We start from the raw sequence: 56,669 nt of genomic DNA, 5'->3' as shown, positions 1-56,669 counted from the left end.
CAGCGCCCCGGCCAGGTGCGGGCGGCGCTCGGTCCAGTCCAGGCAGTCGCGGACCAGGGGACGGCGGGCGGCCCGCAGCGGTGCGACCAGAACCCCGAGCCCGGCCAGCCAGTCCCGCCCGGCCGGGGTCAGGGCCAGCCCGTCGCTGTCGTCGAGCAGCCGGCGGGCGAGCAACGCGTCACGCAGCAGCACCCCGAGGCGGCCGGCCAGGTGGTCGTAACAGGTGCGGGCGTACGCCAGGGCGGCACCGGCCCGGACGGCGCGCAACGAGTCGGCGGTCGGGGGTGGGGCCGGGGCGTGGCCGGCCAGATCCTCGATCAACTGGGCCACCGAGGGGCCGGCGAGCCGGACGTAGCGGTGCCGCCCCTGTCGCTGCTCGACCAGCAGCCCGCCCCGGACCAGCCGGGTGAGGTGGTCGCTGGCGGTGGACGGCGCCACGCCGGCGAGCCGGGCCAACTCTCCGGCCGTCCACGCCCGGCCGTCCAGCAGGGCCAGACAGAAGCGGGCCCGGGTGTCGTCGGCGAGCAGGGCGGCGAGCCGGGCCAGCCCCGGGCCGGACGCGGCGGTGGTGGTCACCGGCCCATGCTGGCACGGGCACGTCGTGGTGCCCACCGACAGGGCATCCCGTCGTCCCGCCTCGGTCGGTCCCCGCCGCTGCGGGCGGCCCGCGGCGAGGGGCCGTTCACGGGCCGGCGCCGCCGAGCGGGTCGACCGTCCTGCTCTCCCCGTCGTAGCTGCGCCCGGCGACGAAGGCGCCGTCGGGGCGGTCGACCCCCGCCACCGCGCGGGCCAGCCGGCGGTCGGCGGTACGGAAGCGCAGCGCCAGGCTCAGGTGCGGCCGCCAGCGCCCCGGCGCGTGCCAGGGGCGCTGCCCCGGGGCCGTGGCGAGGACGTCCCAGACCGCCGCGTGCAGTGCGGTCAGTTCCGGTGACGGGTGCACCAGCCACACCAGCGGGGCGCTGCCGTCGAGCACGGCGATCCGGTCCAGGCGCACCGGCAGCGGCAGCGCGGCGTCGAACAGGTCGGCCAACCGCCGCCGGGCACCGGGCGGGAACCCGTCGACGGCGGCGAGGGTCAGGTGCGGCCGGTTCGTCGGGTGGGCGTTGCGGGCCAGGCTGGGCAGCCCCGCTGCGGCGAGCCGCTCCCAGGCGCCGCGCACCGCGGCCTCCAGGTCGGGCGAGCAGACCAGTTCGACCGTACGCACGCCGCCAGGCTAGCCGCCGGAGCAGGGCACCGGACCCGCGCAGGTGGCTGTTGTGCCGGTCGGCGAAACGGCGTCTCGGCGGTGATGAAAAACTTGACGGCATGAGTTCCGCACCCGTACGGCACGACCCGCCCACCGAGCCCGGCCCCGACGCCCTCGACGACACGAGCGCCTTCGCGGATCTCGGACTACGCGCCGAGTTGCTGGGCGCGCTGACCGCCCTCGGCTACGAGGAGCCCACCCCGATCCAGCGGGAGGCCATCCCGCCGCTGCTGGCCGGTCGGGACCTGCTGGGCCAGGCCGCGACGGGTACGGGCAAGACGGCCGCCTTCGCGCTGCCGCTGCTGCACCGGATGCCCGACGACCGGCCCGGCGGCGCCCCGGTGGCGCTCGTGCTGGTGCCCACCCGGGAGCTGGCGGTGCAGGTCTCCGAGGCGTTCCACCGCTACGGCAAGGACCTGGGTGCGCGGGTGCTGCCCATCTACGGCGGGCAGCCGATCGGCCGTCAGCTGCGCGCCCTCGATCTCGGGGTCGACGTCGTGGTCGCCACCCCGGGCCGGGCGCTGGACCACATCGCCCGGGGCACGCTCGACCTCGGCTCGCTGGCCACGGTGGTGCTCGACGAGGCCGACGAGATGCTCGACATGGGCTTCGCCGAGGACATCGAGGCGATCCTGGAGCACGCGCCGGAGCAGCGGCAGACGGTTCTCTTCTCGGCGACGATGCCGGCGCGCATCGACGGGCTGGCCCGCAAGCACCTGACCGACCCCGTACGCATCCTCATCGCCCGGGAGCAGCCGGTGGCCGGCGAGGCGCCCCGGGTGCGGCAGAGCGCGTACATCGTCGCCCGGGCGCACAAGCCGGCGGCGCTGGGCCGGGTGCTGGACGTCGAGTCCCCCACCGCGGCGATCGTCTTCTGCCGCAGCCGCGAGGAGGTCGACCGGCTCACCGAGACCATGAACGGCCGGGGTTACCGGGCCGAGGCGCTGCACGGCGGGATGAGCCAGGAGCAGCGCGACCGGGTGATGGGCCGCCTGCGTACGGGCACCGCGGACCTGCTGGTGGCCACGGACGTGGCCGCCCGGGGTCTGGACGTCGAGCAGCTCACCCACGTGGTCAACTACGACGTCCCGTCGGCGCCCGAGTCGTACGTGCACCGCATCGGCCGGGTGGGCCGGGCCGGGCGGGAGGGCGTGGCGATCACCCTCGCCGAGCCGCGCGAGCACCGAATGCTCAAGACGATCGAGCGGGTCACCGGGCAGCGCATCACCATCGACCGGATCCCGACGGTGGCGGACATGCGCACCCGGCGGCTGGAGCTGACCCAGGGCGCCCTGCGGGAGAGCCTGCTGGAGGACGACCTCGACCCGTACCGGGCGATCGTCGAGTCGTTGACCGACGAGTTCGACCTGGTCGAGGTGGCCCTCGCGGCGGTGAAGCTGGCCCACGAGGCGACGTCGCCGGGCTCGGACGACGAGGAGGAGATCCCCCAGGTCCCCGTCCGGGGCCCGCGCGAGGGGCGGCCGGAGGCCGGCGGCCGGGGCGAGCGCCGGGCTGGTCCCGGCCGGCCCCGCACGGGCGGGATGACCCAGGTCTTCATCGGGCTGGGCCGGCGCGCCGGGGTCCGCCCGCAGGACCTGGTGGGCGCCATCACCGGCGAGACCCGGGTCAGCGGCCGGGACATCGGCTCGATCGAGATCGCCGACCGGTTCTCGCTGGTGGAGGTGCCCCACACCCTCGCCGACGAGGTGATCGCGGGGCTGCGCGGCAGCACCATCAAGGGTCGCAAGGCGACCGTACGCCGGGACCGGGACGGCGACGGCGGCGGCGAGCGCCGCTTCGACGGGGCCGACCGGCGCGAGCGCCGCGACCGCGACTTCGACCGGCGCGACCGCCGCTGACCTGCGGGCAGGGCCCTCCCTGACGTTTCCGGCAGCGCAGGGGCCCCTGCCCGCCACCCGACGCCGGGCGTGACCGGGGCCGGGCGACGCGGTCGGGCCTCCTGCGGGAAGGGTCCCCTGCTGCCGGGCAGCAGGGGACCCTTCCGCACCGCTCAGGCGGCGGTCAGCGCCGGGTCGGGGCGGGTGTCGGCGTCGGCCGGGCGCAGCGCCAGGGCGAGCACGTCGGCGACGTCGGCCAGGGTGTGCACGGTCAGTGCCTCCCGGACCTCGGCGGGCAGGTCGTCCAGGTCCGGCTCGTTGCGGGCCGGGATGATCACCTCGGTCAGGCCGGCCCGGTGGGCGGCGAGCAGCTTCTGCTTCACCCCGCCGATGGGCAGCACCCGGCCCGAGAGGGTCACCTCGCCGGTCATCCCGAACTCGGGCCGCACGGGCCGGCCGCTGGCCAGCGACGCCAGCGCGGTCACCATGGTGATGCCCGCGCTGGGGCCGTCCTTGGGCACCGCGCCCGCCGGCACGTGCAGGTGGATCCGCCGCCCGGCGAGGGCGTTCGGGTCGAGTCCGAGCCGCCGCCCGTTGGAGCGCAGGTACGACAGCGCGATGTGCGCCGACTCCTTCATCACGTCGCCGAGCTGACCGGTCAGGGTCAGCCCCGGCTCGCCCTCCATGCTGGTGGCCTCGATGAAGAGCACGTCGCCGCCGGCGCCGGTGACCGCCAGCCCGGTGGCCACGCCGGGCACGGCCGTCCGCTCCGCCGACTCGGGGGTGAACTTCGGCCGCCCGAGGTAGGTGGCGAGGTTGCCGGTGTCGACGCGGACCGGCGCCGGGTCGGTGGCCAGGGCCACCGCGACCTTGCGCAGGATCTTCGCGAGCGCCCGTTCGAGCTGCCGTACGCCGGCCTCCCGGGTGTGCTCCCCGGCGATCCGGGCGAGGGCGTCGTCGGCCACGGTCACCTCGTCGGCGGTGAGCCCGGCCCGCTCCCGCTGCCGGGGCAGCAGGTGGTCGCGGGCGATGGCGACCTTCTCGTCCTCGGTGTAGCCGTCGAGGGTGACCAGCTCCATCCGGTCCAGCAGCGGGCCGGGGATGGCCTCCACCACGTTGGCGGTGGCCAGGAAGAGCACGTCGGACAGGTCGAGGTCGACCTCGAGGTAGTGGTCGCGGAAGGTGTGGTTCTGCGCCGGGTCGAGCACCTCCAGCAGGGCCGCGGCCGGATCGCCGGAGTAGCCGGCGGCCAGCTTGTCGACCTCGTCGAGGAGCACGACCGGGTTCATCGAGCCGGCCTCGCGCAGGGCACGCACGATCCGGCCGGGCAGCGCGCCGACGTAGGTGCGCCGGTGGCCGCGGATCTCGGCCTCGTCGCGTACGCCGCCGAGGGAGACCCGGACGAAGTTGCGGCCGAGCGCACGGGCGATCGACTCGCCGAGGCTGGTCTTGCCGACGCCGGGCGGGCCCGCGAGGGCGAGCACCGCGCCGGAGCCGCGCCCGCCGACGACGCCGAGGTTGCGCTCGGCACGCCGGTTGCGCACGGCGAGGTACTCCAGGATGCGGTCCTTGACGTCGGCCAGGCCGGCGTGGTCGGCGTCGAGCACGGCGCGGGCCGCGGCCAGGTCGGTGTCGTCCTGCGTACGGGTGCCCCACGGCATCTCCAGCACGGTGTCGAGCCAGGTGCGGATCCACCCCGCCTCCGGGGAGGCGTCGCTGGCCCGCTCCAGCTTGCCGACCTCGCGCAGCGCCGCCTCGCGTACCTTCTCGGGCAGGTCGGCGGCCTCCACCCGGGCCCGGTAGTCGGCGGAGCCGTCCGGCTCGTCCTCGCCGAGTTCCTTGCGGATGGCGGAGAGCTGCTGGCGCAGCAGGAACTCCCGCTGGGACTTCTCCAGCCCCTCGCGGACGTCGGTGCTGATCTGCTCGGCGACCTCCTGCTCGGCCAGGTGGTCCTTCACCCAGCCGACGAGCAGCTCCAGCCGGGCGGTGACGTCCTCGGCGGCGAGCAGTTCGGTCTTCTGGGCGAGGCTGAGCCAGGAGACGTAGCCGGCCGAGTCGGCCAGCTCGGAGAGGTCGGTCATCCGCTCGATCGCGTCGATGACCTGCCAGGCGCCGCGCTGCTGGAGCACGGACGTCATGAGGGCCCGGTACTCGCGGGCCAGCTCGCGGGCGCGCCCGGCGGGGGCGGGTTCGTCGAGTTCGGTCGCCTCGACCCAGAGGGCGGCGCCGGGTCCGGGCACGCCGGAGCCGATCCGGGCGCGGGACAGGCCGCGGACGACGGCGGCCGGTTCGCCGCTGGGCAGCCGGCCGACCTTCTCGATGGTGGCGATCGCGCCGACCGGGCCGTACTCGCCGTCGAGGCGGGGCACGGCGAGCAGCGTGCCCTCGCCGGTGGCGCGGGCCGCGTCGACGGCGGCCTGGGTCGTCGGGTCGAGGGTCACCGGGATCACCATGCCGGGCAGCAGCACGGCGTCGGTCAGGGGAAGTACCGGAAGAGTTGCCATCGAACACCTGCTATCGCGTTGAGTTGAGCGTGTCCAACTCAAGTAACAAATCGTTCCCCTTGTTCCGGACTGTGACCCAGACCACTGGCTCCCCGCGACACGCGCCCGGGGCGCAGCAGCTCCCGCAGCGGGCCGGCGCCCCCGCCGAGCGCCACCGCGAGCGGGATCGCCAGGCAGGTCAGCGCCAGCGCGGCGACGGTCCAGCCCGGCAGGCCGGCCACCGCGGCGACCCCGGTCAGCACGGCGAAGGCGAGGAGGTTGCGACGGGTGCGGACGATCGGAACAGCGACGGACATCGGGATCTGCCTTCCGTGGTCAGAGCAGGACGAGCAGGGCGGCGCCGACGGCCGCCGCCGGAACGGTGGTGACGACGGTGGCCAGCGCCGCCGAGTGCCGGCGCAGCGCGGCGAGCGGGATCAGGGCGTCACCGTCCTGGCTGATCGCGTTGGCGACCAGGGTGGGCAGCGGCAGGCCGCCGGTGACGTACAGGCCGGTGAAGACGATCTGCACCGCGCACCCAGGGATGAGGCCGATGCCGGCGCCGACCAGCACGCCGACGATCCCGGTCAGAGCGAGCTGAGAGCCGTCGAATCCGGTCATGGTCGTCACCACCTGCCAGCCCAGGTACGCCACAGCCACCCAGACGGTGACGAAGGACGCCTCGTGCGCGCTGTGCCGCAACGTCTCCCGCAGCGAGCGGGGCTGCGCGGTCTCCAGGCTGTCGTCGGCCAGCTTCCCCCGCCCGCCGGCGAAGATCAGCGCCGCGGTGAGCGAGCCGAGCACCCCCAGCGCCAGGTACGGGTCGACGCCCCCGAAGGACCGGGTCAGCGCGCCCGGATCGACCAGCTGGAACACCACCGGCACCGAGACCGCGAACGCCGGCGTGGTCAGCCCCCAGAACGCCGTGGACGCCGGCACGCGCGGCAGCAGGCCGCCGAGCAGCCGCCGCGCCCCGGCGAGGTCGGGCCCACCCGCGGCGGCCAGGCCCACCGGGGCGGGCGGGGCGGCGACCCGGCGGTCGACGGCGCGGGCCGGGTCGATGCCGAGCGCGTCGACGACGTACCCGGTCACCAGGCCGACCGCGAAGAGCAGCGCGTGGATCTTCAGGGCGAACACCGGGTTCCAGGCGAGCACCACCCACGACGAGTCCCCCATGGTGGCCGCCAGGGCGGCGACCACGGTGCCGAAGGAGACCTTTCCCCGCGCGTAGAGCGGCATCAGGATGATCGCCCCGCCGCAGCCGGGGCTGACGCCCAGCAGGGCGCCGACCAGCGGACCGAGCCGCGGCCGGTTGGTGAGCCCGTCGGTGACCCGGTCGCCGTAGCGCCAGCGCAGCCAGCCGAAGAGCGCCACCATGACGGCGACGTAGACACCCACCTGCATGAACGCGTCCGCGAGCGGGCGGAGCACGAGTTCGGTCACGGCACACCTCCGGTCGGGTACGGCGTCGCCGGGGCCGCCCGCCGCTCGCGGACGCCCCCGGCACGGCGGCGTCAGGTGAGCTTGTTCTTGACCTTGTTGACGGCGCCCTTGGCGAGGCCCGGATTCGTCCCGTAGAGCCTCGGGTCGCCGGGCGGCAGGACCGGCTCGGGCGCGTGCGCACGCGGGCTGTGGTCGTAGCGGAACTCGCCCTTGCCGTCGGGCGCCGGCCCGGACGCCCAGCGCCCCTCCGACGCGTCGGTGCCCGGCGAGAAGTCGAGGTACGTGTAGCTGAACTTCTCGGTGAACTCCCTGGAGTCGGGGAACGCGTCCGGCACCGGCATCTCCTCGAGGCCGTCCTCCTTGAGCTGCTCGATGGCCGCCATCCACATGTTCTGGTGCATGGTGTCGCGGGCCAGCAGGAAGCGCAGCATGTTCTTGACCCCGGGATCGTCGGTCATGTTGAACAACCGGGCCACCTGGAGCCGGCCCTGCGCCTCGGCGGTGACGTTGAGCTGGAAGTCGGCCATCAGGTTGCCGCTGGCGGTGATGAAGTTGCCGTTCCAGGGCACGCCGGCGCTGTCCACCGGGAGCGCTCCGCCGCCGCCGTGGATGAAGTGCGCCGGGTTCGACCCGCCGTAGATCGCCCCGACCATCGGGTTGTCGTCGGCGGCCTCCTGCAACGACAGCGGGGCGTTCTCCAGCAGGCGCGTGATCATCGTGGCGATCATCTCGACGTGGCCCATCTCCTCGGTGCCGACGTCGAGGAAGAGGTCCTTGTACTTGCCCGGCAGGCGGCAGTTCCAGCCCTGGTAGAGGTACTGGTTGGCGACCGTCATCTCGCCCCACTTGCCGCCCAGGATCTCCTGGAGCCGGCGGGCGAACGCCGCGTCGGGGCCGTCCGGCTTGGCCTCGAACTGCAGGTCCTTGATGTGACTGAACACGTGTCCTCCTCGGTGCCCGGCGGGCTGTCACCGAGGCGGTTCCCGCGAACGGCGGCCCTGTCGGGTCAACCGGTGGCCCGGCGGGGTCAACCTGCGCCCGCCGGCACGGGCAGCACGACCTCGATGGCCACCCCGCGCGGTCGTAGCCGGTGCAGGCGCAGCCGTCCGCCGTCGGCGGCGAGCAGCCGCCGGACGATCCACAGCCCGAGCCCGGACGCACCGGTACCGGGGGCGGGCCGGCGCAGCGCCTCGACGAGGGGCGGGTCCACCCGCCCCTCGTCGGTGACGACGATGCTGAGCCCGCGGCGGCCGAGCGCGGCGTGGATGCCGATCCGCCCCTCGGCCGGGCCGTGCCGCAGCGCGTTCTCCACCAGGTTCGTCACCACCTGCCGGGTGCGCCGCCGCGGCACCGGGCAGTCGCCGGCCGGCCGGGTCACGCCGGTCAGCCGCCGGTGCCGGGGCACCAGGGCCAACGCGCCGCGCAGGATCTCCGCCAGCGGCGCCGCCGGGTCCGCCGCCGGCGCGAGGGCCCCGGTGCCGGCGGCCGCGTCCCGCAGCAGCCCCTGCAGGTGTACGGCCTGCTCGTGGGCCAGCGCCGTGATGGCGCGCCGGTCGTCGCCGGTGAGCGCGACCCGGTCGTCCGCCAGCGCCCGGGTGAGCGAGGTGAGCGCGCTGACCGGGGTGCGGAACTCGTGGCAGAGCACGCGGAGCAGCAGGTGCGGGTCGGTGTCCAGGGCCGCCGGATCGGCGGGACCGGGTTCGGGCCCCGCCCACCGGAGCACCCGCAGCGGTCCTGGCCACCCGTGCCGTCCGCGCATCCGCCCGACCTCCCTCGTTAGGCCGCATGATCGGTACCCGCTCGGGAACGGACCAGGCATGCCCGCTGCCCCCGTCGTCCGGCTGGCCGTCGTGGACGACCACCCGCTCTTCGTCCGCGGGCTGGAGTTGCTGCTGCCGGCGACGACCGACGGGCGGGCGGCGGTGGTGGGCTCCACCGGCGACGCCTCGGCCGCCGCCTCGCTGGTCGGCCGTTGCCTGCCCGACCTGGCGCTGGTCGATCTGCACATGCCCCCGCCGGGCGGGATCCGCGCGGTGGCGGCGATCCGGCGCACCACCCCTCGGGTGCGGGTGGTGGCCATGTCGGGCGGGGAGGACGTGGCTCCCGCCCTGGAGGCGCTGCGCGCCGGCGCCGAGGGGTTCCTGCCGAAGACCGCCGAACCGGAGGAGTTGCTGCCCCCACTGCTGGCCGTCCTCGACGGCTGGGCGGTGCTGCCGGGACACCTGCTGCGCGCGCTGCTGCGTCCCGGACGGGCGGCCCCGGTCGACCTCGACGACGAGGAACGCGCCTTGCTCCGGGCTGTCGCGGCAGGTTGCAGCACTGTCGAGATCGCCGAACGGATGCATGTCTCGGAACGCACCGTGAAGCGTATGACGGCCGCACTACTGCGGAAGTTGCGCGTCTCCAGCCGGGCCGAGGCCGCGGCGCTCGCGGGCCATGCCGGCCTGCTCAGCGACTGAACCCCGGCTTTGCGTCACGCCGTTTTCCCGCGATAACGCGACGCGCCGAAATGAAGACGACGCGCTTTGTTGCGGATTCACCGTCGGATACGTCAAACTTTGACCACACCCCGCCCCACACAGGGAGTAATTGACGATGGCAAGAAAAGTAATCACGGTCCTGACCGACGACCTCGACGGTGGAAAGGCCGACCGGACCGTCGAGTTCAGTCTGGACGGCGTGGCCTACACCATCGACGTCTCCGACGAGAACGCGGGCGTGCTGCGCAAGACTCTCGACCCGTACATCAACGCTGGCCGGCGAATCGGTCGCGGCTCCGCCGAGACCGGGCGGCCGGCCCGGCGGGCGGGCGCGTCGGGCGGCTCGGGAATGGACCGGGAGCAGAACCGGGCCATCCGGGAATGGGCCACCAAGAACGGCTACAAGATTTCCGAGCGTGGCCGCATCCCGGTCGAGGTCGTCGAGGCGTACAAGAACCGCTGACCGCACCGGGCTCACGCTCGGGCTGCTGCGGGGTCACGCTGAGGAATCAGCGCGGCCCCGCCGGTCTTTTCCCACGGCGGTCCATTCGCACGACCCGACGCCCGGTCGCTGGTCCATTCCCAGCCCGCCCCATTGCCCGCGTCAGCCTCGGCGAGTCGCCGTGCCCGCCTTGGTGACCGAGAACGACACGCCGGTCGACCACACGGCCGTGATCATCGCCACTGTCGCATCGACGCGGGCCGCACTCGCCGTGCTTCCCGAACGCAATGACGGCTTTGCCGAGCATTATCTCCACGGATCTCGGGACGGCCCGACAGCGAGGCCCTTCCCCGGCGGATCGCCGCCCTGCCTGCCGCCGCCAGTGCTGCCCGTCGCGCGGGCGCTGCCGTGGGCGCACCGACGGGGCCGTACGGGGCACCCGCCCCCGTACGGCCCCGGTCAGGCGTCGGGCTGAGGTAAGCCCGCCCCACGTCGGCGAGGCGTCCTCAGCCGACCTGGATACGCACCACGTCGAAGGCCGGCGTCTGGTTGGCCCGCTCCATCATCGGTACCCGGTGCGAGCCGTCGCCGGCCCAGACCGCGCACTGGGCGGTGCCGGATCCGGGCAGCCCGGGAATCTGGATGGTCACGTCGTCGGGCTCGGCGCCACCACGGCTGTCCTCGGTGGCGACGAAGAACGCCGGCACCTCCTGCGGCTCCGGGGGCTGCCGGAGGCTGTCCAGCATCCGGCAGGCGGTGTGGAAATGGCCCCGCACCAGCCCTTGCCCGTTGAGCAGGGAACTCTCCACGTAGTACCCGCCCTGCCCGGCGGCGAGGAAACGGTCCCGGACCAGGTTGCGGGTGGAGACCCGCAGGGTGAACGGCTGGTTCGCACCCACGCGGTCGGGAAATTCGGTGATCAGCAGCGACGGATTGTTCGCGGCGGCGCCAACCTCACCGAACGCGGTGCTGACGCACCGGTTGCCGTTCTGGAAACCGTCGTGCGGCTGCAACCGGCTGTCGTCGCAGTCGTTCGCGATCACCCCCAGCCCGGCGCCGGGCCCACCGTTCCCGCCGCCGTTGTTCCCACCGCCGTTGTTCCCACCGCCGTTGTTCCCACCGCCGTTGTTCCCGCCACCGTTGTCGCCGGTGGGCTGGACCTGGCATTCGGCGAGCCGGGCCAGGCCCTGCGGCCGGGGCCCCACCCGGTCGATCGCGACGGTGATCCGCTCGAGCGTCGCCCGGCGCTTGGCGGCCAGCGGCTGCAGGATCGCGGTGCGGACGAACTCCTCCCCCCGGCGGCCCTCGGCGGCGAGCCGCCGGTCCGCCTCGGCGATCTGGGTCACCAGCAGGTTCAGGTTCCGGTCGACCTCCGCGCGGGCGCGATCGGGCACCTGCGGGAGCTGGTCGGCCACGTCCGGGCAGGCCACGGCCGAGCCGCCGTTGTCGCCGCCGCGCGTCTGCTCGCACTCGGCCACCGTCTGCTGCCCGTCCCCCCAGTGGTTGCGCACCCACCGGCCGTCCTGCCAGGTCCGGCTGATGCCCCGGCCACCGGGCGCGGTCGCGCCGGGGCTGGGCTGCACGCAGGCGGCGGAGGCCGGCCGGGTGGGACCCGAACGGCGGTCCTCCGCCGACGAGATCTGGGTCACGGCGACGATCCCGCCGAAGACGGCGAGCGTGCCGACGACCGCCAGCAGCCGCTTGCTCCGCGCGTTACCGGATGACCGGCGCGCCCGTGTGGACCTGCGCATCGAATTGCTCTCCTTCGCGATCCGGTAGTTGATCCGGGACCTCGGCGGACCGACGGAATTGCGGGGCGCACCCCGACGGGGACCCGTCGCGGCGGACCGGTGGCACGTCGATGACCGACGATGCCATTTCCGCACCGTCTGCCCCGCCCGCAGGGCGCGGTCGGGGAGGTCCTGTCCGTTCCCGCAGGAGTACGGGACGCCCGGCGCGAAGGTTCAACGCCGTCCAGGAAACAAGGAGGGCGTGGGGTCAGTCCGCGCAGAGGTGGGCGAAGGCGAAACCGTCCGTCATCTCCTCGCGCCGCGACTCCAATAGCCGGATCTCGGCGAGCAACTCGTCGTGGGGCGTCAGCACGGGCCCGGCCGCGTCCAGCGTGCGCATCCGCTCGCCGACGGCCACCGCCGCCAGGTCCTCGGCCAGCCGCCCCGGATGCACCCCGGCGGAGACCCGCCGCTCGTGCACCGTCACCCGCTCCACGAGGCAGGCGCCGGGGCGTACCTGCACCCAGCTCCAGCCCTCGGCGGGCCCGTCCGCCCAGCGCACGTGCAGGCCCCGCACGATCGGGTCGACCAGCCGCCGCGCCACGTACGCGTCGACGGCCGCGGCCCGGGCCAGGGCGCCGAGGTCGTTGACGGGACCGGTCCGCCCGTCGGGCAGCCGCCCGAGGATGTCCCGGAACCCGACCGGGGGCGCCTCGGCGTCGTCCGGCTCCCCCGCGCCCAGGGCCGCGTACGCGCGCGCGTCGATCACGTACGCCAGGATCCGGCGCCCGTGGGCCTCGGCCCGCAGCGTCGGCGACCCGATCCGCAGCACCGCCAGGCCGACGGCCTCGGCGACCGCGTTCTTCAACCGCTCCACCCGCTGCGCCGGGGAGCCGGGGGACGCGACAGGGCCGATCTCGACGGCGAAGACCGGCAGGGCCGTGTCGGCGGCACAGACGACGAAGTCGTAGCCCTCCCGGCTGGCCGTGCTCCACTGGCTGCCGGTGACGCCCGGCGGACGTCCCTGCGCCAACTCGCCGAGCCGGCGGGGGCCGTGCACGAGCTGGTCGCCCCGGGTGAGCAGCGGGCCGCGCCCGCCCTCCCCGACGACCGCGCGCAGCCAGGAGCCGTCCCCACCACCGGTGCTCGTCATCCGCCTGATCCGTCCGTCCCGCCGCCGGTCCCGGCCGACGCGTCGGCCGGGGCGAGTCTAGGCGGTCGATCATGACCGGCGCGGCGGTGGTGTCCCTCGGCCCGCACGCCGCAATTCGGTTGAGGCTCGGCGCCCGCGCCGCTGGGATGGGCGGGTGAGCGTCTTCCTGAGCACCCCCCGACTGGTGCTGCGCGAGTTCACCCCCGACGACGCCGACCTGCTCGTCGGGCTCGACAGCGACCCCGAGGTGATGCGGTACCTCACCGGCGGTCGGCCCACCCCGCCCGAGGCGGTCCGCGAGCGCGTCCTGCCCCGCATCCTCGCCCACTACCGGCGACCACCGGGGCTGGGGTGGTGGGCGGCGCAGGACCGGGGGTCGGGCGAGTTCCTGGGCTGGTTCGAGTTCCGCCCGACCCGCGACGGCGACGCCCGGGAGGTGGAGCTGGGCTACCGGCTGCGCCGGGCCGCCTGGGGCGCCGGGCTCGCCACGGAGGGCTGCCGGGCGCTGATCGACAAGGGCTTCGCCGAACTCGGCGTGCGACGGGTCACCGCGAACACCATGGCCGTCAACGCCGCGTCGCGCCGGGTCGTGGAGAAGTCCGGGCTGCGACTCGTGCGCGCGTACGTCGGGGACTGGCCGGAGCTGATCGACGGCGCGGAGCACGGCGAGGTGGAGTACGCGCTGACCCGCGAGCGCTGGCTGCGCCACGCCGCCGAGCAGCCCCGCCGCGCGCCGGCCGCGGACTGAACCGCGCCGACCCGCGCGGGTCAGGGCATGATCGACCGGTACGCCGGTGTTCGGCGTACCCGACCGGGGAGGTGCGCGGGTGCGCGTCGTGTCGTTGGTGCCGTCGCTGACCGAGGCCGTCGCCCTGACCCTGCCGGGTCTGCTCGTCGGCGCCACCGACTGGTGCACCCACCCCGCCGGGCTGGAGGTGGCGCGGGTCGGCGGGAGCAAGTACCCGGACCTCGACCGGGTGCTCGCGCTGCGCCCCGACCTGGTCCTGCTCAACGTCGAGGAGAACCGCCGCGAGGACGCCGACGCGCTGGCCGCCGCCGGCGTCGCGGTGCGGGTGACCTATCCGCGTACCGTCGACGAGGCGCTGGCCGAGCTGGCGGCGCTGCTGGGCGACCTGGGTGCCCCGGCCGAACCGGAGTGGCTCGTCCGGGCCCACCGGGCGTGGGCCGACCTGCCTGTCGCCCGGCCGCCCCGCCGGGCGGTGGTGCCGGTCTGGCGGCGGCCGTGGGTGGTGCTGGGCGCCGACACCTTCGCCGGCGACGTGCTGCGCCGGCTCGGCGTGAGCAACGCGTACGGCGACGACGTCGAGCGTTATCCCCGGCCGAGCCTCGACGAGCTGCGCGCCCGCACGCCGGAGCTGGTGGTGCTGCCCGACGAGCCCTACCGGTTCACCGCCGGCGACGGGCCGGAGGCGTTCCCCGGCATCCCCTGTGCCCTGGTCTCCGGTCGGCACCTGACCTGGTACGGCCCGTCCCTCGCCGAGGCGCCCGCCGTGCTCCGCGCCCAACTCGCCGACCCCGTCGTACGACCGGGCTGACCGCCCGGGTCCCGCCCGCCCGCGCGCGGTCAACCGCCCACGCGCCGACGCCGTTCCCGGGAGGCGTCGACCATGCTCCAGCCGATGGCGACCGACAGCGTCAGCACCACCACGACGAGGGTCAACCAGACCGGCAGCTTCCCGACCGGCGTCTCGGCCAGGATCAGCTTCACCCCGGCGAAGGCCAGCAGCACGGCCAGCCCGTACCGCAGGTGGCCGAAGTGCCGCAGCAGGCCGGCCAGGCAGAAGTAGAGGCTGCGCAGGCCGAGCACGGCGAACGCGGTCGCCGTCCAGACGATGAACGTGTCGGTGGTGATGGCGAGGATCGCCGCCACCGAGTCGATCGCGAAGATCACATCGGTGGCCTCGATCGAGACCAGCGCCACCAGCAGCAGGGTGGCCCGGCGCCGGCCGTCGACCCGGACGGTGAACCGGCCGCCGTGGAAGCGGGGCTCCGTGGGCACCAGCCGCCGGAACGCCCGGACCGCGACGTTGCGGTCGGGGTCGACGTCCGGCTCGCCGCGTACCGCCAGTCGCCACCCCGTCCAGATCAGGAAGGCGCCGAGCACGACCCCGGCCCAGGTCAGCCGCTCCAGCAGCTCGGCGCCGGCGAAGATGAAGGCCAGCCGGAACGCGAGCGCACCGACGACCCCCCAGAAGAGCACCTTGTGCTGGTACGCGGCGGGCACCCGGAAGTACCCGAACAGCAGCGCGAAGACGAAGACGTTGTCGACGGAGAGCGCCTTCTCCAGCAGGTAGCCGGAGAAGTACGCCACGGCCGGCTCGCCGCCCCGCCACAGCCAGATCACCAGGCCGAACGTGAGCCCCGCGGTGATCCAGATGCCGCTCCACAGCAGCGCCTCGCGTAGCTCGATCACGTGGTTGTCGCGGTGCGAGAGCAGGTCCACGGCGAGCATGACGGCGATGACCGCGCCCACCACCGCCCACGCCCAGAGAGGTACGGCGAACGTCGCCTCGTCCATCCGGCGTCCTCCGCATCCCCGACGGCGACCCCCGCGGCCGACGACGGCCGGCCGCGCGGGGTGCGCACCTCTCGGCCTGCGGCCCGGCCTCGCCAGCTGGGTCCGCGGACGCGGGTGACCGGGCCGCTCGACGCCGCCAGGGCCGCCCCCACACCCGACGCCCCCACATCCTCGTCGCCGCCGCTGCGGCCCGGCGGCGGCCCGCGTGCGCGTCCGGTCCCGAGCCTAGGCGAGCCGCCCACCGGCCGGCGACGGTCCGGACAAGTCCGCTGCCGCCGGCGGGCCGGCCCGCACCCGTCTCAGGCCACCGGCGTGAACCGGGCCGTTTCCAGGTCGACGAGGGTGGTGTCGTCGACGTCGTAGGCGAGCGTGCTCGTCACCCGGACCACGCCGCTGACCTGCCCGGCCAGCCGGGACGCCAACTCGGCCGCGCTGCGCCGGTCCAACCGGCCGTCGAGTGTCACCTCGCCGTCGCGCACCCGTACGGTGACCAGGCCGTCCCGCACGGCGAGGACCCGGCGCAGCACCTCCTGCACCACGTCCTCCCGGATCTCCGCGTCGCTGCGCAGGTGCACCCGCAGCAGGTCGCCGCGGGTGACGATGCCGACGAGCCGCCCCAGGTCGTCGAGCACCGGCAGCCGCTTGACCGACTCCCGGTCCATCTGGCGGGCGGCGGCGGTGATCGTGGTCCCGGAGAAGACCGTCACCGGCGGCGCGGTCATCAGGTCACGCGCCACCAGCGCGTCGGCCTTCTCCCGGGCGGTACGGCGCCGGCGCCCCTCGAAGACCCGCCGTTCGTCCGGGCGGCCCGCCCGCTCGACCTTGTGCAACAGGTCCGACTCGGACACCACGCCCAGCACCCGGCGGAAGGCGTCCACCACGGGTACCCCGCTGATGCCGCGCCGGACCAACGAGTCGACGATCTCCCGGTAGGGGGTCTCCTCCCCCACCGTCGCGACCTCGCGGGTCATCACGTCGTCCACCTGCCACGTCCTCATCACGGCCTCCCTGTCGTCGCACCTGCGACGCTACGGCCGGGACGGGCCGCCGGGTCAGGGTCGCCGGACCGGGCCAGGAGGGGTCCAAGGTCCCGGTCCGGTGGGGCCCGGTCGGCCCTGCCCGGCAATCGCCGGTGGGCGTCCAATGGAGTTGCCACCGGGACAGCGCGGTGAGAGGGACACGAAGGGACGTGGAGACAATGACCGCGACGATCGAGCGCACCACCGCCAGGACCGCCGCTCCCGTGGCGGAGACCGGGCACGTCGGGGAGACCACCAGGGAGCGCGCAGCCCGGTACGTCTTCGCCGGCATCCGGATCGCCCTCGGCTGGACCTTCCTCTGGGCGTTCCTCGACAAGGTCTTCGGTCTGGGCTTCGCCACCGAGGCGAAGAACGCCTGGATCAACGGCGGCAGCCCCACCAAGGGCTTCCTGACCTTCGGCGCGGCGGGTCCGTTCGCGGACTTCTACCACGGCATCGCCGGGGCGGCCTGGGCCGACGTGCTCTTCATGGCCGGTCTGGCCGGGATCGGCATCGCGCTGCTGCTCGGCATCGGGATGCGGGTCGCCGCGGTCGCCGGCGCGGTGCTCTACGTGATGATGTGGACGGTCGTCCTGCCCCCCGAGAACAACCCCTTCATGGACGAGCACCTGCTCAACGCGGCGCTGCTGGTCGGTCTCGCACTGGTCAACGCCGGCGCGACCCTCGGCCTCGGCAAGGTGTGGGCGAAGCTCCCGATCGTGCGGCGGTTCCCCTGGCTGCGGTGACCGGGCGCGGTACCTCCCCTCGGCGGGCGTCACCACCGGTGGCGCCCGCTTCCGCGTGTCCGCCCGGCCGTACTTCTGCCTTCGGGGACCGCCACACACCGGCCGGACGCCATCGGGCAGGATCTCGGGTGACGGACATCAGGACCGAAACGGTAGGAGATTCCCGAATGGACAAGGCAGCAGGCGCCCGCCCAGGCAAGCCCGAGGTGGGTCCGATCGAGGGCGCGCCCCCCGCCGACCTCGTCATCGACGACATCACCGTGGGTGAGGGGCCGGAGGCCCAGCCGGGTCAGCTGGTCAGCGTCCACTACGTGGGCGTCGCGCACTCCACGGGCCGCGAGTTCGACTCCTCGTGGAACCGGGGCGAGACGTTCGAGTTCGGGCTCGGCGCTGGACAGGTCATCGCCGGTTGGGACCAGGGTGTCGTGGGCATGCGGGTCGGCGGCCGGCGGCGCCTCACCATCCCGCCGCACCTGGGCTACGGCAACCGGGGTGCCGGTGGCGTCATCAAGCCGGGCGAGACCCTGGTCTTCGTCGTCGACCTGCTCGGCGTGCGCTGAGCGGACGGCACACCACCGCACCGGCGGTGAACGGCCGAAGGGGGCGGTGAACAGCCGGGCCACGGGCCGGTGCGGACGACGGGCGACGTCGTCGGCACCGGCCCACGCCGCGATACAGGCCACGGCACCGGCCCGCCCGGCCCGCAGGCCGGTGGCTGCGGGCGGACCGTGCAGGGCGCCGGCTGCGGCTGGCCAGGGCACCGGCCCGTGGGCCCCGTCACGGTGACGCGGGGCTGAGGCCGGCGCGGGTCAGCAGGGCACCAGCTCCCGGTCGGCAGACGCGTCGACGATCGATATGACCCGGTGCAGGCCGGTGGCGCGCAACACCCGCTCGACCACCGGGTCGGGTCGCAGCAGCACCAGCTCGCCGCCCCGCGCGCGGACGCGCAGGTGCGCGGCGACCAGCGCCCGCACCCCGGCGGCGGAGAGCAGGCGGACGCCGGAGAGGTCGAGCCGGAGCACGGGCCGGGCCGGGGCGGCCCAGAGCGCGGAGCGGAAGGCGGCGACCGTGGCGATGTCGACCTCGCCGACGGCCCGCACCTCCACCTGGTGGTCGGCCACGGTGATCTCCACGTGGAGCCGGTCGTCGCGCTGTCGCATACCGACGAACCTATCCCCCGCCCCCGACATTTCCGCCCTGCTGAGGGACCAGATCCGGGTACGCCCAGGGTCATCCCCCGGGCCCTCCCGGATCCTCCTCGGGGATGACCCGACCGCGCACCACGGGCTGCGGCGTCGGCGGGCGCAGACGACCGGGTTCCGCGTGGGGACCGGCCCGCGTGGCGGCGGACCGGTCCCCAGGTGTGCGTACCGTCGGATCAGCCGCCGCGCACGGACGGTGCGGGCGCCGGGGAACCCCCGGCCACCGCGCCCGGGTGCGGCGCGGGCGACGGTGACGGCTTCAGCCCGGCCGGAACGGGCAGCGCGCTGCCCTTGACGAACTCGTCCCAGCTGACGTTCCAGGCCGTCCAGCCGTTGCCCTCGTTCAACGGCACCTCGGTGCCCTTGACGGTGACCAGGTCGCCGACCTGGGTCACCCCCATGAGCCAGTCCGCGGCGGCGGCGGAGACGTTGGTGCAGCCGTGCGAGACGTTCGTGCTGCCCTGGTCCCCCTCCGACCACGGCGCCCCGTGGATGAACTCCCCGCCCCAGGTCAACCGCTGGGCGTCCTCGACGTCCACCACGTAGGGGTCGGCCGAACCCCGGGTGTCGAACGTCGTCTGCTCGTGCTTCTCCATGATCACCATCTTGCCGCTGGAGGTCGGCGTGCTCGGCTTGCCGAGGCTGACCGGGATCCGCCGTACGACCTTGCCGTCGCGCAGCACCGACATCTGCTTGGTCGCGTTGTCGATCTCCAGGGCCACCTGCCGGCCGATCTTCGAGGTGGCGGTGCGGTCGGAGTCGCCGACCAGGTCCTTGCCGATCGGCAGGCCCTCCAGCCCGGCGCGGACGCTGATGCTCGTCCCCGGGCGCCAGAAATCGGGGGCCCGGTAATAGGCCTGACTGCCGTCGGACACCCACGACCACGCGCCCGGCTGCGGCGGATCGGTCTTCACGAACAATCGGCGCTGCACCTCACTCCTGGCCTCTTTCGGAATGGGCGGGTCGAACGCCACGGTCACTGGCATCGCGGTGCCGTACGTCCGATTACCGGCGAAATACAACGTGCTGGTGATTGCCGGCTTGGTCGATTTCGGCATCGTCGTGAAGGTGGTCTTGCGGGTGGTCGTCTTCCCCGAGTCACCCGTCGCGGTCACCTCCGCCGTGTAGGTACGCCGCGGCTTCAGGGGCGCCTTCGGCACCCAGCCCGAACCGTCCTCCCTGGGCTCCGCCTCGACCTGCTTACCCTTGTCGTCGATGATCCGGACGGCGGTGACCTTCCCGTTCCTGACCGCGGTCCCCACCTCGGCGGTGATCGGCACCTCGCCGGCGCGGTCGGTGGGCGTCACGGTCAGCTCCGGCGCCACTGCCCGCCCCTCGGCCGGCTGGGCACCCGGCTTGCGGTCGGCGGTGCACCCGCCCAGGGCCACCGGCGCGGCCGCGATGGTCACGGCCAGCACCGTCAGTCGCCGCCTAAACTCCATGATGCGTCCCCCCGTTAATTGGTGTCCCTCAGCCACATTCTCTCGGTGCCGCGCGGGGCGGGCCCGCAATTTCGACGGAATCGGTAAAGCAATTATGGGAAGCGTTTCCCGCGCTGCACTCAATGGGGCCACTCGCGCCGGCTTCCGGTTCCGTCCGGAATCGTCCGCCCCGCCACCCGCCCGTCCCGGTCCCGGCCCGCGCGGCACGGCGACACCCGATACGGCACCAGCGCGACGAGCCTGCCCTCACGTCCAGTCGTCGTCGCCGTGGTTGCGTTCCCACCGGCCACCGACGGGCGGGGTGTCCATCCGGATGGCGGAGTCCGCGTTACCGGCGAGGTCGTTGTCCTCGACCCGGCAGTCCACGCAGCTGCCCTGCTCGGTGATCCACAGCCCGTGGTCCTGCATGCTCGGCTCCCGGTTGTCCCAGATCCGGTTTCCTCTGATGGTGGCCGAGTCGACGGCAGCGTTGATCGCGATGCCGGCCCGCACCGGCGGCCCGGCCGGCAGCTCGTACCGGGTGCCCGGCGCCGGGGTGGCCCCGCTCCACCCGCTCGACGCGTCCGGCCGGATCGGCGCGAGGGTGAGTTCGCTGTCGTCGTTGGCCGCCACCACGGCGATCCGCTCGCCGACGCGCACCACCTTGCCCCGGTGGCCGTCGTTCGGCCAGGCCGCCCGCCGGTCCACCACCGACCTCTCGGTGTACCGCACCGAGTCGCCGTGCCCGCTCATCGCCGGCGCCCACTGCCGCCCGTTGTTGCGGATCCGGTTGCCGACCACGATGGCGTCGCGGACCGGGCGGTCGATGCGGATGGCGTCGGCGCTGTTGCCGTAGAAGTCGTTGCTCTCGATGACGATCTCCTCGGCGACGGCCTGCTCGGATCCGCCGAGGTCGCGCTGGTGGTAGCCGTACCGGCCGTTGCCGCTGATCCGGTTGCCACGGATCGTGTACGGGCCCGGGGTGTTGCCGATGCTGACCCCGTCGCGCAGGTTGCCGTCGATCACGCAGTCGGTGAGGATGCCGCCCCGCCCGGCGGTGTGCGTGGTGCCCTTCGCCGAGACGTGGAAGCCCGCCTCCAGGTTGCCGGTCATGGTGCAGGCGGAGACGATCAGGCCGTTGGCGCCCCAGTCGGAGATGCCGAAGCGGTTGCCCTGGGCGTGGCAGCCGATGATCCGCACTCCCCGTGGGCGCAGGTGCTCCGCCGCCTGCAACTCCAGGAAGATGCCGTTGGTCGCGTTGGCCACCGCACTGCAGTTGACGATGTTGAGCCGCTCGACGCTGCCCCAGCCGCCGATGCCGACGCCGATGCCGGCGCCGCCCATCTCGGTGCCGTTGTCCAGCCGTCCGCAGCCGGCCACCAGCACCCCGTCGATCAGGCAGTCCTGGAGGAAGTCGCAGCCCAGGCCGGTGGCGGCGGTGTGGTGGATGTACAGGTTGCGGAAGGTCCCCCGGACGACGTACTGCAGGCCGAGCCCCTTGGCCAGCGGGTTGTAGTCCGCCGACGCCACCCCCGAGCCGTCGATCTCGAAGTCGGCGAAGGTGCAGTCGGCCAGGTGCCGGTCCCGGTCGGCGCCGTGCTGGAGCGTGGTGTAGAACGCCAGCGGCGCCGGGTCGGCCCGGTTGCCGGCGTTGCTGAGCACGAAGCGGGTCGCCCCCGGGCCGGCGCCGACGAGCGACACCCCCGTACGCCAGACGGTGCCCGCGTCCCGCATCGAGTAGACCCCGGGCGGGCAGTAGATGATCCGGGCCCGGCCGTCAGCGGCGCACGCGTCGCCGAGCCGGTCCACCAGCGCGGCGAGCGCCGGCTGGTCGTTGGTCGCCCCGTCGCCGACCAGGCCGTGTTCCCGGGCGTCGCAGAGCAGTGGCGCGCCGGCCACCGCGTAGCGGCGCACGCCGCCGGCGGAGGGCATGTCCGGGTACGCCACTCGTCCTCCCCTCGGCGAGACTGCCCGGCCCGCATTCCCGGCCCCGGCGGGGGAAAACGCGCCCGCGACGGCGTCGGCCCCGGCCCCGGCCGGAGGCGGGAACCGGGGCCGACGCGGCCTGGTTCAGACGTTCGCGATCAGCACCGCCGGCCGCTCGACGCAGTCGGCGACGTGCCGCAGGAACCCGCCGGCCACCCCGCCGTCGCAGACCCGGTGGTCGAAGGTCAGGCTGAGCTGCGTCACCTTGCGCACCGCCAGCTGCCCGTCCACCACCCAGGGCTTGTCCACGATCCGTCCCACCCCGAGCAGCGCCGCCTCCGGGTGGTTGATGATCGGGGTGGAGCCGTCGACGCCGAAGACGCCGTAGTTGTTGAGCGTGAACGTGCCGCCGGTCAGCCGGGCGGGGGGCAGCGTGCCGGCCCGGGCGGCCGTGGTGGTCGCCGCCAGTTCGGCGGCCAGTTCGGCGGTGGTGAGCCGCTGCGCGTCGCGCAGCACCGGCACGACCAGCCCCCGGTCGGTCTGGGCGGCGATGCCCAGGTGCACCCCGGCGGACTGGACGATCCGCTGGCCCTCGGTGTCGACGCGGGCGTTGAGCTGCGGGTACCGGCGCAGCCCGGACAGGCAGATCCGGGCCAGCAGGGCCAGGATGCTCACCGGCGCGTCCGGGGTCGCCGCGTTGATCGCCGCGCGGGTCTCCAGCAGGCCGGTGGCGTCCACGTCCACCCAGATGGTCACCTCGGGGATCTCCCGCCGGCTGCGGGAGAGCTTGTCGGCGATCGCCTTGCGGATGCCGGTCAGCGGAACGACCACGTCCGCCGCCTCGGGCTCGGCGGGCTGGTCCGGCACCGCCGCGAGCCGCGCGGCCGGCGACGTCGCCCCGGCCACCGCGGCCTCCACGTCGGCGCGGCGCACCACCCCGCCCGGGCCCGTGCCGCGCAGCGCGGTCAGGTCGAGGCCGTGCTCGCGGGCCAGCCGGCGCACGATCGGCGAGATGACCAGCGGCGCCGCAGCGGCGTCCGGACGGTCGGCAGGGCCGGCCGGGCGCTCGACAGGGCCGGCCGGGCGGGCGGCCGGGGCGGGCGCCGCCGACGCGGCGGGGGTGGGATCGGGCGCGGTCACGAGGCGCGGGCGGCGACGCCGCCGCCCCGGGCCGCCGTGGCCGGTGCCGTACCCGATGAGGACGTTGCCGGAGCCGGCCCGCTCCTCCTCACGGTAGGTGGCGTGCCCGGCGGGCTCGGCGGCGGTCCCGCCGTCGCCCGTCAGCGGGGCGATGGTGATCAGCGGCTGGCCGACCGGGCGGGTCTCACCCGCCGCGCCGTGCAGCGCCACGACCCGTCCGGCGTACGGGCAGGGCACGTCGACGACGGCCTTGGCGGTCTCCACCTCGACGACGCTCTGGTCCACCGTGACCACGTCACCGACGGCGACCCGCCACTCGACGATCTCGGCCTCGCTCAGCCCCTCGCCCAGGTCGGGAAGGAGGAAGACCTGCGCCCCGTCCACGGTGGTCACGCCGCACTCCCCCGGCTCAGCCAGCGCCCGTCGGGCTGGTCGTCCCACTGGAGCCGGGCCACCGTGTCGAGGACCCGGTCCACCGACGGCAGGTGGGTGTGCTCCAGCATCGGCGCCGGGTACGGGATGTCCAGCCCGGACACCCGCAGCACCGGGGCGTGCAGGGCGTGGAAGCAGCGCTCCTGCACGCGGGCGGCGATCTCGGCGCCGACCCCGGCGAAGCCCTGCGCCTCCTGGATGACCACGCAGCGGCCGGTGCGCCGGACCGAGGCGGTGACGGTCTCGTCGTCGAACGGCACGATGCTGCGCACGTCCACGACCTCCAGGTCCCAGCCCTCCTCGCGGGCGGCTTCGGCGGTCTCCAGCGCGACCGGCACCGCCGGCCCGTACGCGACGAGGGTGGCGTCGCGGCCGGCCCGGCGGACGACGGCCCGGCCGATCGGCGCGGTCGTGGCCGGCAGTTCCGCCTCGGCACTGGAGAAGTAGAGCTTCTTCGGCTCCATGAACACGACCGGGTCGGGGTCGTCGATCGCCTGGCGCAGCAGTGAGTACGCGTCCTCGACCGTCGCCGGGGTGACCACCTTCAGCCCGGGCGTGTGCGCGTAGTACGCCTCGCTGGAGTCGCAGTGGTGCTCGACCCCGCCGATGCCACCGGCGTACGGCACCCGGATGACGATCGGCGCGCTGAGCGCGCCCCGGGTGCGGTTGCGCAGCTTCGCCACGTGCGAGGCGATCTGCTCGAACGCCGGGTACGCGAACGCGTCGAACTGCATCTCGACCACCGGGCGCAGGCCGGACATGGCCAGGCCGACGGCGAAGCCGACGATGCCGGCCTCGGCGAGCGGGGTGTCGAAGCAGCGCTTGTCGCCGAAGCGGGCCTGGAGGCCGTCGGTGATCCGGAAGACGCCGCCGAGCGCCCCGACGTCCTCGCCGAAGACGACCACCCGGTCGTCGTCGAGCATCGCGTCGGCGAGCGCGGCGTTGAGCGCCTTCGCCATGGTCAGGGCGGCCATCAGCGCTCACCCTCCTCGTCTGCGGCGGCGGCCAGCTCGGCGCGGACCTGCTCGCGCTGCTCGACCAACTGCGGGGTGGGCTCGGCGTAGACGTGCTCGAAGAGGCTCATCGGGTCGACCGTCGGCTGCGCGTTCATCCGGGTGCGCAGGTCGGCGGCGTACGCCTCGGCCTCCTCCGTCACGGCGGCGACGCCGGCGTCGTCGAGCGCGCCGCGGGCCCGCAGGTACGTCTCCAGCCGGGCCACCGGGTCCCGGTCCCGCCACGCCTCGACCTCGGCGCCGTCGCGGTAGCGGCTCGCGTCGTCGGCGTTGGTGTGCGCCTCCATCCGGTAGGTGTGCGCCTCGACCAGGAAGGGGCCCTTGCCCGAGCGGGCGTGCTCGACCGCGCGGGTGAGCACCGCGAGCACGGCCACCGGGTCGTTGCCGTCGACCTGCTCGCTGGGCACGCCGTAGCCGACGCCCTTGTAGGCCAGCGACGGCGCGGCGGTCTGCCGGGACAGCGGGACGCTGATCGCGTACCGGTTGTTCTGCACGAAGTAGACGACGGGGGCCTTGAACACGGCGGCGAAGTTGACGCCCTCGTGGAAGTCGCCCTCGCTGGTCGCCCCGTCACCGATGAACGCCAGCGCGACGGTGTCGCGTCCCTGGTACGCCTCGCCGTAGGCCAGCCCGGCGGCGTGCACGCACTGGGTCGCCAGCGGGGTGCACTGCGGCGCGGTGTGCCGCTGCGCGGGGTCGTACCCGCAGTGCCAGTCGCCGCGCAGCAGGGTCAGCACCTCGACCGGGTCGATGCCCCGACTGACGAGGGCCATGGACTCCCGGTAGGTCGGGAAGACCCAGTCCGTGTCGCGCAGGGCGAGGACGGCGCCGACCTGGCAGGCCTCCTGGCCGCGCGAGGACGGGTAGACGGCCAGCCGGCCCTGCTTGGTCAGGGCGGTGGCCTGGATGTCGAAGCGGCGGCCGACGACCATCCGCCGGTGCATCTCGACGAGTGCCTCGACGGGCGGCTCGGGGTAGTCGGCGGGGGCGGGCAGCGGCGTGCCGGTGGGGTCGAGCAGGCGGACCGGCTCGGTGGCCGGCAGCAGCGGCTTGGCCGGGTCGGGCGGGGTGGCCTTCCGGCGGCTGCGCGGGGATGCCCTGCGGACCGCCTCGGGTGTGGTCGTCACGGCGGGACCTCCTGGACGTGTGGTGGGCCTATGCTCCTGCTGTTGGATGATTGACTCAAGATCCAGGAAGAACGCGGGACGGATGGCATGGCAGGAGCGTTGAGATGAGCCAGGAGTCCGGAGGCGCAGCGGAGCGGGCGGCGGGAACGGGACGTTCGGCGCGACCGATGGACGAGGTGGACCGGCGGATCGTCGACGAGCTGGTCCGCGACGGCCGCACGTCGGTGCGGACCCTCGCCGAGCGCATCCACATCTCCCGCACCAACGCGTACGCGCGGGTCGAGCGGCTGCTGCGCGACGGGGTGATCACCGGTTTCCGGGCGCAGGTCGCGCCCGAGGCGGCCGGGCTGGGCACCTCGGCGTACATCGCGTTGAAGATCGAGCAGAACACCTGGCGGGAGGTGTCGGCGGAGCTGGCCCGGGTCCGCTACATCGAGCACGCCGCCCTGCTCGGCGGTGACCACGACGTGCTCGCCCTGGTCCGGGCGCCGGACAACGCCACCCTGCGCGACGTGGTGCTGGGCCGGGTGCAGAGCATCGCGGGCGTACTCTCCACGCGCACCTGGCTGGTCTTCGAGGAGTTCGACGGCGAACGCAGCCCCTGGGAGTAGACCGGCCTGACGTCCTCCCGACGCCGGCCGGGCCGCTCAGCGCTCCGGCGGGGCCGCCAGCCCCTCCCGGTCGGCCAGCTCCAGCAGCGGCTCGAGGGAGAACCGCCGCGCGTCGAGGCCCGCGTGCGGGTCGCCGCGCTCGGCGAACCGGGCGGGCATCGTGCCCACGGTGAAGTCCTCCGGCCGGGCGTCGGCCAGCTCCGACCAGTCGAGCGGCGCGGAGACCAGCGCGCGCGGGGTCGGGCGGATGGAGTACGCCGAGGCCATCGTGTGGTCCCGCGACATCTGGTTGTAGTCGACGAAGACCGGCCGGTCCCGCTGCTCCCGCCACCAGGTGGTGGTGACCAGGTCCGGCAGCCGGCGCTGCATCTCCCGGCCCAGCGCCAGCACCGCCCGCCGGCAGTCGCCGAAGCTCCACCGGGGCTCGATGGACAGGTAGACGTGCAGGCCCCGCCCGCCGGTGGTCTTCGGGTAGCCGGTGAGGCCCAGCTCGGCGAGGAAGTCGCGCACCTCGTGGGCCACCGGCACCACCTGGTCGAACACCACGCCCGGCATCGGGTCCAGGTCGATCCGCAGCTGGTCGGGCCGCTCGACGTCGGCGGCGGAGACCGGCCACGGATGGAACCGCAGCGTGCCCAGGTTGGCCGCCCAGATCACCACCGCCAGCTCGCTGGGCGCGACCTCGTCGGCCGTACGCCCGCTGGGGAAGGTGATGTGGGCGGTACGCACCCAGTCGGGCGCCCCCGCCGGCAGCCGCTTCTGGTAGAAGGCGTCGCCCCGGTTGTCCTGCCGGGTGCCGATCTTCGCCCCCTCGAAGACGCCGCGCGGCCACCGTTCCAGCATGGTCGGCCGGTCCCGCAGGGCGCGCAGGATGCCGTCGCCGACGGCGAGGAAGTAACGCACCACGTCCCGCTTGGTCAGCCCGAGTTCCGGGAAGTACGGCTTGTCGGGGCTGGAGACGCGCACCAGCCGCTGCCCCACCTGGATCTCCTCGGCCGCCGCAGCCACGCCCCACCGTAACCCGCCCGGCCGGCCGGCACGCCCCGTCACGGCCGGTGGCCGGGTGCCCGACTCGGGACGCCCGGCCACCGGTGGCGGCGTACCTCAGCCCATCTCCTCCTGGAGGCGCGCCAGGAGCATCGTCTTGCCCTGCTCGCCCGCCTTGCGGTTGTTCTCCTGGATCTTGCGGAACCAGGTGGCCAGCTCCGTGTCGCCCCGCGCGTCGGCGTCGGCGATGTAGTTCTCCAACTGCCAGATGTGCTGCAACGACATCTGCAGCGCGTGGATCAGGTCGTAGTTCTGGTCCCTCACCGGGCTCGCCGGCTCCCTGACCATCGTGGCCACGGCGCACCTCCCCATCTCGGTGATCGGTGGAGCCGACGCATACCCGCCGCGGGCCCGGACACGCCCGGATGGACGCGGTTACCCGGCGCGGGCCCCGGGTAGGGGTTGCCGCATGGCGGAACTGGCGACGCTCTGGATCGTGCGGCACGGCGAGAGCACGGCGAACGTGGCGGCCACGGCGGCCGAGGCGGACGGCGCCGAGCTGATCGACCTGACCCATCGCGACGCCGACGTGCCGCTGAGCCCCACCGGGGAGGAGCAGGCCCGGGCCACCGCGCGCTGGCTGGCCGGGCTGCCCGAGGGCCGTCGGCCCGAGGTGGCGGTGGTGTCGCCGTACCTGCGGGCGGTGCGTACCGCCGAGCTGGCCCTGGCCGGCACCGGGATCCCGCTCACCCGCGACGAGCGGCTGCGCGACCGGGAGCTGGGCATCCTGGACGGACTGACCGGGCAGGGGGTACGCCGGCGGCACCCCGAGGAGGCCGCGCGCCGGGACCGGCTCGGCAAGTTCTACTACCGTCCGCCGGGCGGGGAGTCCTGGACCGACGTGGCGCTGCGCCTGCGCGCCCTCCTCGGCGACCTGCGCCGCGACCACGAGGGCCGGCGCGTGCTGCTGTTCGGCCACGACGCCCTGGTCTTCCTCACCCGTTACCTCGTGGAGGGGCTCACCGAGGCGGAGTTGATGGCGCTGACCCGCGAGCACGTCATCGCCAACTGCTCGATCAACGGATGGTCGGCCGGTACCGACGGCCGGCTGACCCGGACGTGTTCAACGACGTCGGCCACCTACGCGAGCAGGGCGCCCGGCCGACCAGGGAGGACGAGGTCCATGCCGAACCGGTCTGACACCCAGGTCATCACGCCGGGGCTGCTGCGGGACTGGGCGCTGCCCGTACCGACCGGAGGCAAGCAGGCCCGGGGCACGGTGCTGGTGGTCGGTGGCTCGCGGTTCACCCCCGGCGCGGTACTGCTCGCCGGCGTGGCCGCGCTGCGGGCCGGTGCCGGCGTCCTCCAGCTCGCCGCCGCCGAGTCCACCGCCGCCGCACTGAGCATCCAGGTGCCCGAGGCGCTGGTGGTGGGGCTGCCGGAGACCGTCGACGGCGCCGTCGCGGGCCAGCCCGGTGAGCTGCTGGGCGCCCTGGTGGCGGAGGCGGACGTGGTGGCCGTCGGCCCGGGGCTCAAGGACATCGACGAGACCGGCCGCCTGCTGCGCCTGGTGCTCGACGCGGCCGGCCCGCAGACGTCGCTGGTGTTCGACGCGTACGCCCTGGGGGCCCTCAGCCATGCCCCGGACCTGCTGGTCGGATCCGGCCGGCCCGCGGTGCTCACCCCCAACCTCACCGAGGCCCGGCACCTGCTCGGCCGCGAGCCCGGCGACGACCTGGACGCCGAGGCGGCCGAGCTGGCCCGCCGCTACGACGCGGTCGTCTCGCTCTACGGCCACATCGCCACCCCCGACGGGCGCGGCTGGCGGGAGGAGAGCGGCGACGCCGGGCTCGGCACGTCCGGCAGCGGGGACGTCCGCGCCGGGCTGCTGGCCGGGCTGCTGTCGCGGGGCGCGGAGCCGGCGCAGGCCGCGTGCTGGGCGGCGTTCGCCCACGCGGTGAGCGGCCAACGGCTGGTTCCCCAGTTCGGCCGGATCGGCTTCCTCGCCCGGGAGTTGCTCGACGAGATTCCCCACACCCTGGCGACCGTATGACACCTTTCGTCCCGGCTCGCACCCGCGTGTAACGCCAGCTGGCGGTGTGACGCTGGTGCTTGCGGAGGCGTGCATCCCGCCCGCCTCCCGCCGGCCGCTCCCCGCCAGGGGGCGTACCCCGGCTGGAAACAGCCCCTGGGAGTCTGTGTGAAGAACCTCCGTCGCAAGACACTGGCTGCCGCGTCCGCCGTGACGCTCGGCGTCGGCCTCGCCGTCGCCGGCGGGGTGGCCCTGGCGGCGTCGGCCGTCGGCCCGGACACCACGTTCCTGGTGCTCGCCCCGCAGGGCGCCAAGACCGACAAGGCGGCTGCCCGCGTGGCCGCCGCCAACGGCACCGTGGTGGCCAGCTACGACCAGATCGGCGTGCTCGTCGTCCGGTCGACCAACCCCGACTTCGTCACCGACGTGGCGGGCGCGGGCGTCGACTCGGTGGCGTCCACCGCCGGCCTGGGCACCGCCCTCGACGAGGGCGAGACCCTGGAGGTCTCCGCGGCCGAGGCGGCCAACACGACCGCCGACCCGACCAAGGAACCCCTCTTCGGTCAGCAGTGGGACATGCCGATGATCGACGTCCCGCAGGCCCACGCCGTCAACGCCGGCCGCGCCGACGTGGTGGTGGGCGTACTGGACAGCGGCATCTCGTCCAGCCACCCCGATCTGGCCAGCCAGATCGCGAAGAACAAGAGCACGTCCTGCCTCGGTGGGGTCACCGACACCACCGAGTCCGCCTGGAACCCGACCACCTCCGACCACGGCACCCACGTGGCCGGGACCATCGCCGCCGCCGTCAACGGCGTCGGCGTGACCGGTGTCGCCCCGGGCGTCAAGGTGGCCGCCGTCAAGGTGGTCAACGACGACGGCTACATCTTCCCGGAGGCCGCGGTCTGCGGGTTCATGTGGGCCGCCGAGCAGGGCATGCAGGTGACCAACAACAGTTACTACATCGACCCCTGGCAGCTCAACTGCCGCAACGACGCACGCCAGCGTCCGGTGTGGAAGGCGGTCCAGCGGGCCCTGCGTTACTCGCAGAGCAAGGGCGTGCTGCACGTGGCGTCCGCGGGTAACTCGAACTTCGACCTCGCCCACAAGATCACCGACACGGGCAGCCCGAACAACGGGACGCCCGAGGAGCGCGAGAACCTCACCAACTCCTGCCTCGTCCTGCCGGGCGAGGCGCCGGGCGTGGTGACGGTGTCGGCGGTCGGCCCGACCGGGGAGAAGAGCTACTACTCCTCGTACGGCCACGGCGAGATCGAGGTGACGGCGCCGGGTGGCGACACCCGCTTCCGTACGCGGGGGGTCACCTCGACCCCCTCCGACGGCATCCTGTCCACCACCTACAACACCACCACGAAGACCAACGGCTGGGGCTTCAAGCAGGGCACCTCGATGTCCTCGCCGCACGCCGCCGGCGTGGCCGCCCTGGCCGTCTCGGCGCACCCGGGCATGACGTCCGGTCAGCTGTCGGCCTTCCTGGGCAACACCGCCGAGGCGATCGCCTGCCCCAGCGGCGTCTACAACCCGGTGCCGCTGATCGCGGCCGGCCCGAACGCCTACGACGCGACCTGCTCCGGCGGCAAGCGCAACGGCTTCTACGGATTCGGCATGGTCAACGCGTACAACGTGGTCAAGTAACAAGCACGGCACGACCCGTGGTGGGGCCCGGCGGATCATCGCCGGGCCCCACCCGTTTTCGCTGCTCACCCCGGGGTACGGAAGGAGGTGTCAGACGAGCCCGAGGAGGTCGACGGTGTCCACCGATGCCATCGTGGTGTTGAAAGAGGACCACAAGGAGATGCGCCGCCTGTTCAAGGCGTTCCAGGACGCCGAGAAGGGCCCGGCGGCCCGGCGGCAGAAGCTGGTGAACGAGATCCTGGAAGCCCTGACCGTCCACACCTACCTCGAGAACGAGGTGATGTACCCCGAGGTCCGCAAGCTCCTGCCCGACCTGGAGGACGACATCCTCGAGTCGTACGAGGAGCACCACGTCGCCGACGTGCTCTGCGCCGAGTTGTACGCCATGGATGCCGGCGACGAGCACTTCAACGCCAAGACCACGGTGTTGATCGAGAACGTCCTGCACCACGTCGAGGAGGAGGAGCAGGAGTGGTTCCCGAAGGTGCGCGAGGCGCTCGGTCGTAAGCAGCTCCAGGAGATCGGCGAGCGGATGATCGCGCTGCGGGCCGACGCGCCGCGCAAGCCGACCGACCCGAAGGCGATCAAGAAGTCGCTGGACGCCGTGACTGCCTGAGCGGACGCGCCCGCACGGGCCCCGGTGCGCCGGGGCCCGTCGTCATGCCCGGGGCGCGGGCAGGATCCGCCGCAGCGCCGGAGGCGCGGCCCGGGGCCGCCACTCCCGCGGGTAGCCCACCGAGACCTCCTCGAAGCGCACCCCGTCGTGCCGGGTCGTACGGGGGATGTGCAGGTGGCCGTAGACCACGGCGGCGGCGTCGAAGCGCAGGTGCCAGTCGGCGGTGGACTCCGTCCCGCACCACTGGGCGAAGATCGGGTAGCGCAGCACCCGGGTCGGCTCACGCAGCAGCGGCCAGTGGTTGACCAGCACGGTCGGCATGCCGGGCTCCCGCTCGTCGAGCCGGCGCGCGGTCTCGGCGACCCGGGCGGCGCACCACGCCGACCGGCTCGGGTACGGGTCGGGGTGCAGCAGGAACTCGTCGGTGCACACGATCCCCACCCGGTACGCCTCCTCCAGCGCCGCCTCGGGGGTGTCGAACCCCTCCGGGCGCCAGCTGTAGTCGTAGAGCAGGAACAGCGGCGCCACGAGCACCGGACCGCCCTCCCCCCGCCACACCGGGTATGGGTCCTCGGGCGTCAGCACGCCCAGCCGCCGGCAGGCGTCGACCAGGTACGCGTAGCGCGCGGCCCCGCGCAGGGTCACCGGATCCGCCGGCGGGGTCCACAGCTCGTGGTTGCCCGGCGTCCAGACGACCTTCGCGAAGCGGCTGCTGAGCAGGCCGAGGGCCCACTCGATGTCCGCCACGGTGTCGCCCACGTCGCCGGCGACCAGCAGCCAGTCCTCCGGCGATCCGGGGCGCAGCCCCTCCACCACCGCCCGGTTGTCCCGGTGACCGACGTGCAGGTCGCTGATGGCGAACAGGCTGCCGCCCTCGCCGTCCTCCCCCGCCATGCCGCTGATCCTAGGCAGCGGCGTCCCCGGCCGCGAGGCCGGCACCGGGGTCCGCCGCCCGGGCCAGGTGGGCCGGGGTCGACCCGGTAGGATCGGCACGGGCCGTGACTGGCGCGTGAGGATGGGGCACCATCGGGAAGCGGTCCCGTCATGAGGACGCATGCCGAGCGCCTGGGCCTTCCGCACGTCACTGGAGGTCGCATGTCGCTGAACGCCGAATCCACCGCCTTCCGCAGCGCCCTCGAGGTGATCCGCGCCGTCGAGCCGCGGGTGGCGGACGCCATCGGCGCGGAGCTCGCCGACCAGCGCGAGTCGCTCAAGCTCATCGCCAGCGAGAACTACGCCTCCCCGGCCACCCTGCTGGCCATGGGCAACTGGTTCAGCGACAAGTACGCCGAGGGCACCGTCGGCCGCCGCTTCTACGCGGGCTGCCAGAACGTCGACACCGTCGAGGCGCTCGCCGCCGAGCACGCCCGGGAGCTGTTCGGCGCCGCCCACGCGTACGTGCAGCCGCACTCCGGCATCGACGCCAACCTCGTCGCCTTCTGGGCGATCCTGGCCGACCGGGTGGAGTCGCCCGCGCTGAGGAAGGCGCAGGTGCGGCAGGTCAACGACCTGACCGAGGCGGACTGGTTCGCGCTGCGCCGGGAGCTGGGCAACCAGCGGATGCTCGGCATGTCGCTGGACGCCGGCGGCCACCTCACCCACGGTTTCCGGCCGAACATCTCCGGCAAGATGTTCGACCAGCGCAGCTACGGCACGGACCCGGTCACCGGCCTCGTCGACTACGACAAGGTCGCCGAGGCGGCCCGCGAGTTCAAGCCGCTGATCCTGGTCGCCGGCTACTCGGCGTACCCGCGGAAGGTCAACTTCCGGATCATGCGGGAGATCGCCGACTCGGTCGGCGCCACCTTCATGGTCGACATGGCGCACTTCGCCGGCCTGGTCGCCGGGAAGGTCTTCACCGGCGACTTCGACCCGGTGCCGCACGCGCACATCGTCACCACGACCACGCACAAGTCGCTGCGCGGCCCGCGCGGCGGCATGGTGCTCTGCCAGCCCGAGCTGGCCGACCAGGTCGACCGGGGCTGCCCGATGGTGCTCGGCGGCCCGCTGCCGCACGTGATGGCCGCCAAGGCCGTCGCGCTGGCCGAGGCGCGGCGCCCCGACTTCGCCGACTACGCCCAGCGGATCGTCGACAACGCACAGGCCCTCGCCGAGGGGCTGCTGCGCCGGGGCGGCAAGCTGGTCACCGGCGGCACCGACAACCACCTGGTGCTGATCGACGTCTCCGGCTACGGGCTGACCGGCCGGCAGGCCGAGCAGGCGCTGCTCGACTCGGGCATCGTCACCAACCGCAACTCGGTGCCACAGGACCCGAACGGCGCCTGGTACACCTCGGGCATCCGGGTCGGCACCCCGGCGCTGACCACCCGTGGGCTGGGCCCGGCGCAGATGGACGAGACGGCCGAGCTGATCCACACCGTGCTCAGCCAGACCAGGCCGGGCGCGAACCCGGACGGCACCGCGTCCAAGGCGAAGTACGTCCTCGACCCCGCCGTCGCGGAGCGGATCAGCAAGCAGGCCAGCGACCTGCTGACCGGCTTCCCGCTCTACCCGGCCGTCGACCTCGGCTGAGTTCCGCGCCACCCTGACGCCCCCGCCCGGCCCCGCCGGCGGGGGCGTCCCCGTCCCAGCCCCCACCCCGCCCGGCCCACGCCCCCCGGCCCCCACCGCCCGGCCCCACGCCCCACCCCACGCCGCCCGGCGTCGATCATGCAGTTCTGGTGCCCGTCTCGTCCGCATTGGTGGACGTTCGTGACCCCCCACGACTGCATGATCGACGCCGTCGGGGCGGGGGCGGGGCGGGGGCGGGGGTGGGGTGGGGTGGGTCAGGGTGTGCGGTGGCGTCGGGCGCGTAGGCGGTGCAGGACGTCGGTGCCGCCCCGGCCGAAGTGGTCGTGCAGGGCGCGGTAGTCGGCGTACAACTCGTCGTAGGCCGCCGCCCGGGCCGGGTCGGGGTGCCAGGTCTCGCGCCGGCCGGCGCCCATCGCCGCCGAGGCGGCCGGCACGTGCGGGTACGCCCCGGCGGCGACCGCCGCGTGGATGGCCGCGCCCAGCGCCGCCGGGTGTTCGGCGTCGAGCACGTGCAGCGGCCGGCCGAGCACGTCGGCGTAGATCCGCAGCAGCAGCCGGTTGCGGGTCAGCCCGCCGGCCACGGTCAGCTCGTCGACGGCCACCCCGGCGGCGGTGAAGGCGTCGACCACGGTGCGGGCGCCGAAGGCGGTGGCCTCCAGCAGCGCCCGCCAGATCTCCTCCGGCCTGGTCGCCAGGGTCAGGCCCACCAGCACGCCGCTCAGCTCGTGGTCCATCAGCACCGAGCGGTTGCCGCTGTGCCAGTCCAGCGCCAGCAGGCCGTGGCCGCCGACCGGCTGCTCGGCGGCGAGGGCGTCCAGCAGCTCGTACGGGCTGAGCCCCCGGCGGCGCGCCTCGTCGGCGTGGTGGGCCGGCAGGGCGGTGCGGGCGTACCAGGCGAAGATGTCGCCGACGCCGCTCTGCCCGGCCTCGTAGCCCCAGGATCCGGCGGTCACGCCCCCGTCGACCACGCCGCAGACGCCGGGCACCTCGCGGTACGCGTCCGCGTTCATGATCAGGCAGGTGGAGGTGCCGAGCACCGCGAGCATGCGGCCCGGCTCGACCGACCGGGCCGCGGCGGCGGTGACGTGCGCGTCGATGGCACCGACCGCGACGGCGGTCCCCACCGGCAGGCCGGTCCAGCGGGCCGCTTCGGCGGTCAGCCCGCCGGCCCGGGCGCCGAGCGGCGCGAGCGGCCCGTCGAGGCGGGGCAGCAGTCCGTCGAGGCGGGGGTGCAGGGCGCGCAGGAACTCCGCCGACGGGTACCGCCCGTCCTGCCGCAGCCCCTTGTAGCCGGCGGCGGAGACGTTGCGGGTCTCCCGGCCGCAGAGCTGCCAGACCAGCCAGTCCGTCGTCTCGATGAAGCGCTCCGCCCGGTCGAAGACCTCCGGGTCCTCCTCCAGCACCTCCAGGGCCTTGGCGAGCTGCCACTCGGCGGAGACCCGGCCGCCGTAGCGGGGCAGCCAGCTCTCGCCGCGTGCGGCGGCGACCTCGTTGATCCGGGCGGCCTGCCGCTGGGCCGCGTGGTGCTTCCACAGCTTCGGGTACGCGTGCGGCCGCCCGGCCAGGTCGGGCAGCTCGCACAGCGGGGTGCCGTCGGCGCGGGCGGGCAGCATCGTGCAGGAGGTGGCGTCGACGCCGATGCCGCGTACGTCCTCGGGCCGGACGCCGGCGGCACGCAGCGCGGCGGGCACCGCGACGCGCAGCACCTCGCGGTGGTCGTCGGGGTGCTGCAACGCCCAGTCCGGCGGCAGCGGCGTCCCGTCGGGCAGCCGCTCGGTGAGCACCCCGTGCCGGTACTCGTGCACGGCCTCGCCCCGCACGGTCCCGTCGGCGATGTCGACCACCACCGCCCGGCCGGAGAGGGTGCCGAAGTCGACCCCGACGACGTGCCGGGCCGCGCCCGCTACCGGCTGTGCCACCGCTGCTCCTTCCGCCGCACGCGCCGGCGCCCGGGGTGGGCGGCCGGTCGGCGGCGAAAGGAGACGCTACCGCTGTCGAGGGGCCCGGTGGCGACGGGGACGAGGGCCGGTCGAAGGAAGCCGGCGCCCGCCTGCCGGGCAGGGTCACGCGTTCGCGGCGGCGGTCAGGCGATGGGGCGCTTCAGGTGGTAGCGGTGCACCTCGGTGCTGCCCTGGACGTTGTTGACGTCCTCGGCGGCGGAGACGAGTTCCCAGCCCTCCCGGCCGGCCCGGTTGAGGTGCGCGATCGCGGTGTCGCCGTACGCGGTGATGTCCCGGCGCGACCCGTCCGGGCCGTACCAGGTGAAGCTGACATGAAAGGCGCGGCCCTGCCCCTGATAACGGCGGACCAGCAACGCGTACTCCCAGGCGACCATGACGTCCATTATGAATGTCCACGCAGGACGGCGGAACACGGGCAGTCGCGCATTGCCGTGCGGTGAACGCGGTGTGTCATCCCGCCCCGGCGACGGCCGCCCGCCGGGCCGTCTCGTCGGCGACCAGCGCGGCGAGCCGGTCCAGCCCGAGGTCGATCTGCTCGGGGGTGACGGCGCTGACCGACAGTCGCAGCGCGTCGACCGGGGCGCCGTCGTCGTAGAAGTGCGCCATCGGCGTCCAGAGCAGCCCGTACTCGCGGCCGGAGCGGTGCAGCAGGGCGTCGTCGACCGTGAACGGCACGGTGACCACGACGAAGAACCCGCCGGCCGGGACGTTCCACCGCACCGGCGAGGCCCCTTCCGGGAACCGCCGGGCCAGGCCGTCGACCAGGTGGCGCAGGTTGCGCCCGTACGCCTTCCGTTCCCGGGCGGTGGCCGCCACGAGGCTGCACCCGTGCTCCAGCAGCGCCCCGCCGACGACCGCCTGGGCGATCGGCGAGGTGTTCACGGTGACCATGCTCTTGATCTTGGCAAGCTGGTCGGCGAGCAGGCTCACGGTGCCGTCGGCGGACGCCACGCGCTGGTCGGCGACCACGTAGCCCACGCGGGCGCCGGGCAGCACCGTCTTGGCGAACGAGCCCAGGTAGACCACCCGTCGCGCGGTGTCCAGCGCCTTGAGCGTCGGCGGCCGCCGCGCGTCCGAGGCGGGGAAGAGGCCGTACGGGTTGTCCTCCAGCAGCAGCAGGTCCTCCTCGGCGGCCAGGTCGAGCAGCCGCCGCCGGTCGGCCAGGGCGATGCTGGTCCCGGAGGGGTTGGCGAAGTCCGGCATCACGTAGCAGGCGCGCGGTCGCAGCCCCGCCGACCGGGCCCGGCGCACCTGCTCACGCAGGTCGGCCAGGTCGATGCCGGCCGGGCCACCGCGCACCGGCCGCACCGGCAGCTCCAGCAGCCGGGCGGCGCCGGTCAGCCCCACGTACGTCGGGGCGACGGCGAGCAGCACGTCGCGCGGGTCGGCCCGCAGCGCCCGCAGCACCAGGAACATCGCCTCCTGGCAGCCGACGGTCACCACGATCGCCTCCGGGTCGACCGTGACGCCCTCGTCGACGGCGAGGTTGCGGGCGACGAGGTGGTGCACGATGCCCTTGGTGCGGCCGTACTGCAACAGCGTCCGGTGCACCTGCGCGGGGCTCTGCCCGAGGTCGTCGGTCAGGTGTCGGCGGAACCTTTCCAGGTGCCGGTGCATCGCCGCGACCTCGAAGAACTCCTCGTACGGCCGGCCGGCCGCGAGCGACACCGCGTCGGGGTAGTGCTGGGCCACCTCGTTGAGGAAGTTCATCGAGTTCAGCGCGGGATCGTCGACGGCCGGGTGCAGGTCGTCGACGCGCAGGTCCACCGTATCGGTCACCGGTCAGCCCTCCCTGATCACGCGCAGCTCGCGAGCCGCCACCGGGTCGGCGCAGCCGGCCAGCGCGAGGGCGTCGCGGAACTCGCCGGCCAGCAGCGCCAGCGCCGTCCGCGCCCCGGCCCGGCCGCCGGCGGCGAGCGCCCACAGCATGGGCCGGCCGACGAGCACCCCCCGCGCGCCGAGGGCGAGCGCGCGCAGCACGTCGGCGCCGTCGCGTACGCCGCTGTCCAGCAGCACCTCGCACCGGTCGCCCACCGCCGCCACCACCTCGGGCAGCATGGTCGCGGTGGCCGGCGCGCCGTCGAGCTGGCGGCCACCGTGGTTGGAGACCACCACCGCGTCCGCGCCGGCATCCACCGCCAGCTCCGCGTCGCGCGGGTCGAGCACGCCCTTGACCACCAGCGGCAGGGTGGTACGGCCGCGCAGCCACTCCAGGTCGGCCCAGGTCAGCGCGGGCGCGAAGACGTCTCCGGTGTGTGCGGCGATGGCGGAGACCCCCGGGGTGGCGGTGTGCGCGAGGTCGTCCCGGCCGGCCGGCAGGTTGGCCGCCACGACCTGTGCCGGGATGGCGAACGCGTTACGCACGTCGCGCCGGCGCGGGCCGAGGATCGGCACGTCCACGGTGACGGTCAGCGCCGTGCACCCCGCCGCGTGCGCCCGGTCCAGCAGGTCGGCGACCAGCGCCCGGTCACGCAGCCAGTAGAGCTGGAACCAGACGGTCGCGCCGGTCTCCGCGATCTGCTCGATCGGCACGCTGCTCAGGGTGCTGGCCACGTACGGCACGTCGGCCGCGCGGGCGGCGGCGGCCAGCGCCAGCTCCCCGTCGGGGTGCACGAGCCGCTGGTACGCCATGGGTGCCACGGCCACCGGCATGGCGTACGACGCGCCGAGCAGCCGCGCCTCGGTGCGGGGGGTGTGCACGCCGCGCAGCATCCGGGGCAGTACGGCCACCCGCTCCAGCGCGCGACGGTTGGCGGCGAGCGTCGTCTCGGCACCGCTGCCGCCGTCGACGTAGTCCCACACGTCGGGCGGCAGCACCGCCCGGGCCAGGTCCGCGAAGTCGGCCAGGCTGGCCGGCGACGGCTGCGCCACCGGCAGGTCCGACTTCGACAGCACGCCCTCAACCATTCCCGTTCTCCCCTCCCACCGGCACCGTCGCGCCGGCGGTCGCCGTCCTGCCGACCGGTCCACCGCCGTCCGACGCGCCACCGCCCGACGGGGTGCCGCCCGGCACAGCGCCGCCCCACGCATCGCCGCCCAACGTACCGCTGTCCGTCGTGCCGAACAGCTCACGCAGGAAGGCGGCGGCCTCGTCCTGGGCACGGCGGCCGTCGTCGAACGCCCCGGGCATGGCGAAGAAGCCGTGGATCATGCCGGCGTACCGGGTGAGGGTGGTCGGCACCCCGGCGTCGCGCAGCCGGTGCGCGTACCGCTCCCCCTGGTCGCGCAGCGGGTCGTGCTCGGCGGTGATCACCAGTGCCGGCGGCAGGCCGCTCAGGTCGGCGGCGAGCAGCGGCGACGCCAGCGGGTGCCGTGCGTCGGCGGGGTCGGCGAGGTAGTGGCCCCGGTACCAGGCGACCGAGCGGCGGTTGAACAGCAGCGGGTCCTCGCCGTCGCCGTCGGGATCGGCGCTCTGGTCGGTGTTCGGGTACACCAGCAGCTGGGCGGCGAGCCGGGGTCCTCCGTCGTCGCGGGCGAGCAGGGTGACGGCGGCGGCGAGGTTGCCACCGGCGCTGTCCCCGCCGACCGCCACCCGCCGCGGGTCGACACCGAACTCCGCCGGGTTGTCGACGATCCACCGGGCGGCCGCGTGGCAGTCGTACACGGCAGCCGGGAAGGGGTGCTCCGGGGCCAGCCGGTAGCCGACGGTGACGACCTGGCAGGGCACCGCGTTGGCCAGCCGCCGGCAGATGCCGTCGGCGGTGTCGACGCTGCCCAGCGTCCAGCCACCGCCGAAGAAGTAGACCAGGGTGGGCAGCGGCCCCTCCCCCGCCGGCCGGTGGATCCGCACCGGCAGGTCGCCGGCAGGTCCGGGCACGCGCGTGTCGCGTACCTCGTGCACCGGCTCCACCGTGCCGCCGCCGGCGCGGATCGCGGCGAGGTCGGCGGCGCGGGCCTCGGCCAGGGTCTGGGTGTACAGCGGCGGGGTGCCGGCCGCCGCGCGGGCGGCCCGGTACGCCGCCACCTGCGGATGGACGCTCATGCGGATCCTCCTCGGGTGTGCACCGCCAGCTTGTCGACGCCGCGCAGGAAGAGACTGCCGCTGTAGGTGGGCGGCTCGGCGACGGTGAGCCCGGGGAAGCGGGCCAGCAGCCTGGGCAGCGCGAGGCGGCCCTCCAGCCGGGACACCGCGGCGCCGAGGCAGAAGTGCAGGCCGGCACCGAAGGCCAACGACGGCGGGCCCGTGCGGCGCGGGTCGAAGCGGTCCGGGTCGGGAAAGCGGGCCGGGTCCCGGTTGGCGGCGGCGAGGATCAGCAGTACGTTGCGGTCCCGCCCGACCGGCACCCCACCCACGTCGGTGTCCCCGGGCGCGGCCCGCGCCAGGAAGTGCACGGGTGCCTCCAGCCGCAGGATCTCGTCGACCGCGCCCCGGGTCAGCGCGTCGTCGCCGGGCAGCGCGGCGGCCACCTCCGGGTGGGTCAGCAGCAGGGGCAGCCCGTTGCCGAACATGTAGACGGTGGTGACGAAGGCGGCGTTGAACAGCACGATCAGGTTGCTGACCAACTCGTCGACGGTCAGTTCCACGTCCCCGAAGTCGACCGCCTCGACCAGGGCGCTGATCAGGTCGTCGCCGGGCCGGTGGCGCCGGTGGGCGATCAGCTCGGCGTAGAAGTCGCGCAGCTCGGCGGCGGCGGTGTTGGCGGTGGCGAGCCGCTGCGGGGTCTGGCCCGCCACGTCCAGGAACTCGTCGATCCGTTCCACCCGCTGCCGGTAGAAGTCCAGTTCGGCGGCGGGGATGCCGATGAACTCCGCCATCACCAGGGCCGGCAGCGGGTACGCGAACTCCGCGACGAAGTCGAGGCCGGTGTCCCCGGCGTCGGCCATCCGGTCGAGCAGCCCGTCGACGACCCGGTGCACGGTCGGCTCCAGCGCGGCGAGCCGGCGCGGCGTGAAGCTCCTGGCGAAGGCCGCCCGCATCCGGGTGTGCTCGGGCGGGTTGACGAACATCATCGAGGTCTGGAGGGTGCGCAGCACCTCCTGCTCCTGCCAGCCCGGCGGGGCCTGCTTGTACCACCGCGGGTCCCGCAGGACCTGGCTGACCAGGTCGTAGCCGACGGCGACGGCGTCGACCGAGCGGTGTTCGGCGCGCGCCGGCACGGGGCTGACCGGCCCGAGCCCGTGCAGGGCCGCGTAGCAGGGGTAGGGGTCCTGCCGGCCCTCGTCGCTGTAGAGGCGGGTCAGCAGCTGGGTCACGTCCACGGTCGTCCGGTCTCCCCCATCGACGGTGCCGCGCGGGCGGCGGGGGTCACCCCGCCGCCCGCGCCGAGGTCACAGGCCGAGCAGTCGCAGAGGTACGGCGTTCGCCAGCGCCTGGTTGCCGGCGTCGTTCGGGTGGATGTGGTCGCCCGAGTCGTACGCGGGCAGCAGCCGGCTCGGCTGGGCCGGATCGCGCAGCACCCGGTCGAAGTCGAGCAGCCCGTCGAACTCGGTGCTGCCGCGCAGCCAGGCGTTCACGGCCTGCCGGGTAGCCTCCTTCTCGGGCGTCCACACCCCCGGGTTGCCGTGCCCCTCGTACGGGGTCAGCGTCGACACGAGGCTGCGCAGGCCGCGCGCCTTCACCTGCTGGTTGATCTGCCGCAGGGAGGCGATGACCTGCTCGGCGGAGTCGCCCGACATCCAGATGTCGTTGATGCCGAGTCCGGTGATCACCGTCCGGGCGTCGGTCTGCGCGAAGACGTCCTCGTCGAGGCGGGCCAGGGCGTTGGGGCCGAGTTCGTGGTAGCCGGGGAAGCCGCCCGCCCCGGGCTCGGTGCCCTCGTGGTTGAGCCGGTTGCCGGCGAGGCTGAGGTTCAGCACGCCCGGGGTGCGTACGTCCGGACGGTCGTCGATGAGCCGGTCGGCGAGCAGGTCGGGCCAGCGCTTGTTGGCGTTGACGGTGCTGCCGTTGCCGTCGGCGATGGAGTCGCCGAAGACCACCACCGAGCCGGGGCTGTGCCGGCGCTGCACGTCGATGCCGGACAGGAAGAACCAGCAGCAGTTCGGTCGGATCGTGAACCCGGCCCCGCCGGCGGCGCCGGTCAGGTCGGTGGCGCCGATGAAGTTCGTCTGCCGGGACTGGCCGTGGAAGGTCACCGGGCCGGTCGGGGTCGGGAAGTGCACGGTCAGCACCAGGTCCTGCTGGTCGCCGACGGGCAGCGCGACGGGGTCGCTGACCAGCTCGGCGCCGCGGTTCATGGTGGCCGACGTGGCGCCGCCGAAGGTCAGCGTCCGCAGGGTCGAGGGGTCGATGTCGGACAGGTCGTCGGGGGTCGCCGTGTTCGGCCTGGCCACGGTGGCGCGGCCGACCCGGACGGCCTGCTCGCCGTAGGAGTTGCTCAGCCGGACCCGGAACCGCTCTCCGCCGACGGTGGTGTGCACGACCATCCGTACGCTCTGGTCGTTGAGGCCGCTGTTGGTCAGGCCGGTCGCGTTTCCCCTGGTCACCGCGGCGGCCCAGCTGCCCGCCCAGACGGTACGCGGGTGCGACGCCGCGGTGTCCGACGGACCGGCGCTGGCCACCATCGCCGGGGTGCCGGCGACGAGCAGGGTGGCCGCGGATGCGATGACATGCCATCTTTTCGGGGTCGACATTGAACCTCCATCGTTGGCAGCCCAGGGCCGTCCGCTGACGGCACCGCCTGGACGATGGTCCAGAAACCTAGCGGCCACGTTCCGTGACCGTCAATCAACCTGATCGACGCGATCAAATGTCCTCAGGTCCGCACGGAGCGCCGTTCAGGCCCTGTCCGGTGACGGTCGGTGGTACCTACGCTCACGGACGGCGGCGGTGCGGTCGTCCGGCCGCCGTGCCGTCCCGGGCTGCCGGAACACGGCCAGATCTCTGCGGCGAGAGGGCTGTCGGATGACCGATCGAACCGAACGAGGGGCCGGCTACGTGCACCGGGCGCTGGAGCTGTTCGCGGGCTTCGGCGACCGGGAGGCGCTGGTCGGAAACGGACACCGGCTCAGCTACGCCGAGGCTGTCGCCCGGGTGCGCGGGCTCGCCGCGACGCTGCACGGGCACGGCGTACGGCCGGGGGACGCGGTGCTGCTGGCGCTCGGCAACCCGGTGGAGGGACCACTGGTGCAGCTCGCCCTGCACCTGCTGGGCTGCCGGACGATGTGGATCGCCCCGGTCACCTCCCGCCGGGAGGTCGACGAGTTCGTCCGGCTGGCCCGTCCCGACGCGTTCGTCTACGACGCCCGGGACCCGGCCGGGCTGGGCCCGGAGCTGGCCGCCGGGCTGCCCGGGGTGCCCGTGTTCTGCCTCGGTCCCGGCGGCGCGGGCCCCGACCTGCTCGCCGAGGCGGCGCACGTCCCGGCGGTCGACCTGCCGGTCGGGGCGCCGGCGCCGGAGTCGTTCCTGCAGACCAGCGGCACCACCGGCACCCCGAAGCTGGTGCACCACCGGGAGAGCTTCTACGCGCAGATTCTCGCCCTGGCCGCCGACTTCCGGGCCGCCGGGTACCCGCTGCTGCGGCACCTGTCGCACTCGCCGATGTGGCTGGCCAGCGGCCAGATCACCACCCTGTTCAACCTCTTCACCGGCGGCGTGCTGTTCCCGCGCGACGGCTGGGATCCCGAGCGGTTCATCGCCACCGTCGCGGGCGAGCGGATCAACTCGACCTTCGTCACGCCGCCGATGCTCTACGAGGTGCTCGACCACCCGGCCCTCGACGGCGCGGACTTCTCCGCCATGTTCATGTTCAACGTGGGCGCCGGGCCCGCCGCGCCCGCCCGGCTGCGTCAGGCGATCGCCCGCTTCGGGCCGGTGCTGCGCATCGTGTACGGCCTCAGCGAGGCCGTCGTGGTCACCGCCCTGCCCGGGTTGACCGACGATCCGGCGTACCCGCAGCGGCTGCGCTCCTGCGGGCGACCCTACGGCGACGTGCGCATCGAGATCCGCGCCGAGGACGGCACGGTGCTGCCGCCCGGCGCCGACGGGGAGGTGTGGGTGCACACCGGCCTGCGCTTCGCCGGCTACCACGGCCAGCCCGAGCTGACCGCCGAGACGCTGGTCGACGGCTGGGTCCGCACCCGCGACGTCGGGCACCTCGACGCCGACGGCTACCTCTACCTGGTCGACCGGTTGCAGGACCGGATCCTCACCCGGCGGCGCAGTTGGCCGATCCACTCCCGTCCCATCGAGGACGTCCTGGCCGGGCACCCGCAGGTACGGGCGGCGGCCGTGATCGGCGTACCGGACGAGGCGGCCGGCGAACTACCGTACGCCTTCGTGGTGCCGGCGCCCGGCGCGACGGTGACCGCCACGGAGCTGATCGACCTGGTGACGGCCGAACTCAGCGACACCTGGGCGCCGGGCGGGGTGCGGTTCGTCGACCGGCTGCCACTCAACCGCTCCGCCAAGGTGGACAAGCGCGCGCTGCGGGCCCGCTACGCCGAGGAGCACCCGTCGTCGGTCGAGCACCCGGAGGCGTCGATCGGCAGCCTGGCGTGACCCCCCGGCGGGAACTGACCGTCCTGGTCGCCGCCGACCTGATCTCCAACCTGGGCAGCCGGATCTCGGTGGTGGCCCTGCCCTGGCTGGTGCTGGAGACCACCGGCAGCCCGGCGAAGATGGGCGCGGTGGCCGCCGCCGAGACGCTGCCCTACCTGCTTTCCAGTGCCCTCGGCACGCCCTGGGCGGACCGGATCGGCCTGCGCCGGACCGCCATCGGAACCGACGCCGGCAGCGCGGCGCTGATGGTGGCGGTGGCCCTCACGCCGTGGCTCGGCTTCGGCGCGCTGCTCGTGCTGGTCGCCCTGGTGGGCGCGCTGCGCGGCGTCGGCGACCGGGTCAAGCACGTGATGTTCCGCCCGGCCGCCGAGGCCGCCGGAGTGCCGCTGATCCGCCTGACCTCCGTCTACGACGGGCTGGGCCGGCTGGTCACCCTGCTCGGCGCGGGGCTGGGCGGCCTGCTCGTCTGGTGGTTCGGGGTGACGCAGGCGCTCCTCATCGACGCCGCCAGCTTCGCCGTCTGCGCCCTGCTCGTCAGCCTGCTGGTCCGCCCGCCGGCGCCCCCGGCGGCGCCCGCACAGCCGGAGGGATACCTGCGGGCGCTCGCGGGCGGGTTCCGCCACCTGGGACGCGACCGGATGCTGCTGACCATGCTGCTGGTGATCTCGGCGTTGAACATGGTGGTCAACGCGAGCGTCGCGGTCTACATCCCCCTCTGGGTGGCCGACGTGCTGCGCAGCCCCGCCGGGCTCGGCCTGCTGCTGGGGGCGTTCGCGGCGGGCGCGCTGCTGGGCAACCTGCTCTTCACGGCGTACGGACCCCGGCTGCCCCGTTATCTGGCCTTCGTGGTCGGTGCGGCGGTCAGCGGCGCCCCGCGACTGCTGGTCCTCGCGCTGAGCGAGGAGCTGGCGGTGGTGCTGGCGGTGACATTCGCCTCCGGCATCGGTATCGCGGCGGTGAACCCGCTGCTCGGGGTGGCGATCTACGAGCGGGTGCCGGCCGCGCTGCAGACCCGGGTGATCGGCCTGGCCGGGTCGCTGGCGTTCGCGGGCCTGCCGTTGGGGGCGCTGCTGGGCGGCTGGTCGGCCGCCGCGCTCGGCCTCGTCCCCGCCCTGCTGGTCATGGCGGCGTTCTGCCTCGTCGTCACCCTGCTGCCGCTGCTGCCCGGCCTGCGCCCACGGTCCACTGCGGCGGCGGCCGAGCGGGCACCGGGTGTCGTAGGGCGGGCGTAGGGTCGGGCCATGGCCACCTGGGAGGACGTCCGCCGGATCGCGTCGGGGCTGCCGGAGACGAGCGAGCAACCGTCCTACCAGGGAGCGCCGGCATGGAAGGTCCGCGACCGGTCGTTCGTCTGGGAACGACCGCTGCGCCGCGCCGAGCTCGACGCCCTCGGCGGCGCCGCGCCGGACGGCCCCGTCCTCGGGGCCCGGGTACCGGACCTGGGGGCGAAGGAGGCGCTGCTCGCCGACGATCCGGCCGTCTACTTCACCACCCCGCACTTCGACGGCTACCCGGCGGTCCTCGTCCGGCTCGACCGCATCGACCTCGACGAGCTGACCGAGCTGGTCGTCGAGGCGTGGCAGGTCCGGGCGCCGAAGCGGCTCGTGGCGGCCTACCGGGCGGGCCGGCAGGCGTAGCCCGGCGGGCACCCGAGCGCACCGTCGCGCCTGCCGCCACGGCTCACCCTGGGTCGGACGACCGGCCCCTACTCCCGGTACCGAGTGTGGGCTAGCGTGCCGGCATGCCATCGACGTTGACCGAAGCGACGGATCCGTGGTGTCTGCGCGCCGGGGAGAGCGCGGCGCTGCTGCGCGGCCATCCGTGGCGGCGCTTCGCGGTGCTCGGCGATAGCGTGGCCGAAGGGCTCTGCGAGCCCACCGACGGCTATCCCGACGTCCAGTGGGCCGACCGGATCGCCGCCGAGCTGCGGGCCGTCCGGCCGGAACTGGCGTACCTCAACCTGGGCCTGCGAGGGCTGCGGGCGCACGAGGTGCGCGCCACCCAGCTCGCCCCGGCCCTGGCGTTCCGCCCCGACCTGGCGCTGGTGGTCTGCGGCGGCAACGACGCCTTCAGCCGGGGGTACGACGCCGACGCGGTCGACGCCGAGCTGACCGCGATGATCGAGGCGCTGCGCGCCGCCGGAGCGGACGTGATCACCGTCGGCATGTTCGACGTGTCGCACAGCCCCGCCGTACCCGAGCGGCACCGCGCCGGCCTCGGCGAGCGGATGCGTCGACTCTCGACGCACACCGGGGCCGTCGCGGAACGGCTCGGCACCCTGCACGTGCGGCTCACCGACCACCCGCTCACCGCCGACGCGACGATGTACAGCGGCGACGGCCGGCACGGCAGCGCCCGCAGCGACGCGATCGCCGCCGCCGAGACCGTCCGCCGCCTCGGCGCCCACCTCGCGCCCTGACCCGGCGCTGGTTCGCTCAGCCTCCCGGATCGCCCGCTCAGCGGGTGCGGCGGCGGGTCAACGGATGCCCGCGGCGTAGAGCTGCCGGCTGGCGTCGGGGTCGACGCTGAGCCGCTTCACCCCACCGGGGACTGCTCCCATCGCCGCGATGAGCAGCACCGGCAGGAACAGCGTTCTGATCAGCATGGCCCAGCACGCCTTGACACCGACTCGTCCGCCGTCCTCGGCCCGCACGAGTTGCGTGCCGGTCAGGAGTGCGCCGAGTGCCCGGCCGTTGCCGTAGCAGAGGCCGTACAGCACCGGCACCACGACGAGCAACGCGAGCGCTCCCGCCCCGGCCATGGCGTCGGAGATGCCCATCGGCTCCTGCACCAGGATCAGGGCGACGATACCCGCCACGACGCCGCACACGTACACCGTGAAGTCGATGAGCCAGGCCAGGAACAGCGCCACCGAACCCGGCCGGACGTACAGGGCGCCGTTGTCGAACATCGCGATCCGCTTGGCCTTGTGTGCTCCGAGCACGTGCTCCGCGTGCTGCTGGGCGATCTCCAGACGGGTCAACGGCCGGCCCGAGGCGCGGACTGTCACGGAGCACTCTCCTGTCGTTCGTCGGCATGGCGCGGGAGATCGGGGCTGTGCGGGATCGTCGGCGCAGCATAAGCGGTCGCGGGAACCTGCTGGTCGCCGGCAGGCGCCGAGCTGGAAGCGGTGGCCTGCTGCGGGCGGGCCGCGCGCTGGTCGAGGCCGACCAGACCGCGGCGCCGCCGCATCCCGTCGTGTCGCCCGAGGGCGGCTCACTCCCAGCGGAAGTAGCGGGCCGCGACCCCGCCCAGCACCACGGTGAACGCCACCATCACGGCCAGGTGCGACAGCGTGGGCCAGGAGCCCGCCCAGGCGTCCTGCAGGGCCTGGGACGCGGCCCCCAGCGGGGTGAAGTCGGCGATCTTCCGCACCAGGTCCGGCATCTGCGGCCCCGGCGTCCACACCCCGGCGAAGAACATCATCGGGAAGTAGATCAGCTGGCCGACCCCCATCGAGGCCCGGGCGCTCGGCGTGACCGCCGTCACGAGCAGCGCGACGGCGCACATCGCGCCCGCCCCGAGCGTGAACGCCAGCACGAAGCCGAGCGCGTTGCCGGGCGGCGGTACGTCGAAGACGGTCGCCGCCACCAGCCAGGCCAGGCCGCACGCGCCCAGCAGCGCGGTGACGTTCACGGCCACCTGCGCGACGAGCACCGCCGCCGGTGGGACCGGGGTGGTCGACAGCCGGCGCAGGATGCCCCGTTCGCGGTAGGTGCCCACCACGCTGACCAGCGTCATCAACGTCACCGTCGCGATGGCCAGCGTCATGGTGATGGGCAGGTAGACCTCCAAGGGGAGCCGGCCGTCCAACTCGTCCGCAGGCTCCCGGAAGCCCGGCATGGCCAGGCCGAGTACCAGGATCAGCAGGGCCGGGAACGCGATGGCGAAGAACGTGCCGACCGGATCCCGGAGGAACAGCTTCGCCTCGACACGGATGATCTTGGAAAGGCTGGTCATCGGTTGCTCCTGGCGGCGGTGAGGGCGAGGATCGCGTCCTCGAGGGTGGGTCGTTCGACACCGGGCACCTGGGCCCCGGCGATCAGGTGACGGGGAGTGTCGACGGCGAGGACCCGGCCGGCCGCGATGACCGCCAACCGGTCGCACAGCCGTTCCGCCTCGTCCATGAAGTGGGTCACCAGCACGACCGTGACGCCACGATCCCGGACCTGCCGGACCAGCTCCCACGTGTCCCGCCGCGCCTGCGGGTCCAGGCCCGTGGTCAGCTCGTCCAGGATCGCCACCGACGGGTTGCCGACCAGGGCGAGCGCGATCGACAACCGCTGCTTCTGGCCGCCGGAGAGCTTCGCGAACACCGTGTTTCGTTTGGGGGCCAGGCCCAGCTCGTCCATCAGCTTCCGCCAGTCGGCCGGGTACGGATAGAACGAGCTGTACAGGTCGAGCGCCTCCCACACCTTGATCCGGTCCGGCAGCTGGCTCTCCTGGAGTTGGATGCCCAGCTTCCGGCGCACCGCCGCGCGGTCCCGCTGCGGGTCCAACCCCAGCACCCGTACCGATCCGGCGTCCGGGGCCCGGAGCCCCTCGATGCACTCCACGGTCGTGGTCTTGCCGGCGCCGTTCGGGCCGACGAGCCCGAAGATCTCGCCCTCGTCCACGCTCAACGACACGTCGGCGACGGCCACCTGGTCGCCGTACTGCTTGCGGAGGTTCTCCACCTCGATGACTGGCATGCCGACGACGCTAGGAATCTCACCAGCCCGGGAGAATGGGCTCAGCTGCCCGGCACAGGTGTATCCAGCCCCACCCCTGGTCGGTACCCTGCCCCAGTGCGGCGGCGGTCGGTGACGCGGAGACTCAGCCCGTGACCCGCTTCGCGCTCGCCGTACCGCGCTGCGTCGCCCTGATCGTGCTGGCCGTGGCCGGCTTCGCCTACGGGCACCTCCTCGTGCTCGGCGCCACCCTGGTGGTCCCCTACCCGCTCGCCGTCGCCGGCCAGTTCCGGCTGACCGCGCTGGGCCGCCGGCTCGCCCGCGCGTGGGGCGGGGTCGACCTGCCCGAGCCCGTCCGGTCCGCGCCACCCGCGCCGCACCGCCGCGAGGACGGCTGGTACGCCCACGACGACACGTTGTACCGGTCACCCCGGTTGCCGGCGTTCCTGCTCAAGCTGGACCACTACGCGAAGGACCCGACGATGGTGCGGGAGTGGCTGTGGCTGATCCTCACCCCGGTCCTCGGCGCGCTCCCGCTCCTGGTGCCGCCCGCACTGGTCGCGTCCGGCGTGTTCCTGCTCGCCTCACCGCCCTGGGCTCCCGCGTGGTCGGTGCCGGCGGCCGGCGGCGCGGTCGTGGCCGCGTTCCTGCTCGGGCCGGCTGCGCTGCGGGCGTACGGGTCGTGGACCGCCGCGCTGCTGGGGGCCGGTGAGCGGGCGCCGTCGACGGTCGGCCGGTGGGTCGTCCGGACGTCGGCCGCGACGTGGCGGGGGGCCGGGCTGGCCGGGCTGTCCCTCGCCGCGTTCGGCGGCCTGCTGCTCAACCTGCTCGCCGCCGCCGTGTCGTGGGGCGGGCTGCTGCCGTACACCCTGCCAGTCACGCGGTCACTGGTTTCGCTCTACCGACGCCGCGTCGGCCGGTGGACGGGCTCCGACCTGCCCGCGCCGTACCGGCCGTATCCGCCGCCGCCCGGCCCCGGCGAGGACGGCAACTACCGGGTCGGGCGGGTCCTGTACACCGATGTCGTGGCGGCCGTCCAGGCCCAGCGGCCAGGGTGGCTGCTCGGTGACCCCGCCACCTGGCGGGACCAGTTGTGGTCACTGGGCTCGGTCGTCCTGGCCCCGTTCTCGTTCGTCCCGGCGGTCCTGGTCGGCGTCGGGTTCTACGCCCTGTTCTGCCAGCCCCTGACGTGGGCGGCCTGGGCGGTGCCGATCGGCCTGGCCACCGGCTACTGGATCACCCCGTTCTACCTGTGGTTCGGCATCGAGCACGTCGGTCTCGTCGCGCCGTCGTTCCCGGACTGGGCGAGCATGCCCGCCGGGCTGGTCACGGCGTTGCTCGGGCTCGGCCTGGCCGGCCCACTGCTGAGGCTGCGGCTGTGGTGGGACCGGCTCCTGCTCACCCCCACGGCGGCCACCGTGCTCGCCTCGCGGGTCGCGCACCTCGCCACGACCCGCGCCGACGCCGCCGACGTGCAGGCGGCGGAGCTGCGCCGCATCGAACGCGACCTGCACGACGGTGCCCAGGCCCGGCTCATCGCCGTCGGGCTCGGCCTGGCCGCCGCCGCCCGGCTCATGGAGACCGACCCGGCGCGGGCGCGCGGCCTGCTGGCACAGGCGCAGGAGACCTCCGCCGCCGCCCTGGCCGAGCTGCGCGACCTGGTGCGCGGCATCCATCCGCCGGTACTGGCCGAGCGCGGGCTCGGCGACGCGATCCGGGCGATCGCGCTCGACACCCCGCTGCCGGTGGACGTGGACGTCGACCTGCCGGGCCGGTTCGAGGCGCCGGTCGAGTCGGCCGCCTACTTCGTCACCTGCGAGGCCCTCACCAACGCGGCCCGCTGCGCCGCCCACGTCTCGGTGTCGGTGTCGCACCGCGCCGGGGTGCTCCGGATGGTGGTGACCGACGACGGACCCGGCGGGGCCGACCCGGCCCGGGGAACCGGACTGCGCGGCATCCAACGGCGGCTCGCTACATTCGACGGGACCCTGACCCTGCACAGTCCGCCCGGCGGACCCACCGTCGTCACCATGGAGATCCCGTGCGCGTCGTCCTCGCCGAGGACCTCCACATCCTGAGGGATGGGCTGGTCCTGCTCCTCGAAAGCCACGGCTTCACCCTCGCCGAGGCCGTCGGCGACGGGCCAGCACTGCGCGCCGCCCTGGCCCGGCACCGGCCCGACGTGGCCATCGTCGACGTACGGCTGCCGCCGACCTTCACCGACGAGGGCCTCCAGGCCGCGCTGGCCGCCCGGCGCGAGACCCCCGGCCTCCCGGTGCTGGTGCTGTCCCAGCACGTCGAGCAGCTCTACGCCCGGGAGTTGCTGGCCGACGGGGCGGGCGCGGTCGGCTACCTGCTCAAGGACCGGGTGCTGAACGCCGACCAGTTCATCGACGCCGTACGCCGGGTCGCGTCGGGCGGCACCGCGATGGACCCCGAGGTGATCGCCAAGCTGTTGACGGCCGGCGGCACGGCCTCACCCCTGACCCGCCTCACGCCGCGCGAACGCGACGTCCTCGAACTCATGGCCCAGGGGCGGTCCAACGCCGCCATCTCGCAACGACTCTTCCTCAGCGAGAGCGCCGTGGGCAAGCACACCGCGAACATCTTCGACAAGCTGCGGCTGCCCCCGTCCGCCGACGACAACCGCCGCGTCCTCGCCGTCCTCGCCTACCTCAACGACACCTGACCTGCCGCTCCCCTGCGCCGGGGGGATGCGACCGCACGAACCGACGCCCGACCCGGCCAGCACGGATCCGGCGGTACGGCTCAGCCGAGCTGCGCCAGCGTCCGGGCCACGTTGTGCTCCACGATGGCGCGCATGCCGGCCTGGTCGGGGAAGTCGCCGTCCAGCAGGCGCAGCGGGCCGGCCACCAGCGACAGGTACGTCGCGAGCCGGTAGAGGCGCATCCGGTCCTCGTCGAGACCCGCCACCGCGAGCGCGGGATAGGCGTCGCCGAAGCGCAACTCGAGGAAGGCGTGCTCCCACTCGACGTCGAGGAACATCGCGCCCTCGACGTCGACGAGGACCGGGCGGTCGTGCTCGTCGACGAGCACGTGGTCCGGGCCGAGTTCGCCGTGGACCAGCCCGTACCGCGAACGGGGCGCCACGGCGGCGTACCGCGCGGTGAGGGTGTCGGCCAGGGGTTGCCGCGCCGCCGCGATCCGCCCGACCCGGGCGGCAGCCTCCGCCAGGTCACGCAGCGCCCGGTCGAGCACGAGCCGCTCCACCGGCCGGTCCGGCGCCGGCCCGTCGGGACCGGGCCGGCCGTAGCGGTCGCGCCGCCGGGCGTGCATGCCCCGCACCGCGTCGCCGAGGCGGGCCAGCACCACCGCCGCCCGGCGCGGATCGCGTTCCCGCAGGTCGGCGAGGGTGCCGCCCCGGACGTCCCGCACCACCGCCACCTCGCCCGGCAGCACGCCGCCGGTGGGGGCGAGCAGCAGCTCGGGCACCCGCACCCCGGCGGCGGTGAACTCCCGGTGCGCCGCCTCGAACAGCCTGGCGCCGGTGGCGTGCCCGAACACGTCGTCGGGCTCCGGCGCCGCGGCTGCCGGCCAGTAGTCCTCGTCCGGATGCCACACGTACGCGACGGCCGTGGACCCGTCGTCGAGGGTCAGCCGGTAGACGCCCTTCTTCGAGCCGCCCGTCAACCGCCCGGCCGCCCGCAGCTCCCGGCCACGTCCGAACACCGCCCGCGCCACCGGGCGCAACTCGGCGGCGGTCAGCCCCACCTGCGCACCGCGGCCACGCGGCGGCGCCGGGCGAGGAGCAACACGATCACGCCCCCCGCCACCAGGGCGGCACCGGTTGCCGCGACCAGCCCGGTCTGCGGCCCGGTGATCGGCAGGCCGTCACCGCCGCCACCACCGTTGTCGTCGCCACCGTCGTCGTCGCCACCGTTCCCGGTGCTGCCGCGCGCCGCGACCAGGACCGCGAAGCCGTCCCGGTTGTCGCTGTCGTCCACGTCGGCCGCCGGCACGGCGACGGCGTTCGCCGGCAGCTCGGTACGCGGCGGGCCGGAGCGGGCATCCGCCTGCTCGGCCAGGCCCTCGACCTGCACCGTCCCGCCCGTCAACGTGACGGGCGCCCTGGTGGATGCCGCCACCGTCACCAGGTTGTGCAGCTCGACGGCGGAGTGGCTGCCGTCGGTCGGGTCGGTGTCCTGGCCGGCCGGTACGAGCGCGAGCGTGTCGTAGGTGCAGACGGCCGAGCGCCGGTCGTCGGCGACCACGCACTCCTCGGGTGGTCGGGTGAACGTCACCGCCTCGGGCAGGCGCAGCGTGACCCTGATGCCACCGACCGCCTTGCGGCCCTGGTTGACGACCCGGTACCGCACCGCGCCCGTCTCACCCGGCTGCAACGTCCCGGTGGGTTCGAGCCGGCCGCCCGCGCCGACCCGTACCGACTGCTTCACGTCCGGCGCCACCACCGACAGATCGGCCACGGGGTCGTCGACCAGCCTGAGCGTGAACCATTCGCGGTCGCTGGTCCTCATCGGCTCGTCGCCCCAGGCCATGCCGGCCTCGACGGAGAACCTGCCTTCGTAGGGCTGCTGGTTTTCCTGCACGTTGACGTCGAAGGGAAGATCCACCGTCTCGCCGGCTGCCGGCAGCAACTCCGGAAGCGCGCTCGGACCGATCCGGCAGTACCAACCCGCGGCGTCCCCGTCGCACTCGCCGGAGCCGCCGCCCTCCGGCCACATCAGGGAGATCCCGTCCGGCCAGTCCTGCTCGCCAGGGCGGACGTAGAAGATCGCCTCCCTCGGCGTCGAGTTGGTCAGATTGGTGAGCCTGAGGTGGATCCGCTTCTTCCCGACCCCCACCGGGACCGTCGTACCGGTCACGTCGAACGTGAACTTCGGGTCCGCGTTCGCCGCCGGAGCGGGACCGCCGGGGACGGCCAGCCCGGCGAGGACGAGCAGCGTCACCGCCGCCGTTCGCGACAGCCATCGATGACCAAGACCCATGGCGGGGCTCCTTCAGACAAGCGGCGATCGTCGACGACCCCCAGTCAAACCGTTCACATCGACTCTTGCAAACGTCTGCGCGGCGCGGCGTGCGGGATCCGCCGGACCTCCGCACCCGGTCACCGGGGCGGGGCGAGGGCGACCTGCCGCGCCACGCGGCGTCAGTCGACCACCAAAAGGCCGGAGAGAAGGACGCCACGGGCCAGGTTGAGCACCCCGTCGCAGCCGGGGAAGCCGGTACGGATGCAGGCGCCCGCCGCCCGGCGGCCGAACAGGTACGGGGCGATGCTGTACGGCACCTCGGCGCCGACGGTCTCGCCGGTCTCGATGTGCACGAAGTCCAGCGGGACGTCGTCGGCCCGCACGTACTCCTGGAGGATGAAGCCGCCCCGCCCGACGGCCCGGGTCAGCCCGTCGCGCCACGCGTCCGGGTCGGTCTCCCGGCCGATCAGCACGTCCACCCCGGCGGAGCCGTCGGCCGGCTTGGCCACCAGGCCGACCCGGTCGCGTGCCGCCCGGTCGAGCAGCTCCGCCGTCAGCGACCAGGTACGCGGCACGTACCGCTGCACCAGGTCACGGTCGGCCGGGGCCAGCGTGTCGGCGTCCTCCCACAGCCAGGCGAAGGCGCGCTTGTTGGCGACCAGCCACGCCGCCGCCGACACCCACATCGGCACCGTGCCCGCCGCCAGCCCCGCCTCCAGGGCGTCCACCCCGGCGCTCGGGGTGACCCGGTTGGGCACGAAGAGCCGGAACACCGCGTCGACCGGGGCGCCGCCGGCGACCAGCCGCTTCCGCTCGTCGAGGGTCACCTGCGAGACCGGCGCGATGACCAGGTCCAGGCCGCCCGCAGCGGCCCGCTCGACCACCGGCGACAGCAGCCGGATGAACCGCTGCGGATCGTCCAGTCCCGGGTACTCGGCGTCGAAGTCGACAAGCATGGCGACCCGGGCGCCCTCGGGCAGGGCGAGGTCGGCGCGGATCGCGGCGAAGCGCTGGTCCACGGCCGACGGCGCCGCCGCCAGGCGGACCCGGTCGGTGAGGCCGCGCCGCCGGTAGACGTCGACGAAGCGGCGCACCGTGGTGTCCGCGTCGAACGCCCCGCCGAGGCTGCTGTCGATGTTGTACTCGACGAAGCGCGGCACCCCGTCGCAGAGCAGCACGTCGGGCCGGAACGCGGCCAGCAGCGCCTCGGTCAGCGGCTCGTCGTCGTCGAGCAACCGGGTCGCGCCGTCGGGCACGTCCAGCAGCCGGCGCAGCTCCCCCGCCGTGCCGGCCCGCCGCCGGCACGCCTCGAAGATGAGCTGGGCGATCCGGTCGCAGACGGCGTTCAGCACGCCCAGCGAGGTCTCGTCCATCACCGGCGGCCGGGCCAGGCGCCACTGCTTGTTGTACGTGGCCCGGCCGTCGAAGATCTCCCGCCAGGACTGCGCCCCGGCGGCCACCATCTCGGCGCGCACCGGCGCGGGCAGGTCCAGCCACGCGCGCGCGGCGGAGGGCCAGCGGTAGTCGGCGTGGTCCATTCATCCCTCCTTCATGACGTGGCCGATGGCGGCCCGGAGCTGCTCGCGGCTGGGCTGCACGGCACGGTCCAGCGCCGGGGCGAACGGCAGCACCGCGCCGTCGGGGCGGGTGACGCGGCGCGGCGGCGCGACCAGCCGCACCCGCTCGACCACGGTGGCGATGATCTCGGCGGCCATGCCGCAGGAGCGGTTCGCGTCGTCCAGCACCACGAGCCGCCCGGTGCGCGCCACCGAACCGGCAAGGCCGTCCCAGTCGAACGGGTAAAGCGTGCGGGGGTCGAACACCTCGACCGAGACCTGGTCGGCCAGTTCCTCGGCGACCGCGAGGGCGTCGTGCACCAGGTGCCCGACCGCGACCACGGTCACGTCGTCGCCGGGCCGGTGCACCAGGGCCCGACCCAGCGGCACCGGGGCGAGCGCCGCGAGGTCGACGTCGGCGCGGACGTCCATCGCGCCGGCCGGGGCGAAGACCACCACCGGGTCGTCGCAGCGCACCGCCGACACCAGCAGCCCGTACGCGTCGGCCGGGGTGGCCGGCACGACCGTCCTCACCCCGACGTGGGCGAAGAGGCTGTACGGGTGGTCGGAGTGCTGCCCCGCCCAGCCCGTACGCGAGCCGGAGCCCGGCACCAGGTACGTGACCGGGACCGCGCACTGCCCGCCCGTCATCAACGGGAACTTGTGCGCGTGGTTGACGATCTGCTCGAAGACCAGGAACAGCAGCGACGGGATCTGGAACTCGACCACGGGCCGCATCCCGGCCAGGGCCGCGCCGGTGGCGAAGCTGGTGAACGCCTGCTCCGACAGCGGCGTGTCGCGTACCCGCTCGGGGCCGAACCGCGTGACGAGTCCGGCGGTGACGGCCGAGGCGGCCACCCGGATGTCCTCGCCGAGCAGGAACACCGACTCGTCGCGGGCCAGCTCGTCGGCGAGGGCCCGGGTGAGCGCCCTGCGGTAGGACAGTCGCGGCATCTACCCACCTCCGGCGCGCGCGGTCAGCCCGCTGGCGTACAGGTACGCGAGGGCGTCGGCCGGGTCCGGCTCGGCGCCGGCGAGCGCGAACTCCACGGCCCGCGCCAACACCTCCTCCACCTCGGCGTCGACCCCGGCCCGTACGGCGGTGGGCAGCCGCGCGCCCTGGATGTCCACCGGGTCGCGGGAGCGGCCCCGGGCCACCTCGTCGGGCGGGCGGTAGTCGAGGCGTACCGCGTGCTCGAAGGTGTGGTGGGCGTCGAACCGGTAGGTGCGGGCCTCGATCAGCTCGGGGCCGCCGCCGGCGCGCATCCGGTCGACGGCGGCG

At 74.3% G+C, this 56,669-nt stretch carries 51 protein-coding genes, 2 pseudogenes and 1 riboswitch (2 of these 54 cut by a window edge); of the genes and pseudogenes, 18 read left to right on the top strand and 35 right to left on the bottom strand.

The features are described 5' to 3' along the window. Nucleotides 1–576, bottom strand: partial view of an ArsR/SmtB family transcription factor gene (locus tag ACGFIG_RS26010; protein WP_393007124.1) — the 5' portion only. Its footprint begins 171 nt before the window's first position; only the first 576 of its 747 coding nucleotides appear in the window; the start codon lies at nt 574–576; its stop codon lies off the left edge, out of view. Nucleotides 577–682: 106 nt separating this feature from the next. Continuing rightward, entirely contained in the window at nt 683–1,204 is a 522-nt protein-coding gene (locus tag ACGFIG_RS26005; RefSeq protein WP_393007122.1) for a 2'-5' RNA ligase family protein, read from the bottom strand. Nucleotides 1,205–1,305: 101 nt separating this feature from the next. Here ACGFIG_RS26005 and ACGFIG_RS26000 point away from each other — a divergent pair, with 101 nt between their 5' ends. Then, nucleotides 1,306–3,105 carry a DEAD/DEAH box helicase gene (locus tag ACGFIG_RS26000; protein ID WP_393007120.1) on the top strand — a complete coding sequence of 600 codons (1,800 nt, stop codon included), beginning with the start codon at nt 1,306–1,308 and terminating at the stop codon, nt 3,103–3,105. A 152-nt stretch (nt 3,106–3,257) separates the two neighbouring features. Here ACGFIG_RS26000 and lon read toward each other — a convergent pair whose 3' ends face one another. The 5 genes from lon to ACGFIG_RS25975 form a co-directional block, all read right to left on the bottom strand. Then, nucleotides 3,258–5,588, bottom strand: a complete 2,331-nt coding sequence (lon, locus tag ACGFIG_RS25995) for an endopeptidase La (protein ID WP_393007118.1) — start codon at nt 5,586–5,588, stop codon at nt 3,258–3,260. 38 nt (nt 5,589–5,626) lie between these two features. Continuing rightward, entirely contained in the window at nt 5,627–5,884 is a 258-nt protein-coding gene (locus ACGFIG_RS25990; protein ID WP_393007116.1) for a hypothetical protein, read from the bottom strand. A gap of 19 nt (nt 5,885–5,903) precedes the next feature. Continuing rightward, the gene (locus ACGFIG_RS25985; RefSeq protein ID WP_393007114.1) at nt 5,904–7,010 is read right to left on the bottom strand and encodes a putative manganese transporter; all 1,107 of its coding nucleotides are present in this window, start codon (nt 7,008–7,010) and stop codon (nt 5,904–5,906) included. Between the two features lie 71 nt (nt 7,011–7,081). Next, complete coding sequence (locus ACGFIG_RS25980; RefSeq protein WP_393007112.1) at nt 7,082–7,951, bottom strand: manganese catalase family protein; 870 nt, start codon at nt 7,949–7,951, stop codon at nt 7,082–7,084. Nucleotides 7,952–8,037: 86 nt separating this feature from the next. After that, entirely contained in the window at nt 8,038–8,769 is a 732-nt protein-coding gene (locus ACGFIG_RS25975) for a sensor histidine kinase (RefSeq protein WP_393007110.1), read from the bottom strand. Between the two features lie 58 nt (nt 8,770–8,827). Between ACGFIG_RS25975 and ACGFIG_RS25970 the strand changes: the two genes are divergently transcribed. Both ACGFIG_RS25970 and ACGFIG_RS25965 read left to right on the top strand, forming a co-directional pair. Beyond that, entirely contained in the window at nt 8,828–9,469 is a 642-nt protein-coding gene (locus tag ACGFIG_RS25970) for a response regulator (RefSeq protein WP_393007107.1), read from the top strand. Nucleotides 9,470–9,605: 136 nt separating this feature from the next. Next, complete coding sequence (locus ACGFIG_RS25965) at nt 9,606–9,953, top strand: Lsr2 family protein (protein ID WP_393007105.1); 348 nt, start codon at nt 9,606–9,608, stop codon at nt 9,951–9,953. 485 nt (nt 9,954–10,438) lie between these two features. Here the strand turns inward: ACGFIG_RS25965 and ACGFIG_RS25960 are convergent, their stop codons facing one another. Next, nucleotides 10,439–11,683, bottom strand: a complete 1,245-nt coding sequence (locus ACGFIG_RS25960; protein WP_393007103.1) for a hypothetical protein — start codon at nt 11,681–11,683, stop codon at nt 10,439–10,441. A gap of 247 nt (nt 11,684–11,930) precedes the next feature. Beyond that, nucleotides 11,931–12,815, bottom strand: coding sequence for a hypothetical protein (locus ACGFIG_RS25955; protein WP_393007101.1), 885 nt, complete (start codon nt 12,813–12,815; stop codon nt 11,931–11,933). Nucleotides 12,816–12,969: 154 nt separating this feature from the next. On the opposite strand from ACGFIG_RS25955, the gene ACGFIG_RS25950 reads away from it, so the two are divergent. Both ACGFIG_RS25950 and ACGFIG_RS25945 read left to right on the top strand, forming a co-directional pair. Continuing rightward, nucleotides 12,970–13,563 carry a GNAT family N-acetyltransferase gene (locus ACGFIG_RS25950; protein ID WP_393007099.1) on the top strand — a complete coding sequence of 198 codons (594 nt, stop codon included), beginning with the start codon at nt 12,970–12,972 and terminating at the stop codon, nt 13,561–13,563. Nucleotides 13,564–13,642: 79 nt separating this feature from the next. Continuing rightward, nucleotides 13,643–14,371, top strand: a complete 729-nt coding sequence (locus ACGFIG_RS25945) for a helical backbone metal receptor (protein WP_393007097.1) — start codon at nt 13,643–13,645, stop codon at nt 14,369–14,371. A gap of 29 nt (nt 14,372–14,400) precedes the next feature. Here the strand turns inward: ACGFIG_RS25945 and ACGFIG_RS25940 are convergent, their stop codons facing one another. Both ACGFIG_RS25940 and ACGFIG_RS25935 read right to left on the bottom strand, forming a co-directional pair. Beyond that, the gene (locus ACGFIG_RS25940) at nt 14,401–15,354 is read right to left on the bottom strand and encodes a TerC family protein (protein ID WP_393007095.1); all 954 of its coding nucleotides are present in this window, start codon (nt 15,352–15,354) and stop codon (nt 14,401–14,403) included. 299 nt (nt 15,355–15,653) lie between these two features. After that, nucleotides 15,654–16,352, bottom strand: a complete 699-nt coding sequence (locus ACGFIG_RS25935; protein WP_393007093.1) for a CBS domain-containing protein — start codon at nt 16,350–16,352, stop codon at nt 15,654–15,656. A 191-nt stretch (nt 16,353–16,543) separates the two neighbouring features. Here ACGFIG_RS25935 and ACGFIG_RS25930 point away from each other — a divergent pair, with 191 nt between their 5' ends. Beyond that, nucleotides 16,544–17,119, top strand: coding sequence for a hypothetical protein (locus ACGFIG_RS25930; protein ID WP_393007091.1), 576 nt, complete (start codon nt 16,544–16,546; stop codon nt 17,117–17,119). A gap of 167 nt (nt 17,120–17,286) precedes the next feature. After that, entirely contained in the window at nt 17,287–17,679 is a 393-nt protein-coding gene (locus ACGFIG_RS25925) for an FKBP-type peptidyl-prolyl cis-trans isomerase (RefSeq protein WP_393007089.1), read from the top strand. Nucleotides 17,680–17,928: 249 nt separating this feature from the next. Here the strand turns inward: ACGFIG_RS25925 and ACGFIG_RS25920 are convergent, their stop codons facing one another. From ACGFIG_RS25920 to pdhA, 6 genes are all read right to left on the bottom strand, one after another. Then, a complete protein-coding gene (locus ACGFIG_RS25920; RefSeq protein WP_393007087.1) occupies nt 17,929–18,279 on the bottom strand; it encodes an STAS domain-containing protein in 351 nt (116 codons plus the stop codon). A gap of 218 nt (nt 18,280–18,497) precedes the next feature. Further along, nucleotides 18,498–19,763: an Ig-like domain-containing protein gene (locus ACGFIG_RS25915; protein WP_393007085.1), complete on the bottom strand. Its 1,266-nt coding sequence runs from the start codon at nt 19,761–19,763 to the stop codon at nt 18,498–18,500. A 246-nt stretch (nt 19,764–20,009) separates the two neighbouring features. Continuing rightward, nucleotides 20,010–21,674, bottom strand: a complete 1,665-nt coding sequence (locus tag ACGFIG_RS25910; protein ID WP_393007405.1) for a right-handed parallel beta-helix repeat-containing protein — start codon at nt 21,672–21,674, stop codon at nt 20,010–20,012. A 138-nt stretch (nt 21,675–21,812) separates the two neighbouring features. Next, on the bottom strand, nt 21,813–23,201 hold the full coding sequence (locus ACGFIG_RS25905) for a dihydrolipoamide acetyltransferase family protein (protein WP_393007083.1): 1,389 nt from the start codon (nt 23,199–23,201) through the stop codon (nt 21,813–21,815). Next, nucleotides 23,198–24,214, bottom strand: a complete 1,017-nt coding sequence (locus ACGFIG_RS25900) for an alpha-ketoacid dehydrogenase subunit beta (protein ID WP_393007081.1) — start codon at nt 24,212–24,214, stop codon at nt 23,198–23,200. Before ACGFIG_RS25900 ends, ACGFIG_RS25905 begins: the two co-directional genes overlap by 4 nt. Continuing rightward, nucleotides 24,214–25,380, bottom strand: coding sequence for a pyruvate dehydrogenase (acetyl-transferring) E1 component subunit alpha (pdhA, locus tag ACGFIG_RS25895; RefSeq protein WP_393007079.1), 1,167 nt, complete (start codon nt 25,378–25,380; stop codon nt 24,214–24,216). Before pdhA ends, ACGFIG_RS25900 begins: the two co-directional genes overlap by 1 nt. Before the next feature lie 104 nt (nt 25,381–25,484). On the opposite strand from pdhA, the gene ACGFIG_RS25890 reads away from it, so the two are divergent. After that, on the top strand, nt 25,485–25,991 hold the full coding sequence (locus tag ACGFIG_RS25890; protein ID WP_393007077.1) for an Lrp/AsnC family transcriptional regulator: 507 nt from the start codon (nt 25,485–25,487) through the stop codon (nt 25,989–25,991). 36 nt (nt 25,992–26,027) lie between these two features. On the opposite strand, the gene ACGFIG_RS25885 is transcribed toward ACGFIG_RS25890, so the two are convergent. Next, nucleotides 26,028–26,999 carry a DNA polymerase domain-containing protein gene (locus ACGFIG_RS25885; RefSeq protein WP_393007075.1) on the bottom strand — a complete coding sequence of 324 codons (972 nt, stop codon included), beginning with the start codon at nt 26,997–26,999 and terminating at the stop codon, nt 26,028–26,030. Between the two features lie 96 nt (nt 27,000–27,095). Continuing rightward, nucleotides 27,096–27,326, bottom strand: a complete 231-nt coding sequence (locus tag ACGFIG_RS25880) for a hypothetical protein (protein ID WP_393007403.1) — start codon at nt 27,324–27,326, stop codon at nt 27,096–27,098. A 121-nt stretch (nt 27,327–27,447) separates the two neighbouring features. Here ACGFIG_RS25880 and ACGFIG_RS25875 point away from each other — a divergent pair, with 121 nt between their 5' ends. The 3 genes from ACGFIG_RS25875 (at nt 27,448) to ACGFIG_RS25865 (ending at nt 31,282) form a co-directional block, all read left to right on the top strand. Continuing rightward, nucleotides 27,448–29,031, top strand: a complete 1,584-nt coding sequence (locus ACGFIG_RS25875; protein WP_393007073.1) for an NAD(P)H-hydrate dehydratase — start codon at nt 27,448–27,450, stop codon at nt 29,029–29,031. Between the two features lie 147 nt (nt 29,032–29,178). After that, on the top strand, nt 29,179–30,666 hold the full coding sequence (locus ACGFIG_RS25870; protein ID WP_393007071.1) for a S8 family serine peptidase: 1,488 nt from the start codon (nt 29,179–29,181) through the stop codon (nt 30,664–30,666). A 115-nt stretch (nt 30,667–30,781) separates the two neighbouring features. Next, a complete protein-coding gene (locus ACGFIG_RS25865) occupies nt 30,782–31,282 on the top strand; it encodes a hemerythrin domain-containing protein (RefSeq protein WP_393007069.1) in 501 nt (166 codons plus the stop codon). Nucleotides 31,283–31,324: 42 nt separating this feature from the next. On the opposite strand, the gene ACGFIG_RS25860 is transcribed toward ACGFIG_RS25865, so the two are convergent. Then, entirely contained in the window at nt 31,325–32,176 is an 852-nt protein-coding gene (locus tag ACGFIG_RS25860) for a metallophosphoesterase family protein (protein WP_393007067.1), read from the bottom strand. Between the two features lie 94 nt (nt 32,177–32,270). Continuing rightward, a riboswitch (ZMP/ZTP riboswitch) is annotated at nt 32,271–32,360 on the top strand. 17 nt (nt 32,361–32,377) lie between these two features. Here ACGFIG_RS25860 and ACGFIG_RS25855 point away from each other — a divergent pair. Next, nucleotides 32,378–33,814, top strand: a complete 1,437-nt coding sequence (locus ACGFIG_RS25855; protein WP_393007065.1) for a glycine hydroxymethyltransferase — start codon at nt 32,378–32,380, stop codon at nt 33,812–33,814. Nucleotides 33,815–34,068: 254 nt separating this feature from the next. On the opposite strand, the gene ACGFIG_RS25850 is transcribed toward ACGFIG_RS25855, so the two are convergent. The 7 genes and pseudogenes from ACGFIG_RS25850 to ACGFIG_RS25820 all read right to left on the bottom strand — a co-directional run bounded on the left by ACGFIG_RS25850 (nt 34,069) and on the right by ACGFIG_RS25820 (nt 42,318). Beyond that, a complete protein-coding gene (locus tag ACGFIG_RS25850) occupies nt 34,069–35,733 on the bottom strand; it encodes a ribulokinase (protein WP_393007064.1) in 1,665 nt (554 codons plus the stop codon). 164 nt (nt 35,734–35,897) lie between these two features. Continuing rightward, nucleotides 35,898–36,158 (bottom strand): hypothetical protein, encoded by a 261-nt coding sequence (locus ACGFIG_RS25845; protein WP_363897852.1) that lies wholly within the window; start codon nt 36,156–36,158, stop codon nt 35,898–35,900. A gap of 67 nt (nt 36,159–36,225) precedes the next feature. Further along, complete coding sequence (locus ACGFIG_RS25840) at nt 36,226–37,554, bottom strand: PLP-dependent aminotransferase family protein (RefSeq protein WP_393007062.1); 1,329 nt, start codon at nt 37,552–37,554, stop codon at nt 36,226–36,228. A gap of 3 nt (nt 37,555–37,557) precedes the next feature. Then, on the bottom strand, nt 37,558–38,682 hold the full coding sequence (locus ACGFIG_RS25835) for an alpha-hydroxy acid oxidase (RefSeq protein ID WP_393007060.1): 1,125 nt from the start codon (nt 38,680–38,682) through the stop codon (nt 37,558–37,560). A 145-nt stretch (nt 38,683–38,827) separates the two neighbouring features. Beyond that, nucleotides 38,828–39,757, bottom strand: a pseudogene (locus tag ACGFIG_RS25830) (alpha/beta hydrolase); the annotation flags it as partial. Then, nucleotides 39,754–40,974 carry a cytochrome P450 gene (locus ACGFIG_RS25825; RefSeq protein ID WP_393007058.1) on the bottom strand — a complete coding sequence of 407 codons (1,221 nt, stop codon included), beginning with the start codon at nt 40,972–40,974 and terminating at the stop codon, nt 39,754–39,756. The gene ACGFIG_RS25825 and the pseudogene ACGFIG_RS25830, both read right to left, overlap by 4 nt. Nucleotides 40,975–41,043: 69 nt before the next feature. After that, a complete protein-coding gene (locus ACGFIG_RS25820; RefSeq protein WP_393007401.1) occupies nt 41,044–42,318 on the bottom strand; it encodes an SGNH/GDSL hydrolase family protein in 1,275 nt (424 codons plus the stop codon). Between the two features lie 298 nt (nt 42,319–42,616). On the opposite strand from ACGFIG_RS25820, the gene ACGFIG_RS25815 reads away from it, so the two are divergent. From ACGFIG_RS25815 to ACGFIG_RS25800, 4 genes are all read left to right on the top strand, one after another. Continuing rightward, nucleotides 42,617–44,212 carry an AMP-binding protein gene (locus ACGFIG_RS25815; protein ID WP_393007056.1) on the top strand — a complete coding sequence of 532 codons (1,596 nt, stop codon included), beginning with the start codon at nt 42,617–42,619 and terminating at the stop codon, nt 44,210–44,212. Then, nucleotides 44,209–45,444 (top strand): MFS transporter, encoded by a 1,236-nt coding sequence (locus tag ACGFIG_RS25810; protein WP_393007054.1) that lies wholly within the window; start codon nt 44,209–44,211, stop codon nt 45,442–45,444. Before ACGFIG_RS25815 ends, ACGFIG_RS25810 begins: the two co-directional genes overlap by 4 nt. Nucleotides 45,445–45,453: 9 nt before the next feature. Beyond that, a complete protein-coding gene (locus tag ACGFIG_RS25805) occupies nt 45,454–45,849 on the top strand; it encodes an MmcQ/YjbR family DNA-binding protein (protein WP_393007052.1) in 396 nt (131 codons plus the stop codon). 104 nt (nt 45,850–45,953) lie between these two features. Continuing rightward, nucleotides 45,954–46,631: an SGNH/GDSL hydrolase family protein gene (locus ACGFIG_RS25800; RefSeq protein WP_393007050.1), complete on the top strand. Its 678-nt coding sequence runs from the start codon at nt 45,954–45,956 to the stop codon at nt 46,629–46,631. Nucleotides 46,632–46,688: 57 nt separating this feature from the next. Here ACGFIG_RS25800 and ACGFIG_RS25795 read toward each other — a convergent pair whose 3' ends face one another. From ACGFIG_RS25795 to ACGFIG_RS25785, 3 genes and pseudogenes are all read right to left on the bottom strand, one after another. Next, complete coding sequence (locus tag ACGFIG_RS25795) at nt 46,689–47,222, bottom strand: hypothetical protein (RefSeq protein WP_393007048.1); 534 nt, start codon at nt 47,220–47,222, stop codon at nt 46,689–46,691. A 206-nt stretch (nt 47,223–47,428) separates the two neighbouring features. Next, entirely contained in the window at nt 47,429–48,172 is a 744-nt protein-coding gene (locus ACGFIG_RS25790; RefSeq protein ID WP_393007046.1) for an ABC transporter permease, read from the bottom strand. A 29-nt stretch (nt 48,173–48,201) separates the two neighbouring features. Further along, nucleotides 48,202–48,903 (bottom strand): annotated as a pseudogene (locus ACGFIG_RS25785) (ABC transporter ATP-binding protein); the annotation flags it as partial. 131 nt (nt 48,904–49,034) lie between these two features. Here ACGFIG_RS25785 and ACGFIG_RS25780 point away from each other — a divergent pair. Both ACGFIG_RS25780 and ACGFIG_RS25775 read left to right on the top strand, forming a co-directional pair. Then, nucleotides 49,035–50,960 carry a sensor histidine kinase gene (locus ACGFIG_RS25780; RefSeq protein ID WP_393007044.1) on the top strand — a complete coding sequence of 642 codons (1,926 nt, stop codon included), beginning with the start codon at nt 49,035–49,037 and terminating at the stop codon, nt 50,958–50,960. After that, the gene (locus ACGFIG_RS25775; RefSeq protein ID WP_393007042.1) at nt 50,924–51,571 is read left to right on the top strand and encodes a LuxR C-terminal-related transcriptional regulator; all 648 of its coding nucleotides are present in this window, start codon (nt 50,924–50,926) and stop codon (nt 51,569–51,571) included. Before ACGFIG_RS25780 ends, ACGFIG_RS25775 begins: the two co-directional genes overlap by 37 nt. Nucleotides 51,572–51,651: 80 nt before the next feature. On the opposite strand, the gene ACGFIG_RS25770 is transcribed toward ACGFIG_RS25775, so the two are convergent. From ACGFIG_RS25770 to ACGFIG_RS25750, 5 genes are all read right to left on the bottom strand, one after another. After that, on the bottom strand, nt 51,652–52,614 hold the full coding sequence (locus ACGFIG_RS25770; RefSeq protein WP_393007040.1) for a phosphotransferase family protein: 963 nt from the start codon (nt 52,612–52,614) through the stop codon (nt 51,652–51,654). Next, nucleotides 52,605–53,849 carry a hypothetical protein gene (locus tag ACGFIG_RS25765; protein ID WP_393007038.1) on the bottom strand — a complete coding sequence of 415 codons (1,245 nt, stop codon included), beginning with the start codon at nt 53,847–53,849 and terminating at the stop codon, nt 52,605–52,607. The genes ACGFIG_RS25770 and ACGFIG_RS25765 overlap by 10 nt, the downstream gene beginning before the upstream one ends. Before the next feature lie 161 nt (nt 53,850–54,010). Then, nucleotides 54,011–55,369: a hypothetical protein gene (locus tag ACGFIG_RS25760; RefSeq protein WP_393007036.1), complete on the bottom strand. Its 1,359-nt coding sequence runs from the start codon at nt 55,367–55,369 to the stop codon at nt 54,011–54,013. After that, the gene (locus ACGFIG_RS25755; RefSeq protein ID WP_393007034.1) at nt 55,370–56,341 is read right to left on the bottom strand and encodes an alpha-ketoacid dehydrogenase subunit beta; all 972 of its coding nucleotides are present in this window, start codon (nt 56,339–56,341) and stop codon (nt 55,370–55,372) included. Next, nucleotides 56,342–56,669: the final stretch of a thiamine pyrophosphate-dependent dehydrogenase E1 component subunit alpha gene (locus ACGFIG_RS25750; RefSeq protein WP_393007032.1), read on the bottom strand. Its footprint extends 644 nt past the window's final position; 328 of the gene's 972 nt are visible here — the last part of the coding sequence; the start codon falls outside the window, past its right edge — the gene reads right to left on this strand; its stop codon occupies nt 56,342–56,344.

The sequence above is a fragment of the Micromonospora sp. NPDC049048 genome (genome assembly GCF_043197615.1).
Lineage (GTDB): Bacteria > Actinomycetota > Actinomycetes > Mycobacteriales > Micromonosporaceae > Micromonospora.
The sequence above is the reverse complement of the archived record's forward strand: the minus strand, read 5'-3'. Positions and strand labels throughout refer to the sequence as shown.

Coding starts and splice junctions, on each gene's coding strand:
- ACGFIG_RS25890 (WP_393007077.1), top strand. CDS start 25,485: ATGAGCCAGGAGTCCGGAGGCGCAGCGGAGCGGGCGGCGGGAACGGGA.
- ACGFIG_RS25755 (WP_393007034.1), bottom strand. CDS start 56,341: ATGCCGCGACTGTCCTACCGCAGGGCGCTCACCCGGGCCCTCGCCGAC.
- ACGFIG_RS25965 (WP_393007105.1), top strand. CDS start 9,606: ATGGCAAGAAAAGTAATCACGGTCCTGACCGACGACCTCGACGGTGGA.
- ACGFIG_RS25765 (WP_393007038.1), bottom strand. CDS start 53,849: ATGGGTCTTGGTCATCGATGGCTGTCGCGAACGGCGGCGGTGACGCTG.
- ACGFIG_RS25935 (WP_393007093.1), bottom strand. CDS start 16,352: ATGAGGACGTGGCAGGTGGACGACGTGATGACCCGCGAGGTCGCGACG.
- ACGFIG_RS25805 (WP_393007052.1), top strand. CDS start 45,454: ATGGCCACCTGGGAGGACGTCCGCCGGATCGCGTCGGGGCTGCCGGAG.
- ACGFIG_RS25845 (WP_363897852.1), bottom strand. CDS start 36,158: ATGGACGTCATGGTCGCCTGGGAGTACGCGTTGCTGGTCCGCCGTTAT.
- ACGFIG_RS25960 (WP_393007103.1), bottom strand. CDS start 11,683: ATGCGCAGGTCCACACGGGCGCGCCGGTCATCCGGTAACGCGCGGAGC.
- ACGFIG_RS25910 (WP_393007405.1), bottom strand. CDS start 21,674: ATGCCCTCCGCCGGCGGCGTGCGCCGCTACGCGGTGGCCGGCGCGCCA.
- ACGFIG_RS25815 (WP_393007056.1), top strand. CDS start 42,617: ATGACCGATCGAACCGAACGAGGGGCCGGCTACGTGCACCGGGCGCTG.
- ACGFIG_RS25760 (WP_393007036.1), bottom strand. CDS start 55,369: ATGGACCACGCCGACTACCGCTGGCCCTCCGCCGCGCGCGCGTGGCTG.
- ACGFIG_RS25970 (WP_393007107.1), top strand. CDS start 8,828: ATGCCCGCTGCCCCCGTCGTCCGGCTGGCCGTCGTGGACGACCACCCG.
- ACGFIG_RS25880 (WP_393007403.1), bottom strand. CDS start 27,326: ATGGTCAGGGAGCCGGCGAGCCCGGTGAGGGACCAGAACTACGACCTG.
- ACGFIG_RS25835 (WP_393007060.1), bottom strand. CDS start 38,682: ATGGTTGAGGGCGTGCTGTCGAAGTCGGACCTGCCGGTGGCGCAGCCG.
- ACGFIG_RS25920 (WP_393007087.1), bottom strand. CDS start 18,279: ATGCGACAGCGCGACGACCGGCTCCACGTGGAGATCACCGTGGCCGAC.
- ACGFIG_RS25915 (WP_393007085.1), bottom strand. CDS start 19,763: ATGGAGTTTAGGCGGCGACTGACGGTGCTGGCCGTGACCATCGCGGCC.
- ACGFIG_RS25925 (WP_393007089.1), top strand. CDS start 17,287: ATGGACAAGGCAGCAGGCGCCCGCCCAGGCAAGCCCGAGGTGGGTCCG.
- ACGFIG_RS25800 (WP_393007050.1), top strand. CDS start 45,954: ATGCCATCGACGTTGACCGAAGCGACGGATCCGTGGTGTCTGCGCGCC.
- ACGFIG_RS25860 (WP_393007067.1), bottom strand. CDS start 32,176: ATGGCGGGGGAGGACGGCGAGGGCGGCAGCCTGTTCGCCATCAGCGAC.
- ACGFIG_RS25955 (WP_393007101.1), bottom strand. CDS start 12,815: ATGACGAGCACCGGTGGTGGGGACGGCTCCTGGCTGCGCGCGGTCGTC.
- ACGFIG_RS25855 (WP_393007065.1), top strand. CDS start 32,378: ATGTCGCTGAACGCCGAATCCACCGCCTTCCGCAGCGCCCTCGAGGTG.
- ACGFIG_RS25875 (WP_393007073.1), top strand. CDS start 27,448: ATGGCGGAACTGGCGACGCTCTGGATCGTGCGGCACGGCGAGAGCACG.
- ACGFIG_RS25900 (WP_393007081.1), bottom strand. CDS start 24,214: ATGGCCGCCCTGACCATGGCGAAGGCGCTCAACGCCGCGCTCGCCGAC.
- lon (WP_393007118.1), bottom strand. CDS start 5,588: ATGGCAACTCTTCCGGTACTTCCCCTGACCGACGCCGTGCTGCTGCCC.
- ACGFIG_RS25790 (WP_393007046.1), bottom strand. CDS start 48,172: ATGACCAGCCTTTCCAAGATCATCCGTGTCGAGGCGAAGCTGTTCCTC.
- ACGFIG_RS25940 (WP_393007095.1), bottom strand. CDS start 15,354: ATGGACGAGGCGACGTTCGCCGTACCTCTCTGGGCGTGGGCGGTGGTG.
- ACGFIG_RS25990 (WP_393007116.1), bottom strand. CDS start 5,884: ATGTCCGTCGCTGTTCCGATCGTCCGCACCCGTCGCAACCTCCTCGCC.
- ACGFIG_RS25975 (WP_393007110.1), bottom strand. CDS start 8,769: ATGCGCGGACGGCACGGGTGGCCAGGACCGCTGCGGGTGCTCCGGTGG.
- ACGFIG_RS26000 (WP_393007120.1), top strand. CDS start 1,306: ATGAGTTCCGCACCCGTACGGCACGACCCGCCCACCGAGCCCGGCCCC.